The organism is Myxococcus sp. CA033, from assembly GCF_013336625.1.
In the GTDB taxonomy this organism is placed as follows: Bacteria; Myxococcota; Myxococcia; order Myxococcales; family Myxococcaceae; genus Myxococcus; species Myxococcus llanfairpwllgwyngyllgogerychwyrndrobwllllantysiliogogogochensis.
This window is the reverse complement of sequence record NZ_JABUMU010000001.1, coordinates 514707-572377: the sequence shown is the minus strand read 5'-3', so window position 1 is coordinate 572377 and position 57671 is coordinate 514707. Positions and strand designations below refer to the sequence as shown.

The window sequence follows — 57671 nt, the reverse complement described above, 5'->3', positions numbered from 1 at the left end:
GCACGGAGAGCGGCGCGGTGGCGCGAATCGTCGGGTCATCGCGCGCATAGAAGTTGAGGTACTCACGCTCCACGTCCTTCAGTGACGCGGTGGAGAGGTTTCGGCGCATTTGATTGGCACTCGGACCCTTCCAGTGCGTCGTCACGGTGAGGGTCACGGGTTGGCCGTCGGCGCTCTCCGTGTAGGACTCCTCCCGTTCCATCACGGGCTCCAGCCTGAGCGGCTCCGGAATCTCCACCAGTCCCGTGGTGGCCTCGTCAATCGGCAGGGCGCGGCGGAACGGCGGCGGCTCGAAGGACTCCAACGGACCGCGCTCGTGTGAGGCCGTGGGGTCCAGCCAATAGTCGTGCCCCTCCAGGCGCGCCTGGACGATGACGTGGTCGAACACGACGGGAGACGGATGCATCGACTCCACCTTCTGCTTCCAGGCGGAGTGGACGAGCGCCGGCCTGGCCTCGATGCCGAGCGCTCGCAGCAGCGTGACGAGCAGCAGCGTCTTGTCCTTGCAGTCACCAAAGCGCCGCGCGAGCACTTCCTCCGGAGCATGGGGGCGGTGCGAGTTGGGACCCAGCTCCATCCCCAGGTAGCGCACCTCGTCCTGCACGAAGCGCAGCGCCCCGAGCAGGCGCGCGGAGGGGGAAGCGTGCGCCGCGCGCAGTCGCTTCACCTCTTCCTGGAGCGTCGGGGGCAACCGCGCGGGCGCCTGGTAGAGGGGCACGGCCCAACGCGCCACCGCGGCCCAGCTATCGAACTCGCTGAGCTGCAGCCAGGGCCAGGGCTGGTACCAGGAGGGGAGCGAGTCATCGATGCTGAGCGCCGGCACGTCGTGCTGCTCCCAGACGTACTCGCGCACACCGCCCGCCTCCTTCACGGAGGGAGACACGTCCGTGCCGTGTTGCTTCACATGCAGCCCGCGCGCGGAGGGCCATAGCAACCGGTAGCGCCAGTGGCCCAGGGGCGTGCCGTAGCGCGTTTCCACGGAGGCGAGGAAGCGGCCGTCGAAGACAGGGTTGTCGCCCTCGACGGTGAAGTCGTACTCGATGACGTCACCCACGCGCACGTCGCGCACGAAGATGAGCGCGGAGAGGGTGCCGTTGTAGAGCCGCTGCTCCAGCTCGCGCTCCTGCTGGATGACCTTCACGGCCTGGGGCTCCAGCACATCCTTGCGTTGCCCGCCGCGGTGCAACCAGACGCCGTGCAGGGTGAGACGCTCGAAGGATGGGTCGAACGTCACGTTGATTTCGGCGGCTTCCTCGATGCCGCCCTCGGTGAGGACGCGTCGCGCGTAGTGGGCATAACGCTCCACCCGCGGGCGCTCCGCGCGCACCTGGAGATCGGCGAGCGCGTAGTGAACGCCCCCGGTTTCGCCCAGGGGCCGCGAGTCCCTCGTCTCCAGCGCGACCGGGCGCACCCAGGCCGCGGGAGATTGGACCCGGAAGGAACGCTCTGTGTCCTTGGGGGCCGCGCTGGAGGGGAGGGTGAGGCCGAGCAGCAGGGCGGTGAGGGGCGCGAGGAGATGAACGGAGCGCATGCGAGGAGGGCGAGAATGGAGGCATGCCCCATGGGCTCGCAAGGACTCCGGGCGGGAGTCGAGCCATGCGCCGACGGGCGGGCCCGGAGCCATGCTCGCTCCGGGCCCGCGGTGGTCCCAGGGGTTACAGAAGGGAGATGCTGGGAGTGATGCCGTCGGAGGGGGCGCCATGGCCCAACTGGCCATCGGCGTTGTGGCCCCAGGCCCACACGGTGCCGTCATCACGTACGGCCAGCATGTGGTCGCCTCCCGCGGCGGCCGTGACGACCGCGCCGCCCAGCCCCTGCACCTGCCCCGGCGCGAGCGGATTGGACGTGGTGCCATTGCCCAGCTGCCCTGATTCGTTGGTGCCGCCGGCCCACAAGGCGCCGGTGGCGCTCAAGGCCAGCGAGGTGCCCCCGCCTCCAGCCATCTCCACCAGGCCCGTCATCGCCACCTGCGCCGGTCGGGTGCGGCTGTACCAGCCATTGGCGAGCAGCAGCGTGCCCGTCCCGCCGTTGCCCCAGGCCCACCCGGTGCCATCGAAGCGCACCGCCAGCGAATGTGCATTGCCTCCCGACACGCTCACGACCCCAGTCAGTCCCTGCACCTGCACGGGCGTGAAGCGACGGCTCTTGGACCCATCCCCCAACTGGCCTCCGTAGTTGTCTCCCCAGGACCAGAGGGTGCCGTCGGAGCGCACCGCCAGCGAGTGTACGCCACCCGCCGCCACCTTCACGACGTCACTGAGTCCCGACGCCTGCACCGGCGTGGCGCTCTCGTAACCGGCACCGGGATTCCCCAACTGCCCGACGGAGTTGTTACCCCAGGCCCACACGGTGCCGTCGGAGCGCAGCGCCAGGGTGTGGCCCCCTCCCGCGGCGATGGACACGACTCCGCTCAGCCCCTGCACCTGCACCGGCACGGCGCCGCCGTTGCCCCACTCCCACACGGTGCCGTCGAAGAGCAACGCCAGCGAGTGGTCGCCAGCCGCGGCGACAGCCATGACGCCGCCGAGCCCCGGCACCTGCACGGGCGCGGCCCGGCGCGTCGTCGTCCCATCCCCGAGCTGGCCGGCGTAGTTGGCGCCCCAGGCCCACACGGAGCCGTCGTACCGCAGCGCCAGGGAGTGGGACAGGGCCGCCGCCACGGAGGATGTCTCGCTCATCCCCTGCACCGCCACTGGCAGGAACTGACTCGCGGGCGTCCCATCTCCACGCTGCCCCACGTCGTTGTTGCCCCAGGTCCACACGGAACCATCGGAGCGCAGGGCCATGGCGTGGTCCCGCCCCGCGGCGATGGCGGTGACCCCGGTCAGCCCTTGCACCACCGCGGGCGTGGTGCGGCCAGTCTTGGTGGCGTCGCCCAGTTGACCGCTCTCGGCGTTGTAGCCCCAGGCCCAGACGGTGCCATCGGAGCGCGCCACCAGGGAGAACAGATTGCCCGCGGCCACGTCCACGGCTCCGGTCAGCCCCTGCACCTGCACGGGCGTGGAGAGCGGCCACGGAGTCATGGGCAGGTACGCGTTGCCCCAGGCCCACACGGTGCCGTCGGACTTCACCGCCAGCGCGTAATCCTCGCTCGCGGCGACAGCCGTGATGCCGGTCAGCCCCTGCACCTGCACGGGCGTGGAAGAGGAGGTGGTGGTGCCATTGCCCAGTTGGCCAGAGCCGTTGTAGCCCCAGGCCCACGCCGTGCCGTCGAAGCGCAGGGCCAGGGACATATTCCTGCCCGCGACCACGGCCACGGCCCCGGTCAGCCCCTGCACCTGGACGGGCGTGGAAGAGGAGGTGGTGGTGCCATTGCCCAGTTGGCCAGAGCCGTTGTAGCCCCAGGCCCGCACGGTGCCATCCGCCATCACCGCCAGGGAGTGATCCGTGCCCGCGGCCACCGCCGTCGCCCCCGTCACCCCTTGCGCCTGTACGGGCACAGGGCTGGATGTCGTGGAGCCATTTCCCAACTGACCGCTGCCATTGTATCCCCAGGCCCACACGGTGCCGCCAGAGCGGAGCGCCAGCGAGTGAATCGAGCCCGCGGCGACCGCCGTCGCCCCTGTCAGTCCCTGCACCTGGAGGGGCGCGGCGCTGTTCGTGGTGGAGCCATTGCCCAACTGCCCGTATTCGTTCGAGCCCGCCGCCCACACGGTGCCGTTCGGACGCACTGACAGGGAATGGTCCCTTCCCGCGGCGATGCGGGCGCGCGGCTTCGTGCGCGTGATGGGCGAGCCCACCGATGCTTCCTCGACGGACTCCCCCGTCGGGGGTTGGCCACAGCCCACCGCGAACCACAGTCCGAGGCAGACTCCCAGCCATCGGCTCATCCGCTGACCTTCGCTCCGTTGCATGTATCGCTCCTGATGTAATTGCCTGTCCGGCTGCACTGGCATTGCTCTGTTTGTCATGGTGAAACATCGGGTCTGCCGCGATGACGGCACCCGCCGCACCCGCATCGGGCGCGCCGGACCCTCCGCGGTCATCCACCGCGCGCTTCCTGGGGGACACGAGCGCGCGGCCCCTGACGTGCCCGGGCTTCGGTTTATTCTCGACCTCGTACAAAAAGCGGAACAGGGCGGCCGGTGACTCGCGGTGCTCGGAACGGGGCGGGATGTGCGGGGTGAACCGGTTCCAGGGCCGGCCCCGGGGTCGTCGTCCTCGAGGTTGGGGTGGCTTCGTAGCCCTCCGGCTCGCGGCCATCGAGTCGCCGCTGACGCGTCAAGCACCCTCCTGACGCGTCAGGACCCCTGCTGACGCGTCAACCGCCTGGTGTGAGTCCTGAGATGCGTGTGATTGCCTTGGGGAATCGCGGCAGGGCGTGCTGGCATGCCTTCTGCTTGGGTTTCCGAGCGAATCATCACCACACAAGGGGAGGCTCATTCGTATGAGCATCGTACAGCCAATCTATACCGGCGGAAGCTACAATATCATCCAGACGGTATACCAGCTTTCGAGGTTCTCTGGTCTGGGCGACAGCCTGGAAGACACGGCCTCCAACATCGCTCAGCAGCTTGGGCCTATCATCGATGCTGCGTTGACGAGCAATAGTCAACAATTGGGTGTGTGGACGCGAGTGTGGGGACCTTGCGTCTATCAAACCGACACAGACTGCAGCGGCAAGGGCAGGGTGTCCAAGGTGGCCGACAATGTCATGTACGCGGTCCACAATGCGCAAGCGGACTGCTATGTCGTGGCGATTGCTGGTACCAACGGGAACAGCGACACCGCGCACAATTGGTACGACACGGACTGTCTGGACAATAGCGTCACGAACACGGTGGCCTTCCCGGTGGGAATCACCCCGACGAACAGCACCAGTCCCAGTCAATTCAACGTGGGGAACGTTTCGCAGGGGGCGGCACGGGGGACCACGAATCTGCTGAACATGCTGGATTCGCAGACGAATCAATCGCTTCAGACCTTCCTGGGGGAGAAAGCGTCCTATCAGGCGACGCTGATCTTCGCTGGGCACAGCCTGGGTGGCTCGCTCTGCCCGACCTTGGCCCGCTGGCTCTATCAGAACGTCTTCGATGTGAAGCGGTGGGCCGCGCTCTATGTGCTGCCGACGGCCGCCCCCTCGACCGGAGATCAAGGATTCGTCAACGCCTTTACTGCGCTCTTTCCGCCGACGGCGATCTCCGGCATCGCGAATTATGGCTACTGGAACCAGGTCATCTGGAACCAGTACGATGTGGTGCCGCACGGCTGGACCAACTTGATGAACGTCCAGCCGTACAATGTGCAGAACGACGTGGTGTGGGATTACGTCGAGAACAAGTCGTGCCAGACGCTCTACGGCCCGCTCAGCGGCTTCCTGGGGCTCGATGCCAACCTTGTTTATGGCGCGATCAACCAGATGTACCAATTGCTGCCGAGCCCGAATCCCTACGTCAGACTGCCTTCGCAGAAGTTCACGCCGTCGCCGCTGCCTCCCCATCCGGGTAGCTTCAATGATTTCATGACGACGGTGGGGCAGCAGCACCTCAACGCCTATGATTCCTTCTTCGGGGTGACACCCAACGTGGCGAAATTGAAGGTCAGCCTGCTGCCCTCGGTGCCCGGCGACGCATCCGCGACGGAGGAGCGTTCCGCGCCAGTGCGAAGCACCGCCTGATTCACGGCTTCCCGTGGGGCGGAAGTGTCCGGGAGCCACCCAGCACGGAGGATCAGCGCCACCGGTGTCCGCGGGGGCGCGTGTTGGCTCCCGTGGACTCCCCGCGAATCTGGCACGCGGGGCGGCGAAAAAATCCGGGGCCCTGAATCCTTTCTGGCGCGACGTGACTTCTCCTGGTGAATGGAGGGCGTCATGAAGCGAAATGTCGGGAAGGTGGAGCGGCTGTTCAGGGCCCTGGGCGGGTTGGTGCTGGTCACGTGTGCGGCCCTGGCGCCGCTGTCGCTGGCCATCCGGGTCGCGACCTTCGGAGTGCTGGGGGCGTATCTGCTCTTCTCGGCCCTGGCGGGGAGCTGCCTCGGCTATGCCCTGATGGGCCGCTCGACGTGCCCCCTGGGGCCGGGGCGCTGATGGGCGCGGGGCACGGAGGGTTGCTTGCCGCGGCGGCCCGGGGTGATGACGAGGCCCTCGCCGCGCTGGTGCGCACCTACCACGACCGGGTGTACCGGTTCGGCCTGCGCGTGTGCCGGGACGGCTACGACGCGGACGATGCGGTGCAGGAGGCCTTCACGAAGCTCGCGAAGCGCCCCGAGGTGCAGCGGGACGCCAGCGTCCTCTCGTGGTTGATGAGCGTGGTGCGCAACACGTGCCTGCGCATGCTCCGTCCCTTCGTCCGCGAGCGGCAGTCCCTGGGCGAGCAACTGGGGGAGGACGCTGGCCTTGTGCCCGACGCGCTCGACCCGCAGAAGGCCCTTGAGCGATGGGAGCTCATCCAGTCCGTCCATGCGGCCATCGCGGGCCTGGAGCCCATCTATCGCGAGGTGCTCATCATGCGAGACCTCGAGGGACTCTCCGGCGAGGAGGTCTGTAGAGCCCTGGGGTTGGAGCTGGCCGCCATGAAGACGCGGCTGCACCGTGCGCGGACCCAGCTGCGCGAGGAGCTGCTGCGCCGCGGTGAATGGAGTGAGCGCGGGAAGCACCTGAACTGAAGTTCATGAGCAGGTGCCTTTCGCGGGCACCGGGTGTGTGGCGCCATCGGGCTTCATCGAGTGGGCGCGGGGACTGGATGGGGCCGGGCCGCTGCGCGGGACCTTGGCGTTGGATATCTTCGCCTGTGCCGGGTTTGGAGGCAGGTGCCGAGTGGTTGCGTCCTGACGGCACCCGACGGGGCAGCCCCAGCGGGCGTATGCCTCAAGGGGTTGAGCCGTGTCCGTTCCGTCTCGGTGCGAAGTCGTGGTACCCCACCGAGCTCGGCCGGCACCTCTCGTCATATATGATGGGCGAGGGCTATCGGCCGACGAGCCTGATGCAGACGGTACATCATTGAATGGAGGGCGTCTGGGCGATGAATGCTGACGAGGCGACTGATGCGGCGCGGCGTTTTGTTGCGCGAGAGTTGAAGGTGGTATTGCGGCTGGCTTCAGGAGCGCGGAAGCACCCGAGGATGGCCGACGAATGGGTCGTCTTGTTTGACCGGAGTGGGGAGGATGGCTCCGTTTTCGATGGGCCGTTGATGGTTCTGGTCAATGACAAGACGGGGGGCGCCCGATTTCTTTGAGCACGGTATCGGTTCAGTGTTTCCTGGGATTGATTCGCGGTCGTCTGGTTCAGGCTTGAGCAAATTCATGGGGAGAGGACGGCACGACACGTCGCCCGCGCGTCGAACCCCGGTCCACGGCCGCGCCGTCCCCTCATCTCAGTGCGCCTGACGCAACGACACGAGGTCAGTCGAAACCGCTGTCGACGCAGGTTTCAGGGCACCACTCGGCACACTCGACCAGGGCATCCGGGCGCAGGGGATAGGTGCCACTGCACCACTGGTTCCCATCAATCCAGGTGAGGTTCAACGACACGCACTTGACGGTACCAGTCGAGCACAGGGCGGCCTCCCCCTGATGACAAGTCTCCCTGTTCCTATTGGGCGTGTCCTTCGCGCGGCTTCCTCCGGCGGGACTGGCTCCACGCGACATCCGCCCAAACCCTGTCGCCTGGGAGGATGGGGCCGGAGCTGCGGAGGCCCAACTTGAGTTCTACCGACCTGACCTGACAGGCTCCTCGCGAATTCGTTTCCCGACGAGGAGCGTCGCAATGGGGAGGGAAGGCCGGGCGTTGCCGGAAGTGGAACAGGCTGCACCCATTTCGGCTGGGCTGCCCGTCCAGGCCGCTGCGGTCGCTTCCGACAACGCATCTGTCTGGAATCGTCTGCTCGCGAGGCTGGGGAGCTGGCACGTCCGCCGGGGCCTGACGCTCGTCTGGGGCGTGCTGCTGTTCGTGGCCTTCCAGCCTGGTCTCATGTCGAATGACTCGCTGACCATGTTGTGGCAAGGGCAGACGGGGGAGTACTCGGACTGGCATTCGCCCTTCTTCTCCTTCGTGTTGGGCAAGGCCTTCCTGCTGACGGGCTCGACGTGGCCGGTGCTGGCCCTCCAGCTCCTGGGGCTGGCGCTGGGGCCCGTCGCATTGCTCGGGGGCGTCGCGGGCCGGCGTGGGCTGGCCGCGCTCGTGCTGCTGGTCGTGTATTGGGTCCTTCCCAGCACCTGGGCGGTGGGGGTGACGCTCTGGAAGGACGTGTTCAATGCGGTCTGCCTGCTGTGGGCGGTGGTGCTGCTCACCCGGGGGCGACCGGGCTGGGCCTTCGCGTGCCTCATCGCCGCGACGCTGACGCGGCACAACGCCATCACCGCCAGCATGATGCTGGTGCCCATGGTGGTGGCGCGCGTGCCGGCGCTGATGAAGGACAGGGTCCGGCCTGTCATCGCCGGCGTGTTGCTCCTCGCGGTGCTGGCGGGCGCACCGGGCTTCGTCGAGCGCGCAGCCAGCGTGCGGAAGACCTGGATTGGCGGCGCGCTCCTGGTGTTCGACGTGGCGGGTGTCTATTCGCGCGAGCCCGCGGCGATGGAGGGCTCACCCCTGATGGAGCGGTGGCAGTGGGATGCGGCCAGTTTGGTCTACCTCTATGACGCGCGCACGGTGGGGCGGATTCTATGGGGAGACCCAACACGGGGTGCCCTCACGCCGGGGACGCTCCTGGAGGCGAAGGAGCCCCTGACGCGGGAGTGGCTCCGCGTCGTGCGTACCTACCCAGGAGCCTATCTGCGGCATCGATGGGCGTCGTATGTCGCGAACCTGGGGCTGGTGGGCTTCTCCGACATCTACTACCGGGAGGTCGGGACCTACCACCGGGACATCGACCTGAACGACCAGGGCTTGAAGCTGCGAAAGCACACCCTGGTCCACCGGGGCTTCGCCGCCATGCGAGAGGCATGGCCGACGGTCGTCGCTCGTGGAGGGTTGTGGCTGGTGCTGTCGGTGGTGCTGGCCGGAGTGGGTTGGAGGCGCCGCGCACGGGATGGCGGGCTGATGTTCTGCGTGGCCGCGTCCGGAGCCATCTACGCGCTCGCGTACCTTCCCGTCTGCGTGAGTGCCGAATACCGCTTCTACTACTGGACGGCCATCTCCACGTTCGCCGCCGGGGCGCTGTGGTTGGCCCCTCCCGCGTCGCGCAAGGCGGAACCAGGCAGCTCCCCAATGTTTTCCCGCGCTCGGACTATGTCGCGGAACGGCGGAGCCACTCCTCGAACCGCGTCGGCCCGACACGAACTCCGTCGCCCGGCGTGAGCGACTGGTCGTCCAGCTCCACGCCAAAGTAGGGCGCGTGAGCATCGGCGATGACCTTGCGCCCGTCCTGCTTCGCGGTCATGAAGCGTTGGACCACGTCGACGAGTCGCACTCGCTCCGGCCCGGCCACTTCGACGATGCCATTGACCGGCGCGCCCAGCGCCGCTTCGGCCACCGCGTCCGCCACGTCGTCCGACGAGATGGGCTGGATGAGCGCCGTGGAAACGCGCACCGTCTCGCCTTCCGTTCCCGCCTTGGCGATGCCGCCCATGAACTCGAAGAACTGCGTCGAGCGCACGAGGGTGTACGGAATCCTGCCGGCAGTGATGAGCTTTTCCTGCGCCATCTTGCCGCGGAAGTAGCCGCTGCCGAGAAGCCGCTCGGTGCCGACCACCGACAGCGCGACGTGGTGCTTCACGCCGGCCTTCTCTTCCGCCGCGAGGAGATTGCGCCCCGAGGTCTCGAAGAACTCCAGCACGGCCTTGTCCTCGAACGACGGCGAGTTCGCCACATCGACGACCACCCGCGCGCCCGCGAGCGCCTCCTCCAGGCCTTCACCCGTGAGGGCGTTGATGCCCGAACTGGGCGCCGCCGCCACCACCTCGTGGCCCTGCCCGCGAAGCCTCGTCACCACCTTCGTTCCGATGAGGCCGGTGCCACCGATGACCACGATCTTCATGTTTGCCTCTCCGTTGACGACGAGAATGTAGGCATGAAAGGGTCTGGCAGCCATGACAGATACCCCGGAATTTCTGCCAGTTTCGGGCGGGCAGCGCACCGTGCTCTTCGTCGCCTTTCCCGACATGGGGTTGCTGGACCTGACGGGGCCGCAGACCGTGTTCTGGGCCGCCTCAAAGGCCCTGGCGGAGTGCGGCTTGCCGGGATACCTCCGCCACACGGCGAGCCTTGATGGTGGGCTGGTGCAGTCGGCGGAAGGCGTCGCGTTGCAGACGGTGCCGCTCGCCGCGTTCGCGAGAGTCCCTGTCGACACTGTCGTCGTTCCTGGCTCGCCGAACATCGAGCAGGTGCTGGCCCGCTCCGAGCCGCTGATTGAATGGCTGCGGTTGAAGGCGGCAGCGACCCGCCGCACCGCATCGGTCTGCAGCGGCACCTTCCTGCTGGCCCAGGCCGGGCTCCTTCAGGACAAGCGCGCGGCGACACACTGGGCCATGTGCGACCTGCTGCGCGAGCGCTTCCCTTCAATCAAGATCGACCACGACGCGCTCTTCGTCCGTGAAGGCCCTGTGTGGACCTCGGCCGGCGTCAGTGCGGGAATCGATCTGGCCCTCGCGCTGGTGGAGGCGGACCATGGACATGACCTGGCCATGAAGGTGGCAAGGGAGTTGGTCGTCTTCCTGAAGCGGCCGGGTGGGCAGTCGCAGTTCAGTGAGCTGCTGAAGTCGCAGACGAAGGACGGCGACGCCTTCGATGAGCTGCACCTGTGGATCTCCGACAACCTGGGCAGCGACAACCTCACCGTCGAAGCGCTGGCCGAAAGAGCCCGCATGAGCCCGCGCAACTTCGCGCGTGTCTACAAGCAGAAGACCGGCCGTACTCCGGCGAAGGCCATCGAGGTCCTGCGGCTGGAGGCCGCCCGGCGGATGCTGGAGGATTCGAAGCGCAACGTCGACCAGATCGCCCGCGTGTGCGGCTTCGGGAACGAGGAAAGGATGCGGGTGACCTTCCAGCGCAATCTTTCCATCTCGCCAAGCGACTACCGGAAGCGGTTTGCGACGTGAAGTCTTCATGCTGTAACGGCGACGGGAGGGTCTGGTGAAACGACTGGGGACCGTGGTGTTGGGGCTCGTGCTCGCGGGAGTGACGCTGGCGGCGTCTCCTCGCTCAGAGAATCCGGAAGGCTTCGTCCTCGAGCCCTTCCAACCCTGCGCGCCTTCCGGAGCCGGCTACCTGGCCTTCACCCCGGGTGGGCGACACATGCTGCTCGAAGAACCGGAGGATGCTGGAACGAGGCGCATCTGGGCCGTCGAGCCGGGTACCCGGACTCCCCCTGTACTCCTGACGGGCGCCGCGGCCTCCAACGAGCATCTCGCCTGCGGCGGTGATGCGTTGAGCACCTGTGTCGGCTGCCGGGGCCTGACTCCGGATGGCGGGAGCGCTCGGACCCTCGGCGTCGCGTGCCGATGGTACCGGGGTGACGGAGGCTCGGACGAGGTCCGGTTCCATGGTGACTGGGCCGAGGGACTGGAGGGACCGTACTCCTTCGAGGTCCATCCGGAGCGGCACTCGGTCGCGTTGCGGAGCTCCGACAATGCAATCCGTGTCATCGAGCGTGACGGGGGAGTGTCCCCATCCCTCCGGATACCCGAGCTGCGGTGGGTGACGCCCATGGGCTGGGAGAAACAAGGAGCGCGCTACCTGCTTCGATTCGGGGTCTCCACGACCCCTGGCGTGCAGTATTTCGCCGGTGACTACAATCCACCCGCCGAGAGAGAGCTCCTCAGCGCGCTGTGGGATCCGAGCACCGGCGTGGTGGGCGCGACGCAGGTGTGGCCGGACGACGGCGAGAGTCGCTCCTTTTCACCCAGCCGTCGGTATGCCCTGGACCTTGACCCGAGGGATGGGCGGGCGCCGGTGCTCGAGGAGGTGTCCTCCGGGGCCATCCGTCGGCCGAAGTTGCCCGAGCGCGTGCGGAATGCGGTCCTGGGGGCATCTGGAGGCATTCCGGCCTCCTGGTCGGGTGGTTCGCGGTGGCTCGGCGAGAGCTGGGTGGCCCTGAGCCTCGACCCGCTTGTCATCCTCGATACCCGGACGCTGAAGCTCTTCTATCCGATGGCCCTGCGGACGCTCGTGACGCTCGAATCCTTCAGTCCGGACCTGCGCTGGGCGGTGGGTCGCGCGCCGGACGGAAGCTGCCAGCTCGCGAGCCTCCGACCGACGAACGGAGCGCAGGTCCCCAGGCGTCCCTACCCGGCATCGTGGTGGCCCGAGGCGGCCACCGAGTAGCGGAGGAATGGCTCAATCCCACGCAGGTGCCGTGCCCCGTGTCACCGTGATGGCGCCGGGGCTATCCTCCCGGCATGTCCCACGTCGACTACGTGAAGATTCGTGGCTGCGAGGCCTCGGAAGAGGTGCGGCCAACGCTCCAGAGGCACGGCATCACCGCGGGCCCGGACCTTCACGAGAAGGAGAAGGTGGAGCAGGTGTTGCTGGCCGCCCTGGATGACTTTCCGGAGGCGCTCATCTGCGTGGTGTTCCAGGACACGTTCCTGGAATTCGAGCACGGCGTGTTCCTGGCCTCCGATGACGGGCTCGACGAGGCGGAGGTCTGCTGGTCCTTGAAGGAGGATGAGCGGGTCGGGTTCTCGGTGCCTGAAGGGGAGGAGGCCCAGGTTCCGCTCTCCGTCGGCGCGGACAGCCTGCTCGACCTCTTCGACGGCACGACGAAGGATGCTTCCGCCGAGGAGCACCTGCTGCGCCTGCCCGAGCGCTTTTTCGAACTCCCGAAGGCACTGCGGATGCTGGCGCATATCGCCGCGGTGCTCGAACCCGACCGGTTCCAGGTCCTCGTGGACATCGCCGGGCACTACTACGTGGCCACGCTGGAGCGGAAGAAAGGGGTCGTCCTGGCGCCGCTCTACCCCTGGGTGGAGGACGGCGAGGTGCGGAAGCTCATGCGCTCGGCGGTGGGCACTCCGGCGTCGGAGACCTTCGAGCCCTGTCCGAAGAAGGTGCGGACCCGGGGCGGCTCGAAGCGGGACCCCCAGCAGCCCTTCACCACGGGCTCGCTGAAGGCGCGCATGGACAGCGTCCAGGACGCCCCCGTCATGGTCCGCGCCGCGTATGGCAGCAAGACCTTCGTGGATACTCCCGAGGCCTTTGAGCAGCTCGTGGCCGCGCTGCGGGCCCCGGAGAATGGGGGACCCCGGTTCGCCCCGGTGCGGAGCGCGCTGTACCAGGTGCTCTTCAATCACTGGCCGGAGAAGACTCGGCCGCTGCTCTTCTCCGGGCTGGAAGCGGAGCAGGACGACGCGGTGCGAGGGCGGCTCTACGCCTGCCTGTCGAGGGTGGAGGACCCGGCCGCGTACCACGCCCTGGCGCGAGGCATGAAGGTGGAGCCGCCCGGGGTGCTCGAGCGGCTGTCCCAGGTCATCTGGCGGCAGACGGCCACGGTGGAGCTGCTGGTCCGTGAGTACCTCGTCCCCGCATGGCCGGAGGACCGCGCGCTGGCGGACCGCCTCGTGAAGGTGCTGCGTGACGAATACGTGGAGATTCCGCCCGCATGGGTGTCCGAGGCGCCCGAGGAGCTGCTGAAGGTGCTCGGCCCCGTCCTCGCGAAGGCCTAGGGACGCGGGGCATCACGCCCGCCACTCCGGGCCAGGGTCCACCACCAGGTTCGCCATGTCCCTCCGCTGCATGTGCCGAGATGAAGGCTCACTGCAATCCACTGGACTGTCGCGCGATATGTCGCGGGGATTTTGAATCTCCGCGACGCCGTTGCGTACATTGCGCATCCAGCCACTCAAGGGGTCCACCGCAATGCACAACCCATTCAAATCGAAGGCCTTCATCGTCATCGCATGTGTCCTGGGGTCCATGACGGCCAGCGCCCAGGATGAGGACGAGGCCGCGTCGGTCAAGGTCGGCAAGGACGGAAGCGTGAAGGTGAAGGCGCAGGGAAATACCGTCGAGACGCGTGGCGGAACGACACGGGTACGCTCGGGCGGAGGCGTCGACGTCCAGGTCGATGGCGCCATGGCGCATGACGATGACGACGAGGCTGACACGTCGTCGCGGCGCAGCGGCTCGCTCGAACTGGTGGACTCCGAGCGCACTGTGACGCACGACTGTGCCGACGGGGGCAAGGTGGAGATTGTCGGCTCCGACAACAAGGTCACCCTGACGGGGACCTGCGAGCTCGTCGAGGTGACGGGCAGCGACAACCAGGTCGTGGTCCACACCGCGCACCGCATCGAGACGACGGGCAGCGGCAACAAGGTCTCCTGGAAGCAGGGCGCGGAGAAGGGCAAGAAGCCGCGCGTCAGCAACACCGGAACCAACAACCGCATCGCCCAGGCGCGCTGAGCCGGGACGTCGCGAGGAGGTGGGGCCGGCAGACCTTCGCCCCACCTCCCGTTCCCACGGGGATGGCCCGAGGCCGCGCCTGCCTTCATTCAGGCGCGAGGGTGGCGCGGTCTTCGCCCGCCGGACCGGCCTGGCAATCGTCACATTTAATTGTGATTAATCCCGGTTAATCAGCACGACAAGCAGAGTGGCCTCTACCTGCCGCCGAAAGGGTCACGGCAGGGCTGACAATCCAAGAGGTCAATCCATGTTGAAGCAAGTCATGCGGCCGTTGTTCCTGGGGGCGATGTGGTTGGGCGCCTCTGCCTGTGGTGGAGCGCCGATGGACGAGGCGTCCGCCGAGACGGTGGAAGTGGGCGAGGTGGAGCAGAACGTGTGTCAGCCCGGGACGTACCAGGGTGCTTGTCGCGACTACGGCAGCGGTGGGTGGCTGGACTCGAGCTGTCCGAGCGGGACGCCGTACAAGTGGAGCTTCTGGAACTGCTCTCAGTACATGTATGGCTCCGGAGCGTCAGCCCAGTACTACCGCCAGTACTGCTTTGACCTGCAGCTCTACACCTGCCACAGCAGCATCAACACGCCTCCTGCCGGGAGCCCTCCGCCCGTCGGCCCCCCGCCGCCCTGCAGGCAGAACTGCTAGTCCGCGTCTGGCTAAAGCGGGGTCGCGCGAGGGATTCGCGCGGCCCACGCCGCGCGTGACGCCAATCATGCGCGCAGTCATGCCATGTTGGGAAAGTAGGACAAAATGGACAGATTGGTGAAGGCGCTCGCGACAAGTCCGCGCGTCTGCCGTTGAGTCCCGTGTATGGGTGGACCGACCGACCGCACCTACGGCTTCTGCTACCACGACGGACTGTGAGCGGCTCGAGGTGAGCTTGTCCAGGCCCCCGCGGTGCCCCTCGTGGGAGGGCGGCCTGGACAGGTGTTTCCCACGGGGCCCGGCCCGGTACGTGCTCAAGCGCTCCGCGACGCGATGAGCGCGAGGTTGCGCGGAGACAGGCGCGGATCGAAGAGCTGGAGGAGTTCGACCTGGAAGCCGAGCTCCTCCAGGAGGATGGTGCGATCAAGCAGGAGCACGACTTCCAACGCCCTCGCGAAGCGGTCCCTCAGCAGATGGCAGAGCAAAAGTTCCCGCGTCTCGGCGCGAACGGACACCTCGAAGGCATTCAGCTCGGCGTCCGTCATGTGGGCGTCGAGGCCCAGGCGCTCCAGGCGGTCGAGTGCGTAGACCGCGAAGGGTCCGTCATAGAGCGCTCGGGGCGCGTCCCCGGCCCTCACGAAGCCGCGCTCGGGAAAGTGCCGCTTCGCTAGGAGATCGAACGCGAAGCGCCACGCGTAGACCCGCTTCATCCGTGCGAACTCCACCTCGGTCTTGTGATGCCGTCCCCGCGTCGTCAGCGCCAGGGCGTGCGAGGTGAAGGGCAGTGGGTGCGCGCCCCCGAAGCCGGACACGGGGTAGTCCCGAGGGACCTCCAGCTTGTCGTAGCAGCAGCCGATGTTCAGGACGAAGCCCGCCCCCTGGCTCTTGCGGAGCTGCGTGAGGGCGAGCGGCCCGCAGGTGTGCAGGCCGATAGAAGCCCGGTCCAGGCCGGAGAAGAGCGGGTCGATTCGCGGTTGGAGTCCGTCCTCGACGGAGGCCTGGATGAAAGACAGGGTGTCCCCGACCGGGGAGTGGGTTCTCGTCAACCACCGCCGGCCCTTGTCCTGCAGTGCGGCATCCCTATCGATGCTGTGGAAGGTCCACCCGAACGTCCGCGCACAGAGGCGGGCGAGATGTCCCATGCCGCCGCCGATATCGACTGCCTGGTGGATGAAGCGCGTTCTCGGCGCGAGCAGGGCGAGCACCCGCTCGAGCTCGTGGGTCTTCTTGGTGCTGAGTCCCTGCGTCTGCGCGACTGTCAGCGGATGAATGCCCTCGTGCCAGGGCAGCGCTGTCAGTTCCTGGAGTGCGCCGAGGAGCGCGCCCAGGGACGGAGGAGGGACGCCCACGAGCACCCCCTGGTCCAGCCGCCGCTCGCCCGCTTCATCGAGCGACCGGACATAGGCAAGCCAGTCCTCGGGATAGGCGGCGCCGGACTCGGGCCAGCCCTGGAGGATGGAGCGGGACCAGAGCGGAGACCAGGGCCCGAGCAGGTGCGTGAGCGCCTCGAGTCGCGCCTGGAAGTCCATGGCGGCGCATCCTACGCGCCGCTGCTCCGCCCGTGGGTGATGACGAGGGGCCCCCTCAGCCGCCGTGCTCGGCAACGCATGGGCGCATTCATGCCCCCAGGCGTTGTTCCTCGTCGGAGAGGAGCACGAAAGCCCGTCCGCCGTCAGCCGCCTCGGTAGGTGGTGTCGAGGATGCCGACGCCCGCGCCTTCCACGTACAGGGTGACCTGAGTGCCCTGGGTGGCGGCCTGGGTGGCGCGCTCGAACAGGCCCAGGCGCTCGGCCTCGCTGTACTGGTAGCCGGCGGACGAGGCACCCGAGCCCAGATAGTAATAGCTGCCGACGAAGCTCCCCGTGCAGTTCGCCCCGGTGTTCACCTGCACGACCACGTAGCCCTGGCCGTAGACGACATTGGGTTGCCGGGTGTACTTCGCCGCGCAGACGTAGCCATTCACGGTGATGGGGGCCGCCAGGGCCGTGCTGGAAAACCCGACCGACATCATCACCGCCGAAACAACGATGGACGCTCGCTTCATGGTGTTGTCCCCTTGTGCTGTGGATTGAGGCCTCCGCACCCAGGCTGGGTGTGGGGCTCCGGAAAGCGTCTCTGCCTTTCCTCGCGAGATAACGTGCGAAGGGGGATTTCTTCCTCACCGCCTGTTCGCGTTCGAGCGTGGGATGAGGTGGGAACTGGCGCGCGCACGCAGGGCGAGGTGGATGGCGCGGCGCGCTCTTGATGTGTCCCAGGTGGGGTCAGAAGGTGACTTCTTCGATGACTTTTGTGTGGTCGCCTGGCAACCGGGGTGCCACCTGCCCGGCGAGCTCCTTGATGCGCGCCGCGGAGCAGCCGCCGCAGCCCAGGGCGTCCTTGAGCTTCTTCCCTCCTGGACCGGCCCGCAGGTTCTTGACGGCGTTCCACGCGTTGATGAGGCCGAACTTCCGGGTGCGCACGGTCTCCCCTCGGATCGCCTTGCAGATCAGCTCGAGGTCCGCGTCATCGAACTCGGTGAGGTCACGGGCTTTGTCATCACTCGGGTGGTTGGCATAGAACACCCTGCGTTGCCTGGAGAACGTGGGCCGGGTGTTCAGCGTCTGCATGAGCGCGCTGCCCGCGGTGAGGTCTCCCGGCCCGGGCACGCAGTCGGAGACAATCAGCGGAGCATCCGTGAACCCCTGGAAGACGGGGTCGATCAGCGTCATCCGGAGGTCGAGCTGACTCGGGCTGGGCGCCGGTTCGAGCACGAAGCCCTTGCGATGCCGGCCGCGCACCTTCTTCATGAACCCGCAGTTGGTGGGGACCTCCGTCGGCATCCATTCTTCGTCCGCGAGCGAGTGGTCCGCGCCCGTCGCGATGATTGCGCCGAGTGAATGCGCCACCACCTGCACGGTCGTCCCCGAGTGCGCTCCCCGCGCCTGAACGATGGCGTTGCGCAGGCAGTCCGCCGTCTCCATGGGGTGCCGGTTGTCCGGGTAGAAGAAGTCGTAGACCTGCGCATTGGACGGGAAGTTGTTGATGGCCGGGTCCATCACCTCGGGCCCGGCGCCGATGCCATGCACGGAGATGTAGGGCACCTTGTTCGGATCGATGGGCCCTCTGGGTCGCAGCTCGCACATGCCACAGCGCGCGCGCATCCGTGACCGCTCCGCGCCATTCGTCCGGTCACCCGCCGTGGTCGGCGTGGGATTCAGGACGGGGGTTGGAGCAGGCGCGGCCTGGGGCGCGAAGGAGGCTTGCACTGGCGGCCCCTCGGCCAGGGTGGCGCCCGCGTCGGTCCCTGCGTCGGCGCCCGCGTCCACGACAGGCCCCGTCCCCGCATCCCGCCCTGCGTCCGAGCCCGCGTCGGCGCCTCCGTCCGAACCCGCGTCTGAACCACCACCGCCACCGCCGTCCGAACCTGTGTTGGAACCCGCATCGGTGCCTGCGTCGTCGTCACAGGTGGCTGTCTCAGTGAACTCCTGCTCAGGAGGAGGACAGCCGGCGTCTCCGGCGTCACCCGCATCTCCAGCGTCCCCGGCGTCAGCGCCTCCGTCACACTCGTCGCAGACCTCGGGCTCCTCCTCGTCTTCGGTCGACATCCCTTCGCGCCACTGCTCCGTGCTCCCTGTGCCCTTGTCCTCCGAGAGGCAGGCCGACATGCCGACGGCAAGCACGAGCATCGCCAGGAAGAGCGCGCGGGCAGCGAGGGGACTGGCGGTCGGGGGTGGCGGTGGCTGGGAAACCAGCATGGGATGTCCTGGATTGAGAAGGAGTTGCGAGCCCTCCCCGCGAACATAGGACAAACAGCGGCACCTGAACAGGTTTACATGGAAATTCAAGAGAATCGGAATGGGCCTCCAGTCGCTGATGCTGGGGCTGACGGCGCGCGGTATCGGAACCTGTGTCCAGGCTGACGATGTATCCCGAAGTCATCCGCCGTGAGCCTTCAATCCCAGATGAGTTCATCCATCCGCTCGGGCGGGAGTGGAGTTGATGGGACGAGGAGGGTGGCTAACGAGAACACATGTTCACGATTTGCGGGGGCACTGTTTTCATGTAATCAAACAAAGACAGAGGGGGATGTCCATGCAGCGGTTCTTGAGAGTGCTGGCTGGCGCGGTGTTACTTGTTTCGTGCGGAGAATCGGCGAGCGAATCGGTGAAGACTCCGGTGCGTCTCGAGGTCGAGCGCGAGTTGACGGCACGCGGCTTTGATTTGCGCGAGATGTCCGTGGTGCCCCGGAAGGAAGGGGACGACACGTACCACCAGCTTCGTGTCGACGAGCTGCCGGTGTGGGGCGTGGGTGCGAAGACCGCGAACGGGAAGACCCGCGTCACCCCGGTTCGCGTCGAGCCCACGGCGAAGGTCGAGACCCAGGCGCGCGTCACCCGGAGCGAGGCCGAGGCGGCGGCCCTCTCGGCGCTGGGCGACCCCACTGGGACGGTGTTGCGCGGCGGAGAGCTGATGCTGCGTCCGCACGAGGAGCGGCGGCTCAAGCCGGGCGTGCCGGTGGCGGGCTCTCACGATGCGACGCAGTATGAGCGTGTCATCACCGAGCTGACGCCCATCTACCGACTGACGCTCTCCACCGGTGGCCCGGGCTCTCTCTGGGCCTTTCCGCGTGAGTGGGTGGGCGAGGTAGACGCGCTTTCGGGCAAGGTCCTGCGGGTGGCTCCGGCGGAGGTGCACGTCACCTACGCCAACGCGTCCTTGAAGGGGCGCTACTCCGGCACCAACACCTTCTCGGTCGTCGTCAACACGGCGAAGGCGCTGTACAAGCTCGAGGACAAGCGGGGCAACAAGTTCCTCGCCACGCGCCCGAACGGCGACGGCACCATTACCTATCTCGACTACTCGAGCCCCGATGCGTCCTTCGGAGATGGCGCGCTGTTCAACGTCACCTCCGAGGCTCGGAGCACGAACGGAGAGACCGCCGCGGTCGACGCCTTCTTCGCCTCGAACATGACGTCGACGATGTTCGAGTACTTCCTCGGCCGGACGGGGTCCAAGGCGCTCCCCCCGATGGAATTCAAGATGCACTATCCATGGGACAACGCGGGCTACATCGCGAGCAGCAATGACCCAAGGGTCTTGATTGGCTATGAGACCTATCCGGCGCCGACGGGGGTGACGACGCTCGTCCACCTCGCGACCACCGACATCGTCGCCCACGAAATCACCCACGATTTCTTCATGCGTGAGGTGTGGGGGGATCCGAGCCTGGGCTCCGGGGCGTCCGGGGAGATTGCTGCCCTCAATGAGGGCACCGGCGACATCATGGGCTTCTTCACCGAGCTGGGGCGCGACACCCTCAAGCGGCGCCCCCTGAATGAGATTGACCAGGTGCTCCTGCGCCCCGCCAATCTGACGATAGGCGAGGACACCGGAGTTGCAGGACGCAGCCTCCTGACGCCCTCCAATCCGGAGTGGACCCCGGACCTCGTCAACTGGGATGAGCACGAGAGCTGTGGGCCCATCGACCGGATGTTCCTGCTCCTGGCCTATGGCTGTCAGCCGCTGGCGCAGGGCCAGTCTCCGGGGCCCTGGAACTGCCCGAGGGTCCCCGAGGGCTTCACGGGCATCGGGCCGTCCACCGCGGCGGTCATCTGGACCCGCACGGTGGAGGCGCTCCCGGTCGGGGCGGACTACGCCCAGGCCCGAGACGCCGCGCTCATGGCGGCCGGGGTGATTGACGGCGCCTCCTCCTCGACGAAGATGCGCGCAGTCGCCTCTGCCTTCGCGGCGATCAACGTCGGCGCGGTGCCGGACAACCAGCCGCCGCAGGCGACGCTGTCCTGCCGGCAGCGCGGCTCGGACATCGAGTGCTCTGGGACGATCACCGACGCGGAGACTCCCAACCAGGCCCGCCAGGCTCCGCGCCTCGTGGTCGACGGCGGCGTGCAAACGGTCGTGCTCCCAAGCTTTCAGTTCACCCAGCTCATCCCCGCGGGCGCTCTCTCCACGGGGCCCCACACGATTGTTCTCGAAGCATGGGACCTCTGGAACAATCAGGTGACCAAAAGCGTGACAGTGACGCTGGACCGGACGCCGCCCACCGCGTCGCTCACCGTCACGGGCTCGCTGAAGCAGCCGTGGTTCTTGATCACCGCGAACGATGCTTCGGGAATTGACTCGGTCGACTTCATCCGGAACGGACAGTTGATTGTCTCGCTCATGGCGCCGCCGTTCGAGCACCAGTTCGACACCACCACCTGGGCCGATGGTACCTACCCGCTGACCATCAATGTCTCCGACCCGGCCGGTAACGTGACGACGCTCACGCACACGCTGAGGGTCGACAACACACCGCCGTCGGTGTCGATGGCCGTGAGCTCCTCCGGGCCGCCGTTCACCGTCAACGCTTCCGTGAGTGATGCATCCGTGATTACCCGGGTGGACTTCAAGGTGGACGGTGTGGTGTTCGCCACGAGGACGAACTCCGCGACGACCTACTCCGCCAGTTACTCACCGACCGACGGTCTGGCGCACAACCTGATTGTCGAGGTCACTGACGCGTTCGGGAACAAGGGTGTCGCGACCCGGGCCGCGCCGCTCGACAGCACTCCGCCCGCCGTGACGTTCAGCGCGTCCCAGTTGGGCGCCACGATGACGCTCAGCGCGAACGTCACCGATACGTGCGGCATCCAGTACCCATACTCGCTCTTCGTGGACGGCACCCTGGTCGCCCAGCCCACCACGTCGGGCTACGTGCTGACGTTCGGCTCGGAGATGGCGTCTGGAACGCACGTGTTCCAGGCGCTGGCGCAGGACCGTTGCGGCAACACGGCCAACTTCGTGGCCTCGTTCGTCAAGTCGAACTCCGTGCCGGTGATTGTCTCCATCACGCGCAACGACACCCAACCCAAGAAGCCGAAGTTCACGGTGGCCTGCAACGACCCGGAGGGAGTCCACCACGTGGAGATGCGCGAGAATGGCGTCATCCTCCAGTCCGACACCACCGCGCCGTACGAGTTCGTCGTCGACACCTCCTCGCGCACGGACGGCGATTACATCGTGCTGTTCCAGTGCTCGGACAACGCGGGCTTCGCCAGCAGCCCGGAGACCCGGACGGTGATCGCGGACAACACGGGCCCGACGTTCAACTTCAGCGTCCAGGGCTCACGTCGCGCGTATCTGGTGTCGGCGGGTGCGGTGAGCGACTCACACGGTGTGCAGTCGGTGACCCTGAGCGGAGGCCTGATTGGAGGCTTCACCGTGACGCTGCCTGTGGCCCCCTACGCATACGTGTGGAACATCGCTGGCACAGCCCCGGTCCAGAGTGACATCCCATTCTCTATCTCGGCGCGAGACACCTGGGGCAACGAGTCTTCGCTCAGCCGCATCTGCTATGTGGACACCGCCTCGACGCAGGACGTCGTCCTGAATTGTCATTAGGTGTCCTGAACCCCAGGCAGGCGGCCGGGCCCGGAGAGTTTTTTCCAGGCCCGGCCGTAAATTCTCAGTCGGTCAGACAGACCCACCTGTTGTGCGGAATGGCCTGGCAGAGACAATAACCCGGGGTGCCGTTGGCGAAGGTACAGCCAATCTCCCGGTCCGGGCTGCAGACCTTGCCCTGGAGGGACTCGCAGGTGGCGGCCTGCGCGGACACTTCCTGCTCGGGAAGGGCGCCAGTCTCGGTGCCCTCCGGGACTTCTGCTCCGCCACAGCCAACGATGGAAACGAGCGCTGCGAGTGCCAGTACACGAAGAATCATGTTGGAAACCCCGTTGCAGTTGTAGCCCTCGAATCCAACTGCGGGCCCTGGGCTTGGGTCAAGCGCCACCCTTCTGACGCGTTGCGCCCATTGTCCACCCCACGTCAGTGGATGTGTGGGAACTGGCGGCGCCGGAGGTCCCTCGGCCCGAGTGGCTTCCAAGAAGAGACTGGCTTCAAGTGAGGGATGTCTCAGCTGTCCATGGGGATGCGGCTCCTGCCTTTCCAGCGAACCCTCTCCAGGGAGCGAAACACCTCGTGGAGACGAATGTGTCGGTGCTCGGCCATGCTATGGAAGAGACATGAGTGATTCGACCACGCTTCTGGGGGCTCGCAACGTGCGCATCAGCGCGGACTTCTGGAAGAAGTGCGCGCCCCTGCTGGGCAATAACGTGTTCCTCGACCTCGCCCTGGTGAGGCGCACGGCCTGGGGAGACCTCGACTTGTCGCTGCCGGAGGGGACGCGGCTGATTGGCTATGTGAAGCAGGAGAAAGACTATCTGGTCTTCCTGAAGACGCTGGAGTCGTTCCTGCCGAAGTCACCCACCACTGGCCTCAAGTCCTGGGGCGAGGCTGTCTTTGAGTCCACGGGAGGGGGCCGCTGGCGCGTGCTGTTCCGGTATGGCCCGAAGCCGGAGATTCGCGTTCGCTACCAGGTGTGGGCCGTCAAGCCTGTCTCGTCCATCCGGCCGCTGTCGCGCGCGAAGGCGACGCGGGCCGCGCGCCCCGACAAGGAGCGGCTCTTCGTGGACACGGAGACGGACTTTCGAGGCGTGGCGCTGGTGGGCAGCGAACTCTGGGTGCGTGCGGGCAGCCTGGGCGAGCCGGGGCGCGGCAAGCGCACTGCGTTCAAGGACGCGAAGCAGGCCCGCGCCGCGGCGGACGCGCTCATCGCGAAGCTGCGCAAGAAGGGCTTCGTCGAGCGCAAGCTCTGACAGGAGGCCGCCGGACCCGTTCCTCGGATTTCGATGCCCGGGCTTGAAGGCTTGCTCGGGCGAGGTTGTCGGGTTGGGGTTCGGGCCCTGGCGCAGGGGCTGATGTGGGTGGGCTGGGACTCCACGCGCGTTCGGAGGCATGATGATGGGAGCCGCCGAGGGGTGACCCGGTCCTCGCGGGTGATGCACGGGTGCCAGGAACCAGGGTCGTCGCAGGGGGAGCGCGGGAATGTCGGAGTCGGTCGAGCAGAGGTGCCTCCGGTGTGGTGCTCCGGATGCGGGGAGCGTGGCGCGCTGTGTGTGCGGCGCCAGCCTCCGGGTGGACGTCGTGTTGCGGGACGCGGTGGCTGACGAGCGGACGCGCTTCGCGTTGGCCCGGGCCATCTCGCTGCTGGGCCCTCCCGCGCCCTCGTTCTCCGAGGCGCGAACCCTGCTCGCGACGGCGGGGGCTCCCCTGGCCCGTGGTGTCTTTCGCGCCTTCGCGGAGAAGCTCCTGGAGGTGCTGCGCGCCCAGGGCGCCCGCGCGGATTTGCGGCCGTTCGTGGAGTCGGTGGTGCCCGTCCAGGAGTCCTCGCGTGGACTCCTGAGGGCGCTTGTGGGTGCCTGCGTCCTGGTCGGGTTGGTGGGCGGCATCTGGATGGCTCGCTCTCCGCGTTTCGAGCGCACGCGCTCGAATGTCCTGGCCCTCGCCACGGGTGAAGACACTCCGGGCGAGGCGGCCCCCGTGCCCTCGGCCCTCTCCACCGCGGAGATTTCACGCCGCGCCGGCCCGAGCACGTTGACGCTGCGGTGTGGGAGCAAGACGGGCTCTGGCTTCTTCGTGGACTCCGAGCTGGTGCTGACCAACCAGCACGTGGTGTGTCCGCCGGGCAAGATGATGACGGCGGTGCTCGCGGACGGGCGGGAGCTGCTCGGTGAGACGGTCGCCAGTGACGTGGACCTGGACCTCGCCACCGTCCGCGTCGTGGGCGCGAAGGCAGTCCCGTTGCCACTGGGGGACGTCACGCGCCTGGAGCCCGGAGACCCGCTGGTCTTCATCGGCAGCCCCAAGGGCCTGGACTTCACCGTGCACGAAGGGAAGGTGGGCTTCGTGGGCCGGCAGTACCTGGGCACTGGCTATGTGCAGTTCAATGCCTCGGTGAATCCGGGCAACAGTGGCGGACCGCTGTTGAATGGACGCGGCGAGGTGGTGGGGGTCGTCTCGATGAAAATCGAGAACGCGGATGGGCTGGGGCTGGCACTGCCCATCGCCTATGCGAGCAAGCTCGTCTCCGTGCCCACCACGCCCGAGTCCACGGAGCGCTGGAGTCAGTTGCTCAAGCGCGTGGCGCGCGACGAGGAGCGCGAGGTGCGGCGCTTCCAGGTGGACACCGAGCAGCAGGTGGTCCTCTCGGTGCAGCGGGTCGACGGGCTGGGGCTCATCGTGCTGGTCGTCGAGCGGTTCGACTCGCCACCCACGGCCGTGAAGCGCCGCATGGAGCTGGAGGCGGAGGGGAAGACGTGCACGCTGGATTTGGAGTTCGAGGACTGGCGGCCGCTGAGCCAGTCCCTGGCGGCGCAGGAGGACTCGCGTCGGCTGCGCTGGTTCCTCTCGCGAGGCCTCACCCTGGGCATCCACATCGGTGGGGCGCGGCTGCCCGTCGAGACCTGCTCGCTCCCAGAGGTCGGCACGGCCTGGCTGAAGTCAGGGCAGGGAAGTGGTGAGAACGAGGAGCGCATCGAGGTGTCGCTCAAGGACGTCAGGGAAGCCCGTGAGACGTGGACCCGGAACCCCGCGGGCATCCAGCGCTGGGAGCGGGAGCGCTTCAAGCAGAGGCTGGCGGGGAATCGCACACGGGAGGAGGAGGAGCGGTGGCGCACGTCCTTCGGCAAGGCCCGCGCGCGTGTCGCCCGCTTCGAGGAGGAGCGCGCGCGTCTGCGCAAGGACGAGTCCTCCGGCAAGCCGGTGGCAAAGCGCCAGTTGGAAGTGGAGGCGGAGCTGAAGCTGGCGAGCCAGCAGCTCGCCGAACTCGAGCGCTACGCCGTGGAGAAGAACGTTCCCCCGGAGTGGCGGCGGTAGGCCCTGGGGCCTGGGGCTCCGCTTTCGCACCTGTCGCCATGTCCGTGGCAGGTGCCGGAACGAGGTCGGAGGGGTCTGCTGGCGCTTTCGCGGTGGGCTCAGGACCTTCAAGGCAGCTCACGTCCATCCCCGCTCCTCAGCGCGCCCAGCTTTCCTTGGTGCTTACCTCCGGCGACGGTGCTCCTCGACCCCATTGTCTTCCTGCGTGGCAATGCCCGCGACCGTATGCCGCCAACCATTGCGAAGACCGTTCCGCCGACCTTCATCCAAGGACCAAGTGACTCAATCTGAGCACAGGCAACGAGGGTGAGTCCTGGGATGAGCGTCACTATTCCACCAGCAAGCCGCCACGGGTTGTTTGTACTGTGAAGCGCCAGTCAAAGTGACCTCGAATTCGCGCTCCACGCCAGTGCAGATGTTGCTGGATGCGTAAGGATTGCCCGCTCTGCCTGTCCACCTCGAGTGGCAAGCGAAAGAGGCTTCCATGCACAGAAGAAGTGTCCTCGCGGCCCTGGCCCTCATGTTGGGGTTCGCGGCCGGGTGTAGTGCTACGCAGCCGGAGCCAGCCGGCTCGGTGCGGTTGCTCGTCTCCGAAGGTCAGCGCCTGACGCCCGAGGGAATCACCCGGGTGACGGTGACCGTCTCGGCGTCGGACATGGAGCCCATCGAGGCCGAGCTCACCCTGACGGACGGTGTCTGGAAGGGAGTGTTGGAAGGCATCCCCGCGGGCACCGGGCGCAGCTTTGAGGCCCTGGCCTATGACAACACTCACTGGTGGCGCTACCAGGGTGTCGTGACGGATGTCACCATCGAGTCCGGAAAGCAGGCCCTGGTCGCCATCGTCTTGCAGGAGTTTGTCTTTCCCTCCAACCCATTCGAAAACGCGGTGCCTGTCATTGATGGGCTCGCGGTCTCCTCCACTGAGGTGGCGCAGGGGAGCGAGGTCACCTTGACTGCCGTGGCCCGTGACCCCAATCCCGAGGACAGCCTCACGTACACGTGGACGGCCAGCGTGGGCGGGCTGTCGAGCTCCACCGGCCGGGTGGTCCGCTGGACGGCCCCCTCGCAAGCCGGGTCCGCGGAGCTCACGCTCACCGTCAGCGACGGGCGAGGCGGGGCTTCCGGCACGAAGCTGTCCTTGAGCGTCCTCTCCGGTGCGACTGGCGCCATCGTCGAGACGAGCTTCAACCACGTGCCTGTCCTCCAGCGGATCTCCGCTTCGAGCGGCCGGGTGGATGTGGCGGAGACCACCGTGCTGACGGTGGCCGTGACGGACACGGATGGAGACTCGATTCGGTACGAGTGGAGCGCGAGCTGTGAGGGCACCTGGACGGACGCCGAACGCGCCACGGCGCAATTCACTCCCTCCGTGCGTCCAAGCAGGGGCTGCAACAACTGCCGCATCACGGTGGGCATTCGTGACTCGCGGGGGGCGTGGACCTCGGGTCGGCTCTCCATCTGCGTGGGGCCCGCCCCTTCACCCGTGGTTGTCGCGGATGCCCAGATCTGGGGAGCCGCTGGGGAACCGGTGATGGTGGTGGTGCCGCCGGGCAAGCACGTCGCGGAGCTGATGCTCTGGGGGGCGGGGGGCGGAGGCGGTGCCCCGGGGCCTGGAGGCGGAGGCGCATGGCTCCACGCGCGCGTCCCGGTCACCCCAGGGGAGTCTCTCGAGCTGCGCATCGCGAGCGGTGGCGACTCGCAAGGGGGCGGTGGTGGTGCCTCGCAGGTCCTCCGTGCCGGGCAGGTCATGCTGGTGGCGGCGGGAGGCGGCGGCGGAGGACATGACGGATGCAGTGGTTGCTCCAGGGATGAAGACCCCCTGGGCGGAGCAGGGGGCGGTGGAGGCCCCGTGGGCGGGAATGGACAGGACGGCCGGCTCAATGACTACTACCTGTCCGGAGCGGGAGGCGGCGGCGGAGGAATGCAGAACGCGGGAGGTGTGGCGGGGCCGAGCAACAACCGGCAGCCGGCGGAGCCGGTGACCTGTGCGGCGCCGGGGCTTCCGGGAGACGCTTTGCAAGGAGGGGCGTCTCGTGCCTGCCAGTCCAGTGCCCAGCCCGTCGCCACCGGCCACCTGGGAGGACGCGGGATGGGGAATGGCTCTGGAGGGGGAGGTGGCTCGGGTTGGTATGGCGGAGGAAGTGGCGGCAGCCGGTACACCTACTCAGGCGGAGGCGGTGGCGGCGGCTCGTCATATGCGCATCCCAGCGTCACGCTCCTGGCGACTGAAGGCGGCAACGGTCAGCAGCCGGGTGGACGGATTGTGACGGGATACCTGGGCATCGCCGGCCGTGGGGGAGAGCCCCTGACGAATTGGCAGACGGAGCAATCGACTCCGGGAGCGTCGGGCCTGGCCCTCCTGTGGTGGAGGTAGCCGCGGCGAGTCCGTGGGGCCTTGCGCAAGCAAGGCCTCTTCTTCCCGATGACTGCCATTGTCAGAAGACGAAGCCTCGGTGGCTTGACCGAGGCGTCTGACGGGGGAAGGGGAGTGGGCCCTCCTGGATTCGAACCAGGGACCAATCGGTTATGAGCCGACAGCTCTAACCGCTGAGCTAAGGGCCCCCATGCGTGAACAACCCGCGTGTCCGGTGGCATATCCCCGCGCATGCGTTGCTGGCAAGCGCCACTCGGCCCCCTGATTTGACGCCGCCTCCCGCGTCGGCGTGAGGCTTTGTGCGCGCCTTGCGTCAGCGCTTCCGCTTCGACGTGGGAGCGCCCGTCTTGCGTGATGCCTGCTGCTTCCCGGACTCCTGGGCCACCTTCACCCGGAACACCTGCCCACGCTGCTCCACCGTGACGCCCTCGGCGCGCAGCCGCTTCGCCTGCTCATGCGCCACCGTGGACGCCAGCGTCCCTCCCGACTTCGTCACACGCCACCACGGAAGCTCCTGTCCCGGAGGCAGCTTCGTCATCTCGCGCCCCACGCCGCGCGCCGCCCCGGGACGTCCCGCGTACAACGCCACCTGCGAATACGAGCGCACCTGGCCTCGCGGAATCGAGCGCACCGCGCGCCATACCGCCTCGGAGAAGGGCGGACGCTTCGGCGGAGCCGACGCCTCGGGTTCCGCTCGGGACTTCGTCTTCGTCGTCGTCCTGGACTTGGAGAGCGCCACGGCGCCCGACTCTAGAAACACGAAGGCCCCCGGTCCATGAAGGAGCGGGGGCCTCGGGACTTCCCGTGACGGCTCACGATGGAGCCGTCAGGAAGGCGTCAGCTCTCCACGAAGGAGCGCAGGCGCTTGGAGCGGCTGGGGTGACGCAGCTTGCGCAGCGCCTTGGCCTCAATCTGACGGATGCGCTCGCGCGTCACCTCGAAGTCCTGGCCCACCTCTTCCAGCGTGTGGTCGCTCTTCTCGCCAATGCCGAAGCGCATGCGGAGCACCTTCTCCTCGCGCGGCGTCAGCGTGGCCAGCACCTTGCGGGTCTGCTCCGCCAGGTTCATGTTGATGACCGCGTCCGCCGGCGACACGAGGCTCTTGTCCTCGATGAAGTCGCCCAGGTGGCTGTCCTCTTCCTCGCCAATGGGCGTCTCCAGGGAGATGGGCTCCTTGGCGATCTTCAGGACCTTGCGCACCTTGTCGAGCGGCAGCTCCATCTTCTCCGCGATTTCCTCCGGCGTCGGCTCGCGGCCAATCTCCTGCACCAGGTAGCGGCTGGTGCGGATGAGCTTGTTGATGGTCTCGATCATGTGCACCGGGATGCGGATGGTGCGGGCCTGGTCGGCGATCGCGCGCGTAATGGCCTGACGAATCCACCAGGTGGCGTAGGTCGAGAACTTGTAGCCGCGCTTGTACTCGAACTTGTCCACGGCCTTCATCAGGCCGATGTTGCCCTCCTGGATGAGGTCCAGGAACTGGAGGCCGCGGTTCGTGTACTTCTTCGCGATGGACACCACGAGGCGCAGGTTCGCCTCCACCAGCTCGCTCTTGGCGCGCTCGGCCCGCTTCTCGCCCAGGCGGATGGCGTCGTAGTTGCGGCGCAGCGCATCCACGGGGAGGTTGGCCTCCTCCTCCACCTTCTTGATCTTCCGAACCGCCGTGCGCACGTCGCGGTCCAGGACCTCGAGCTGCTCGGGCGTGAGGTTGAGCTGCTTCTGCAGCTTCTTGCCGATGTTCGGATTCTCCCGCGACTCCTTCAGCTGCGGGCGCAGCTCCTTCATGGAGATGCCGTAGCGGCGCTCCAAATCACGAAGCTCGTCCTCGGCCTTCTCAACGCGCTCGATGAGCCCCTTGAGATTCACGACGATGCGGTCGACCTGCTTCTTGTTCAGCCGCATCTCCTCCAAGACCTCCATCATCTTGGTCCGGAGGTCCTTCATCTCCTGCTTGAGCTCCTTCTTGCGCACCTCGGTCAGCTTCTTCTTGGAGATGAGCTCCTCTTCCAAGACGTCGCAGTCCTTGGCGAACTTGCGGAAGCGCTCGATCTGCTTGCAGATCTGCTCAATCTTGTTGAGCTCGCTCTGCGCCAGCTGCGCCGGGGCGTCACCCTCGCCGACCTCCTCGGGAGCCTCCTCGGCGCCCTCGGCCTGGGCCTCCTCGGGCGCGTCCTTGATGACGTCGCGCACGCGCAGCTTGGCCGTCTTCAGCTTGTTGCCGATGTCGAGGATCTCCTCGACGGCGACCTTGCAGGCGAGCAGGGCGCGCAGCACTTCCTTCTCGCCCTCTTCGATGCGCTTGGCGATTTCGACCTCGCCCTCGCGCGTGAGCAGGCTGACGCTGCCCATCTTGCGCAGGTACAGGCGCACCGGGTCGTTCGACTTGCCACCCGGCTCGTCGTCTTCGTCCTTCTCGTCCTCGTCGACGTCTTCCTTCTCCTCCTCGACGGTGACGGTGGGCTTGATCTCGTTGTTCTGAGCAGCCTTCTGCGCATCGACAATCTCGATGTCGTTGTCGCCGAACATGCTCATCACGTCGTCGATTTGATCGGACGACACGATGTCGGCGGGCAGCGCGTCATTCACCTCGTCGTAGGTGAGGAAGCCCTTCTCTCGCCCCTGGGCGAGCAGGTCCTTCACTTCCTTGCGCTCGGCGACGGGGTCCTCCTCGACGTCGTCCTCGACGGCGTCCGGGTCCACCTCGACGGCGGCGGCGGCTTCTTCAGCGGCCTCCTCGGGGTCCACGTCCGCGGAGACGACGCCCTTCTTCTTCTTCTTCGTCTCGACCTCGGCGGGCGCCTCCTTGGCCTCCAGGGGCTCCTGCTCCTCGGTCCCAGCCTTCACCCCAGCACCCTTCGCCGCGGGACTGTCCGGTGCCTTCTTCTTGCGGATCACCGGATCCACCTTCTTCTTGGTGGGCTTCACGGACGCCTTCGAGGGCTTCTGCGTCGGCATTCGGGTACTTCTCCTTAAGAAATTCAGGGGCTTGAGGCCTGGGGCGAGCCGGCCGATCTACCGCAAAGTCAGGGTTTCTTACAAACGCGAAGTCAAACCGGTTGCATGGGCGCCTTTGTTCCCGGGGAAGCGGGCTTGAGCTCCTCCAGGACACGCTTCTTGAGGGCCAGCAGTTCCACGCGCTCCGACAACAGTTGCCGCGTCTCTTCCGTGAGGTCGAACGCTCCCGGCGTCTGCTCTGTCGCGCGCTTTATATAAGTGAGCCGCTCGTCGATGCGCCGCACCATGATTTCCCGGCAGATGGCGAAGAACGCATGCTCGAGCTCCTGGCCTTCCGAGGGGAGCTGGCGCCAGGACGTTTCGATGGCGCGCTTCACGGACTCGCCTGCTTCGAAGAGCGCATCCTGGGTGCCCTGGCCCGACGTGGCATGCGCGAGCGCCATGCGCAGTCCCATGTGGGACAGCTCGTCACAGACACGAAAGACATCCCTGCCGAGCAGGCGAGGCTCCCTCAGCACGGAGGCCACGTAGAGTGCCTCCATGGGCGGGGGCGGCTTCTCGGGCAGCGGGCGAGCGGGCGCGGCAGAACCGCCATCATGCGAGGCCGAAGCGGCGGGCTTGGGGGGCACCTTGCTGCGCAGCGCGGCCTCCACGTCCGCGGAGCGCCAACCGAAGTGCTCCGCGAGGGCGGAGAAGAGCGACGAGCGCACCAGTCCCACGGGCACCTGCGCCGCCACGGGCTTGAGCCGCTCGAGTGCCGCCATCTTCTCCTCGAAAGACGCCCCCTTGCCCTGGGGCAGCAAGGAGGCGAACAGGTAGGCGGTGAGCGGTTGCGCGCCTTCCAGCAGCCGCTCCACACCCTCCGCTCCCTCTCGACGCGCGAAGACGTCTGGATCATCCCCCTGGGGCAGCAGCGCCACCCGGGCGGTCGCCCCGGCGGCGAGCAGCGGACCGGCGAGTCGCTCCACCGCCGCGATTCCCGCCGAGTCCCCGTCCAGGAGCAGCACCAGCTCCCGGGCCTCGCCGCGCTTGAGCACCTGCATGTGGCCGGGGGTGAGGTTGGTGGAGCACAGCGCGACGGCATGGCGCACGCCCACCTGATGCAGGCCGATGCAGTCGAAGTAGCCCTCCACGAGGACGGCGGCCTTGCGCTTGCGGACCTCGTCGCGCGCCTGGTCCATGCCGAACAGCGTGTCGCTCTTGTTGAAGAGCCGCGACTCGCGCGAGTTGAGGTACTTGGGCCCTTCCTCGGCGCCGACGAGGCGGCCACCGAAGGCGATGGGGCGGCCCTCCGGCGCGCGGATGGGCACCATCAGCCGGCTGCGGAAGAAGTCGTAGCAGCCGTCTCCCGTGTTTCGCTTGAGCACCAGCCCGGCCTTCATGGCCCAGTCCAGCATGCCTGTCTTTTGAAAGCGCTCCGCGAGCGTGCTCCAGGCGTTGGGCGCCCAGCCGAGTCCGAAGGACTGCGCCGTCTCTTCCGACACGCCACGACTGGCGATGTAGGCCCGCGCGGAGCGGCCCTCGTCCTGCCAGAGGGTGGAGCGGAAGTGCTCGGCGGCCAGGTCCGTGGCCTCCTTGAGCTGCTGGCGCTCGCGCATGCCCGGGTCCTGCTGCGCCTCCAGGTCGATGCCCAGCTCGCGCGCCAGGTCCCTCACCGCGTCGAGGAACGTCTTGCCCAGGTAGCGCTGGACGAAGGACACCGCGTCCCCGCTCGCCCGGCAGCCGTGGCAGAAATAGAAGTGCTTCTCCGGCACCACGTAGAAGGAGGGGGTCTTCTCCTGATGGAAGGGACAGCGCCCCTTCCACTCGCGGCCCGCCTTCTTCAGCTCCACATGTCGGGAGATGAGGCCCACGAGGTCTACACGCTCGAGGACTTCCTGGATCTTGTGTTCCGGGATCACGTCGGCCACCCCTCGTCCCGCACCTGGGCGGGCGCACTCCCGACATCCTGGCAGCCGGGCCTGACGTCGCCCGTCTGGTCGCCAACCCGCTGGATCACCCCGCCCACGAGGGCGAAGGACCGGCGACAGGGGGCGGGAAGGATGGCTGGGGACACGTTGGGGCTCCTACGGCCCGGACGGCGCCTCCCTGGAAGGGGTGGGGCGCGCGCACCGGACTGGCCCTGGCACTTAATGACGGGGAGACGGGGGAGCAAGTTTCCGCTCACCCCAATCCCATCCACCCGAGGGGCCGCGGGAGCAAGCGAGCGACCCCGAACGGGTGGGAGGCGGCTTCAGGAGAGCTTCGCCAGCTGGGCCTTCACGGCCTCGGAGATGGCTCGGCCCTCGGCCTTGCCCTGGATCTTGGGGGTGAGGTTCTTCATCACCAGGCCCATGTCCTTGGCGCTCGTGGCACCCACCTCGGCGATGGAGGCCTGGACGGCGGCGGCCAGCTCGTCGGGGGTGAGCTGCTGGGGGAGGTAGCTCTGGAGGATGGCGATTTCGGCCTCTTCCTTCTCCGCCATCTCCGGCCGGTTGCCGGCCTTGAACTGCTCCACGGAGTCGCGACCCTTCTTGATGAGGCCGGCGACAACTGTCAGCACACCCGCGTCATCGAGGGCGGAGGCGCCGGGCTCCACTTCCTTGTACTTGATGGCGCTCTTGATGGCCCGAATGACGGTGGTGCGCGTCTCGGTCTTGGCCCGCATCGAGTCCTTCAGGTCCGCGTCGAGCCGTTCCTTGAGGGTTGCCATATATGCGACTCCGCTGGGGTTGTGGTTCGGGGGGACTGGACGACGGGAGCCAGGGCACCTGACTGCTCGAGGGCGCCCCGGCTCTCACGCCGGCCTCGCAACTAGAACGACTTGCGGGCCTTCTTCACCGCGCGCTTCTTGGCGGCGAGGGCCTTCTTCTTCCGCTTCACGGAAGGCTTCTCGTAGTGCTCGCGCTTGCGGATCTCGGAAAGGATTCCGGCCTTTTCAGTGGCCTTCTTGAAGCGCTTGAGGGCGCTCTCAATGGATTCTCCTTCTTTCACTCGGATACCGGGCATGAGTTCACCTCCTTCCGCCATGCGTCAATGTGTGTGTACTTCAAAAGGGGAGCGGGTATGTCCTAGCGGGAGGTAAAACGCAAGGACGCAGGAGGGAAAACCCGGGGGCGGATGCACTACACTGTCCGCTGCGTGAGCCCTGCCCTCATCCTGATGGTACTGCTGGCGACCGGTCAGCGTGGCGGCACCGGGACGACCGACTGCTGGAACTCCTGCCAACGGCACGTGGCGGACCGGGCCCTCCGGGGCCGCGTGTGTGGCTCCTGCCTGTCCGGGGGACGGGTCGACTCCTGGGTGGCGTCCCTGGGCACGGTCCGGCCGACTCCCCGCGACGCGCTCGCGTCTTCCCGCAAGGACGAGGACTGGCGGGTGCGGTGGGCCTCGGTGCGGGCCGAGGCGAAGGGGAAGGGGATTCCCGAGCGCCGCGTGCTCGCGGAGTGGGTGGCCAGCACGCCCACGTCGGCGGATCTGCAGGCGTGTCTCACGGCGGCACGCGCGGCCGCGGAGGCGGATCAATCCTCGGCGACGTTCCTTCGAGAGGCCGGAGCGCGGGGGCCCGAGGCGGCGGCCCGGGTATGGGCTCGCCGTGAGGCCATCCGGCAGGCGCTGGAGGTGGAGTTGTACTCGGAGGACCCGCGCGCGCGAGGGTCGGCGCTCGCCCACCTGGGGACGTTCATGGGGCGCAAGCCAGCGCGGCTGTTGCTCGATGCCACGGCCTCCAGGCCGGAGAGCACGGATGTCATTGGCGCCAGCGCGTTGAAGTCCGTGGCGCTGCGACAGCGCACCTCGGTGGGGCGCCTCTTGCTGGAGGAGGCGAAGCCCGTGGACGCGGTGCTCGTGAACCGACTCTTCGCCGTGTACTCGCGGGAGTTGGAGGAGCTTCAGCCGGAGCTGACGGCGCCCGAGCCCCGTCGCCGGGATTCGGCGGTGCTGGCGTTGGGCGTCTATGGACCGCTGGCCCGCAGGGAGATGGAGCGCGCGCTGGAGGATGCGGACCCCAAGGTGCGTGGCTCCGCGGCGCGGAAGATGGCGGAAGCGGAGGGCACGTCGCTGCGCGTGGCCGCCGAGCGCCGGGTGGAGGAGCGCGACGCCGCCGTGTCCCGGCCGTGGCTGGAGGCCATGGTGCGGGAGAAGGGCTGCGCGGGCTTCTTCCTGGATGTGGCGGGCAACCCGAGGATGCCCGCGGAGCTGCGGGGCCAGGCGCTGGCGTCACTGGCGGACTGTCGCGAGAGCGAGAACGAGCGGGTGGAGACGCTTTCGCCCTATCTGCGCGACTCGCAGCCCGTGATTCGGGCCGGGGCGGTGCGCGTGCTGGGCTCGATGTCCGTCCGGAGACCCGAGGTGATGGATGCCACCACGCGGGCGCTGGAGGACGACGCGCCGGAGGTGGTGGCCGCTGCGCTGGCGGTGGTCGCGGGGCAGCGCCAGTCGACACGGGGGGACGCGGCCGCGGAGCTGCTGGGCTCGGAGCACCCGGTGGTGCGCGCCGCCGCCGCCCGGGCGCTGGAGGCCATTGGCCGCGCCGTCCACGTGAAGGTGCTGGCGTCCTGCCTGCGCGAGGACCCGGTGCCGGATGTCCGGGTGGCCGCCGCGCTCGCGCTGGGCCGACTGGGCGGGCCGCATGCCGCCGCCGCGCTGTCCGACGCCGTGGCTCGGGACGGGGACACCCACGTCCAGCACGTGTCGCGCGAGGGATTGCGGCGGCTGGGCTTCGGGCCCTGAGCCGAACTCAGGGGCCGCTGATGGCCTTGGCGTCCGAGCGGTTCCGACCCGCGCGCTTGGCCCGGTAGAGGTACTTGTCCGCCGCGGCGATGAGGTCCTCGGGCTGGGAGAAGTCCGAGTCCAGCAACGTCGCCACGCCCAGGCTGATGGTCACCTTGATGGGCGTGCCGCCGAAGACGAAGTCCGCCTTGTCCACCGCGTACCGGCAACGCTCGGCGCAGGCGAGGGCCTGGTCCTCGGCGGACTCGCGCAGCATCAGCGCGAACTCCTCGCCGCCGTAGCGCGCCAGCAGGTCCTCGGTGCGCACGGTGTCGCTGACCCGCTGGGCGATGCGCGTCAGCACGTAGTCACCCGCCGGGTGCCCGTACGCGTCGTTGATCTTCTTGAAGTGGTCCACGTCGAACAGCACCAGCGACAGGTTCACCCGGTGGCGCAGGCAGTAGCTGAACTCCTTGCGCACCGTCTCCAGGAAGTACTTCTTGTTGTAGACGCGGGTGAGGCCGTCGCGCGTCGCCGACTCGTAGATGCTGCGCTGGTACTGCTCCTCCAGTTCGTCCTGGATGGAGAACTTGAGGACGGTGTTGGAGCCAATCTGGATCTTGTCGCCGTCGTAGAGCGGCGCGGCGTTGACCTTCAGGCCGTTGAGGTACGTGCCGTTGGTGCTCGCCAGGTCCACCACCTGGAAGCGCCCGTCGCCCAGCGCCACCACCTTGGCGTGCTTGCGCGAGATTCCGTCGTCCTCCACCTGGAACTGCGCCTCGGAGCTGCGCCCCAGCACCACCTCGGAGCGGTCCAGCTTGAACATCCGGCCGATGCCCGCCGCGGACTTGGCGCTGATGACGATCAGATAAGCGCTCTGCCGCTGGCCGTTGCCCAGCAGGTCCGAAATGGAATGGACGGAAGTTTTCTCCTCGGACATCGCGCCACCCATCTTACGGGCCGTTTTTTCATGGCGGCAAGCATGCTGCCGGCTTCCTTGCCGGCAACCCTCGCCTGGATTGGACTCACCGCGTTGGTTTGTGGCTCCGGCGACCCGGGGGTTCCACTGTCTTGCGTCCGACGGTCAGCTCCCCGGCCACCGGTGTCTGGATGAAGCGCGCGAGCGCCTCCGGAGAGCGGGGGTGATAGGCCAGTCCCTGCATCAGCTTCACCAGCGCCGCCGAGGGCGTCAGGTCCGCGCCGCCCACGGCCCCCTGGGCCAGGGCCGCCGCTCCAGATTCGTAGAGACTGAGATCCACGCCGTTGCGGTGGGCCTGACTCACCACGACGACGGGCACGCCGCGCTCCCGGGCCTGGGTGAACAGAGGCAGGAGCGAGCGCCCGAGGGCCGGGTCGATGGGGAAGTTGCCGGCCCCATACGCCTCCAGGACGAGTCCCCGGACATGCGGCAGCAACTGCAGGGGCAGGGCGGGGTCCAGCCCGGGGTAGACCTTCAAGAGGAAGACGCGCGGATCCAGCTTCTCGTACAGGCGGAAGGGGCCCTTCGACCGAAGTCCCGGCTCGAACGTCGCGTCCACGCCCAGGGTGCCCAGCACGGGGCAGTTCGGACTCTCGAAGGCGTCGTACTCGGACACCTTCACCTTGCGCGTGCGGTTGCCCCGGTAGAGGTGCGAGTCGAAGCAGATGGTGACCTCGCGCGGCCCCTGCAGCGCGGACAGCACCGCGTCGATGAGGTTGAGCCGCGCATCCGAGCGGACCTCCCCCAACGGCCGCTGGGAGCCCGTCAGCACCACGGGGCAGGGCGGGTTGCGCAACATGAAGGACAGCGCGCTGGCCGTGTAGGCGAGCGTGTCCGTCCCATGGGTCACCACGGCCCCGTCGAAGTCCTTGAGCTGCTGGTGCAGGTGGGTGGCCATGCGCTGCCACAGCTCTGGCTGCATCTCCGAGCTGTCCACGTTGCTGATCAGCTGCAGCTCGATGTCCGCGAGCTGGAAGAGCTCCGGGACGCGGGCCTTGAGCGTCTTGAAGAAGGCAGCGGGGCGCAGGGCGGATGGCCGACCTCCGGCCATCCCCAGCGTGCCACCGGTATGCAGGAGCAGGACTCTGGGCATGATGGGCAAGGGTGCTTCCCTGCCAAGGCTTGCGTTGCTTTACAAGCCCCGCGAGCGTGGCTAAGACCCGCCGCGTGCTCCTCTCCTGCTGGAAGCGTGTCATTCCCCTGCTGGCCGCCGTGGCGCTGACCAGCTCGGGCTGCAAGAACCCGGAGGGCTCCGCGCCCGCCTCGAACCCGGCTCCGGCCGCCGCTCCGGCTCCCGCCGCGACTCCGCCGCCGCCCCCGGCCCCTCCGGCCGCCGCCCCGACGGACCCCGCCGCGGCCCTCTCCGGCATCCCGGGCATGGACTTCTCCTCGCTCTCCGCGGCCTCCAAGCGGGAGCTGGCCACCGTCCTGAGCGACGAGTTCTGCTACTGCGGCTGCCCGCACACCCTGGGCGCCTGCCTGAAGTCGCACAACACCTGCCGCCACGCCAAGCGCATGGCCCGGGTGGCCGCGCGCATGGTGTCCGAGGGCAGCCCCGCCACCGAGGTCATCGTCCAGCTGTCCCAGTACTACGGCGCCTTCCGTGAGCAGCGCGCCCAGTTCAAGGTGGACGACCGGATGTGCATGGGCGCTGTGTCCGCCCCGGTGACGGTGGTGGAGTTCTCCGACTTCGAGTGCCCCTACTGCGCCAAGGCCCGTCCCGTCCTGGAGGCCTTCGCGAAGAAGAATCCGGCCCAGGTGCGCTTCTGCTACCTGCCGTTCCCCCTGTCCAACCACGTCAACGCGGTGCCCGCGGCCCAGGCGGCCCTGTGGGCGAGGGATCAGGGCAAGTTCTGGCAGATGCACGACGCCCTCTTCACCCACCAGGAGAACCTCAAGGCGGAGGCGCTGCCCGCGCTGGCGAAGGGGCTGGGGCTGGACGGCGCGAAGCTTACGGCGGTGCTCAAGTCGGACGCCTACAAGCAGGAGCTGGAGGGCTTCCGCAACCAGGGCCGCGCGGCGGGCCTGTCCGGCACGCCGACCGTGTACTTCAACGGGCGCGCGCTCGACCTGAGCTTCATCCAGGAGGACCTGCTCAACCACAGCCTGGAGGATGAGCTGGAGTGGGTGAACAACAAGAACGCCTGGGCAGCCGACTGACACGGAGATGACGCAAAGGTTCCGCATCGACGCGGGGCAACTCGTCCCCGAGGATCGCCAGAGCCCCTCTCCATTGACGGGGCGCTCGGGGACGTACGCGCTGATGCCCACGTCCCCGGACCTGCTCGTCTTCTCCCGGGGCCCGAGCGAGGGTGGCACCATCGCCGCGCCGCGCGTGGTGCTCTCCGGTGACGCGGGCGGCTTCCCGCTGTCGGATCTGATGGCCTTCCTCAGCCAGTCGCGGTGGAGCGGCATCATCCGCGTCCACTCCCCTGGCGGCGAGCGCTCCGTCACCTTCCGGGACGGCGAGGTGCGCGGCGCCTCGTCGGACGACCCCGCGGACCGGTTGGGCGAGGTGCTGGTGCGTCTGGGCTACGTGGACCGCACGCAGGTGGAAGCCGCGCTCAAGGGCCAGCCCCCGTCCAAGGTGGGCCGCGCCCTGGTGGAGAAGGGCTTCCTGCAGGCGCACGACCTCTTCAAGTGCGTCACGCATCAGGTGAGCGAGATCTTCCACGCCATCGTCCTGTGCCGGGAGGGGAGCTTCTTCCTCATCGACCAGCCGGTGGATGAGAAGGCGAGCCACTCCATCCAGCTCTCCACCCAGAGCCTGTTGATGGACAGCATCCGGAAGATCGACGAGATGGCGCACTTCCGGAAGCGCATCCCCCATGGCCGGCTGTACGTGGCGCGCAAGCGTGCCTCGGATGGGAAGCTGGAGGAGGATGAGGACCGGGTGCTGGGGCTGCTCGACGGCCGGCGCACCATCCTGGAGCTGGGCCACGCCGCCCGCCTGTCCGAGTTCGACATCACCAAGGTCGTCTTCCGGTTGCTGGAAGGCGGCTTCGCGTCGCTGACGGACAAGCCGCTGCTCGTGCCCGCCGGCCCCGTGCCGACGGTGGGGCCCACCGGGGCCCAGACTCCGGCCACGCCCGTGCCCGCGGGCCCAGGGCGTCCGGTCGCGAGCGCCGCTCCGGCGGTGGATCCTCGCCCCGTGGCGCGCGTGTTCAACTTCATCTTCCGGGAGATTCGCGACGAGGTGGCCAAGCAGGGCATGGACCGCGAGTTCATCGCCGCCGCCAACGCCGCGTTGTCCGGACAGGCCTTGTCGTCCTCTCCCGTGCTGGAGGGCCTGGCCTTCCAGTCGGATGGGAGCCTGGCCGAGCCCCGGTTGATGGATGCCTTCGAGCGGCACCGCGCCCAACTGGGCAGCGAGCCGCTGGCGTCCTTCAAACAGGCGCTCAGTGACGTGATGTTCTTTTTGCTGTTCCAGGCCGGTGAGCTTCTGGAGTCGCGCGCGGACGAGGACCTCGCCCGTCGCGTGAAGGAGCTGCTGGCGACGCTCGAGGGGCCGTGACGACGGATTCGGATTGGCCGCGGTTGACGGCGGATGTGCCTGGTTGTGGTGGTGCCTTCAAGCTGGTTCCCGAAGACTTCGAGGTCGAGGAGCTTCCCGCCTACCAACCGTCGGGCGAGGGAGAGCACCTCTACCTGTGGCTGGAGAAGCGCGGCCGGGACACGCGCGAGGTGGTGCGGGCGCTGGCCTCGTCGCTGGGCGTGTCCGAGGACGACATCGGCGTGGCGGGGATGAAGGACCGGCAGGCCGTCACGCGGCAGTTGCTCTCGGTGCCCGCGCGCGCGGAAGCGCGACTGGGGGAGTTCGCGCTGGAGGGCGTGCAGGTGCTGTGGTCGAAGCGGCACGGCAACAAGCTGCGCACCGGCCACCTGCGGGGAAATCGCTTCAAGCTGCGCCTGCGGGGCGTGCGTGACGTGGAGGCCGCGCGAGAGTGCTTCTCTCGACTGACCGCGGGCGGTGTTCCCAACTACTTCGGCGAACAGCGCTTTGGCCGTGCGGGAGACAACGCGGACCTGGGCAGGTTGCTGGTGCTGGGGCAGCGGCTTCCGAAGCGGCCCGAGCGCTTCCAGCGCAAGCTGTACCTCTCCGCCTTCCAGTCGCGCATCTTCAACCGGGCGCTCGCCGAGCGCGTACGTTCCGGCACGCTGTCCACCGCGCTGCTCGGTGACGTGCTGCGGAAGGAAGAGACGGGCGGCCTCTTCGTATGCGAGGCGCCGGACGTGGATGGTCCGCGCGTCGCGTCGTTCGAGGTGAGCCCCGCCGGGCCGCTGTTCGGCCCGAAGATGACGGCCGCCACGGGCGCGGTGGGCGAGTTCGAGGCGAGCCTGCTGGTGGGAGAGGGCGTCACGCCGGACGACTTCAAGCGCGGTGGGGGCGAGACGGAAGGAGGGCGCAGGCCATATCGCGTCCGCCTGGGCTCGCCCGAGCTGACGCCGGAGGGCGAGGACCTGTGGCTCGCGTTCGAGCTGCCCCGGGGCGCGTACGCCACCGAGGTCCTCCACGAGCTGCTGAAGGACGACTGACGTCCTCTCGCTGGGGTGATGCCCTGGCGCGAGGCCTGATGGGCGCGCCCGCGCGGGCCCTTTCGTCCGCGACTCCTCTGGGATGTTGCGCTCGCGTGCGTGACTTCCAGGGCAGCGGATGCGCTGAAAAGCAACGCGCCCTCGGGACCTGTTCCCGGAGGCGCTGACCGTGCATGTCCCGGCCTTGGGGGCTGCGTACGCCGTGCACCCTGTGCGGCGAGCGTGAATGCCCCGGCCTTGGGGGCTGCGTACGCGGGGTACCCGCCGCGTGCACCGTGTGCTGCGAGCGTGAATGCCCCGGCCTTGGGGGCTGCGTACGCGGGGTACCCGCCGCGTGCACCGTGTGCGGCGAGCGTGAATGCCCCGGCCTTGGGGGCTGCGTACGCGGGGCACCCGCCGCGTGCACCGTGTGCGGCGAGCGTGAATGCCCCTGCCTTGGGGTGGGGGACCGCCTGCTGCGTGACTTCGGCCGGGCGGAGAGAGGCCCGGCGTGAAGCCCTGGCGGGCCGCTCGCCCGTGCGTGCTGTCGAGGACACCCCACGCGCTGAAAAGCGAAGCGCCTCCTCGGGACGGAAGCCCGGGAGGCGCTGGTCCTGCTTGCCCCGGCCTTGAGGTGGCCGGGGCGGGGCTGCCTACTGCGTGACGATGTTGAACTCCGTGCGGCGGTTCTGCGCACGGCCCGCCTTGGTGGTGTTCGGCCCGATGGGACGCGTCTCGCCGAAGCCCACCGCCTCCATGCGGCCCGGGTCGATGCCCTTGCGCAGCAGCTGCGCCATCACCGCGTCGGCGCGCTTCTGCGACAGCTTCAGGTTCGACTCATCCTTGCCGAGCGAGTCCGTGTGGCCCTCGATGCGGACCTTCTGGATCCAGGGCGCATCCCTCAGGGCCGATGCCACGTCCTCGAGGATGGCGGTGCTCTGCTTGCCGATGATCTTCGCGGAGCCGGACCCGAAGAGGATCTGCTTCTTGATTTCAATCCGGTCCTTCTTGATGACGACGTTCTTGTACTGCTTCGGGCAGCCGCGCTCTTCCTTCGTGCCAGGCGCATCCACGCACGCATCGAGTCGGTCCACCACGCCGTCATTGTCCGTGTCCTTGTCCGCGCAGCCGCTGTTCTCCGGCGGACCCGCCTCGGTCGGGCACTTGTCCTGCGCATCCGCCAGGCCGTCCGCGTCGTTGTCCAGGTCCGGGCAGCCATCGTCGTCCTGGAAGCCGTCCTTGTCCTCGGGCTCGTCGGGGCACTTGTCCTGCCCGTCGTTGACGCCGTCGCCGTCCTTGTCCGGGCAGCCCATGTTCTGCATGGAGCCCGTCTCGTTGGGGCACTTGTCCTGGGCGTCGACGATGCCGTCGTTGTCGTTGTCCAGGTCCGGGCAGCCGTCCTCGTCCTGGAAGCCGTCCTTGTCCTCGGCCTGGTCCACGCACTTGTCCAGCGGGTCGACGATGCCGTCGCCGTCGCGGTCCTTCGGCGCCTCGGCCGGGCAGCCCTGGTTGTCGGCGACTCCCGCCAGCACCGGGCACTTGTCGTTGGCGTCGAGCACGCCGTCGTTGTCGTTGTCCGCGTCGGGGCAGCCGTCCTCGTCCTGGAAGCCGTCCGTGTCCTCGGCCTGGTCGGGGCAGGGGTCGTCCTTGTCCAGCACGCCGTCCCCGTCGCTGTCCGTCTCCTCGATGCGGACCACCACCTGGGGCTGCTGCGGCTTGGTCTCCGTGGGCTGCTGCGGCTGCTGCGGCGCCTCCGGGCGCTCACGCACCAGCACCTGGCGCGGACCGCAGTTCTTCGACAGCTCCAACGCCCGGTCCACCGCCGTGTCGGCGACGCGGACGTGCGAGGCGGCGCGGCCGCTGTTGCCCTGGCTCAGCTCACCCTTGGCGAAGTCGAGGTAGGCCTCGGCGGTGGCCAGTTCCACCGGGGCGCAGCGCAAGGCGCCGCTGCGGCGGGCCCGCTCGACATCCGCGGCGAGCACCTGGGTGTCCGCGCGAATCTTGCTGCCGCTCACACAGCCGGCGACCAGGAGGAGGGACAGCAGCGCTGCAAGGGAGGGACGCGTCATCGGGAGCGCTCGGTGCGTCACGGGTTCGGGGTCCGTTCGCCAGTGCCAGTGTCGGAATCGCTGCCAGCCACGGACATCGCCTTCTCGCGGGCTTCATTGGCGAAGCGGGAGGCCTTCACCGCGAAATCCACACCGGCTTGATAGTCGGAGTAGCCAACCTCCTCGCGAGCCTTCTCCAGATACAGGTTGGCGGCGGTCCACTCGTACGGGGCCAACTTGTCGGCCCCAGCCGTGCGCGCTGCCTGAATCTGGACTTCGGCGTCGAGGATGTTCGCGGTGGACTTCACGGGGCCGCACGCGGTGAGCGCCCCCGCCACCGCCACCAGCACCGTCAGGTTCTTCATAGGGTGGCGCCTCTAGAGGAGGGAAAGAGGCATCGGTCGTATCAATCGCCTCTTGGGGGGTCAAGAATCGGGCATACCCCGTTGAGGAGGGGGGCCGGCCGGTGCCTGGGACTTTGACGACTGGCGCCACCCTTGCCATCGTCCCCCTCCCGTGCGCCCGTCCGTCCTCTCCGCCCGCTTCCTGGTGCTGCTCGCGCTGCTCCTACCCCCCCTGGCCCTGTCCGCCCAGGCCTCCGCCGCCAAGCGCGGCGAGCGCCGTGCCGAGACGGAAAAGGTCATCCAGACCGTCATCCAGGGAGGAGCCGTCCCCGCCGCCGTCTCCCGGCTGCGCTACCTGCGCGAGGAGCCCTATGCCGCCGACCTCATCAACGAATCCATGCGCCGGGTGCTGGAGGAGCGGGTCCGCCGCAACCTCGTCGCGGTGCTGGCGGGACTGGACACGCGTTCCGCGGAGCCGGCCCTGGTCCGCTTCGCCGGCGACGGCGACAGCACGGTGCGCATGTACGCCGCGCAGGGCCTGGCCCGGCTGAAGAGCCGCAACGTCCAGGTGCTGTTGCCGCTGCTGGATGACAAGAGCAGTGGGGTTCGCCGGGACGCGGCCCGGGCCCTGGGCGCCTCGCGCAACCCGAAGATGGGCAAGGCGCTGATGGCGGCCGCCAAGCAGGAGCAGGAGCTGGAGGTGCGCGCCATCATGCTGGCCGCCGCGGGTGAGACGGGCGACGCCAAGCAGGTGAAGCCCCTCAAGGAGTACCTGACCAACGACTCGGAGAGCACCCGCTTCGCGGCGGCGCGCGGCCTGTGCCGCCTGGGCTCGCCCGAGGGCTTCGCCTTCGCCAACAAGCTGCTCGGCGCGCAGGACCGCTTCGTGCGCCGGCAGGGGCTGGAGTTGTTCGAGGGAGTCGCCGCCAAGAAGGCCACCCCCGCGCTCAAGCCGCTGCTGGAGGACAAGGACCGGGGCCTGGCCGCCGGCGCCGCGCGCATCCTCTACCAGGGTGGAGACAGCGCCATGCTGGACTGGCTGGTGCTGGCCTCGTGGAACGCCAAGGGCGAAGAGAAGCTGTCGTACGAGAAGGAACTGGAGACGCTCCAACTCCAGGATGACCGGCGCAAGGCCATCCTCCGAAGGGCGGGCGTGGCGCAATGACGTGGGCGGTGGTGCTGGCCGCGGCGCTCGTCACCCAGGCGACCCCGGCCTCCTCGACGAAGGACTCCGCCACGCCCGGCGCGGCGCGGATTCTCGACTCCGGCTCGGCGGCGGCCCAGGCGGCCACGGCCACCCCCGCGCGCCCAAACGGCTGGACGGGCATGGACGCGAGCGCCTTCGCCGCCCTGGTGTCGGAGGCGTCCAACGCGCCGTTGACCGAGCGGCTGCTGTCCATGAGCCAGCGCTTCGTCAACACGCCCTATGTCCTGTCTCCGCTGGGAGAAGGCGCGGGCGTCGACCCTGATCCAACGTTCCGCCTGGACGCGGTGGACTGCCTCACCTTCGTCGAGCAGTCCCTGGCGCTGGGGCTCGCGCGCACGGAGCCGGAGGTCGCGCCGCTGCTCGAGCACATCCGCTACGCCCAGGCCCCGGCCTATGAGGACCGCAACCACCTCATGGAGGCGCAGTGGCTGCCCAACAACATCCGCAAGGGCTTCCTGCGAGACGTGACACGGCGCTTCGGGGGCGAGGACGCGGTGGCCGTCACGAAGACGCTGACGCCCGTGACCTGGCAGTCCCGCTCGTCCCAGTCGCTCCAACTCCCCAAGGCGCGTCAGCCGGTGGGCACCTTCGCGATGAACATGATTCCGCTGGAGCGGGTGATGGAGCACGCGCGCTCCATCCCCTCCGGCACCATCCTCGTGGTGCTGCGCGAGGACCTTCCGCTGAAGGCCACCCGCGTGACGCACCTGGGCTTCGTGGTGCAGCGCAAGGGCCGCACCTACCTGCGCCATGCCTCGCGCGGGGGCTACAACCGCGTCGTGGACGAAGACTTGGAGACCTTCCTCGGCCGCAACTCCCGCTATGCGAAGTGGAAGGTCACCGGGGTGAGCCTCTTCGAGGCCCGCCGTCCGGAGTCCTCCGCGCCCGGCGCCGTCGTCCGCTCACCCTGATGTTCAGAGGGCGGATGGGGGGGCGGCCGACTGCTCGGTCTCCCGCTCCTCGTCCTCGGCGGCCCTGACGGCCTCGTCGTTGGTGGCCGCTTCCTGGGCCCGCTCCCGCTCGATGAGGGCGGCGGCGCGCTCCTGCTGCTCCTCGGGCACCAGGATTTCCCACCAGGGAAGCAGGGTGCCCGTGGTCAGCTTGTCCACCACGCCCGAGCGACCCGCGCGCACCAGCACCGGGATGTCCGTCTCCTGGAGCAGCTCCACGAAGACCTCCACCATCAGCGGGTTGTCCGTGGTGCCCGCGCGCACGAAGACGCGCTTGTCCAGTTCATGCGGGAGCGGGAGCCCCCGGCTGCGCATCTCCCCTACGTCCACCAACCGTGGGTTGCCTGGACAGTCCGAGCATTGCTCGATGTCGTCCCGATATTCCGATCCGCACCTGGCGCAGTACTTCATGTCTGTCCCTCCTGCCCGTGGATGTCCTGGAGGGACATAGTAGGTCTGGTGTCCTGCCGCGGCACCGGGGGCCAGTCCTTCCGTTCACTGCCGGGCGTCGTCGCCCTGCCAGCGGCGGGCCTCGTCTCCCAGGCTGCCGACGGCGCTGCTCAACCGCTCCACGTCGATGGGCTTGCGCAGCACCAGGTCACAGTGCTCGGCGCCGTCCACCTGGGTGTAGCCGGAGACGAGGATGACGCGGGTGCGTGGCGCGCGAGCCTTCACCCGCCGGGCGAGCTCCGTGCCACACAGCCCCGGCAGCGACTCGTCCGTCACCACCACGTCCGGGAGCGTGCTCTCGAAGGCCCGCAGGCCCGCGAGTCCGTCGTGGGCGGTGACCACGTCGAACTCGAACTCGAGCAGCTCCGCTAGGAGCTCCCGGCTGTCACCATCGTCCTCTACGAGGAGGACCTTGATTCGCTCGGCACCCATGCGTCTGGGTAACTCTGGCCCTTGTCGGATTCGTCCGCCGCGAGGACGCGGGGACCGGTGCCTCGTTGCCTGGAGGGCAGGCGGGTGGAAGAGCCCCCCTCACCGGCGGGCGGGAGGCTGTCCATCTTCGAGCCTTGGAGGTGATGCCATGAAGGTGTTGATGCGGGGCGTGCATCTGACCCTGACGGAGTCGCTGAGGGACTACCTGCAGGAGCATCTGGTGCGCCACATCGAACGGTATGCGGACGACGAGGCGGCGGAAATCGACATCTCGCTGGTGGACATCAACGGTCCGAAGGGTGGGGTGGACAAGGAGTGCCGGGTGACGGTGCGCATGCCAAACTTCGCTTCCGTGCATGTCACCGAGCGGGCGGAGACGCTGTTTCCCGCCATCGACGCGGCGCGTGACCGGCTGGAGCGCACCCTGCGCAAGGCCGTGGACAAGCGCCGTGACGTGCACACGGACGGGCTGCCCGACGACGTGGCGGCGAACGTTCCGAGCTATTAGCCGGGGGCCTGCCTCGGTGTAGGGCCCGGTCTTCCCGGTCGTCCACCGGGCGGCCGGGCCCGCGTTGTCCGCTGCCCGAATCTTGCTGGGTCCGAATGGTGAACGCTATAAGCGGAACCCTTCACCCATGGGCTAAAGGACGGCGATGGTCCGCCTCAAGTTCCTCCTCTTCGCGTTCCTGGTCATTGGACTGGGGCTTGCTCATCTCCCGATGCTGTCGGGACCGCTTCGCGCGCGCGCGGTGGACGGAGCCACGGCCCAGTCCGCCTCGGGTGTTGCCGAGGTGGCGCGTCGCGTGGACGCGCGTCGCGCGGAGGTGCAGGCGCTGGCGCTGAAGCTGGCCGCCACGCCGGACGTCGCCTCCGCTGTCCACGCGCTGCTTCCCCCCAAGCCCGTCGCCTCCGTGCGTCCCCCGTCGCGGGACAAGGACAAGGCCGACGACAAGGACGCCCTCCAGCCGCTGACGGCGGAGCGCTTCACCGCTGTGCGGACGGCCGTCGAGGCCGTGCTGCCCAAGGATCTCAAGGGCGCGGTGGTGGCGCTGGCCGCGCCGGACGCCGCGTTCCATGCCGTCGCGGGCGCGGAGCCGTCCTCGGATGCCACGAAGCTGGACGTCGCCGCGCTGGCGAAGGCCGGCACCTCGGTGGTGGACGCGCTCGGTGCGGCGCACGTTTTCGCCTCGGTGCCCGTGCTGTGGGGCGGGGACTTCGGCATGCAGCCGGCGGTGACGCTGGTGGTGGGCGCGCCGCTGCTCGACGAGGGCGCGCTGGAGGCCGCGGTGCAGGCCACCGGCGTCTCCGCGCTCGGGTTGGTGAAGGGGGACTCGGTGACGGCCGTGGGGCCGGACAAGTTGCTCGCGGAGGGCTCGCTGGCGCAGGTGGCGGCCAACACGAGCGGAGTGGTGCTGCGCCGCGGCAGCCTCCAGAACCTGGGCCCGCTGGGCCTGCCTCTCATGACGGAGGGCGATGCCATGGGAGGCAAGGCGCCCCTGTCGGTGGGCTCTCGCCGCGCGCTGGAAGGCGCGCCGCTGGAAGTGCTCGCGGTGGCCGGGACGCAGCCGGTGCTGGGTGCTCTGGCGGACTACCAGCAGAACGCGCTCGTCGCGCTGGCGGGGCTCCTGGGCCTGACGCTGGTGTGGACGGTGCTGATGGGTGGCTCCCGCTCGGGCTCTGGCGACGACGTGCAGGGCACCTCCGACACGCTCAGCCTGTCGGCCGCGATGGCGGCGAATGCGCAGATGCACGCGCAGGTTCCTCACGCGCCGCAGCCGGTGGCGCCCACGCCGACGCCAGGTCCGCTGCCAGACCCGTTCGCCTCGGCTCCGTTCGCCGCCCCGCCGACGCCGGGCCCGTTGCCGGACCCGTTCGCGCGTGGGGCTCCTCCTCCGGCGGTGGCTCCCCTGTCGGATCCGTTCTCCATGGCGCCCCCGCCTCCGGTGGCCCAGCCCTTCGGCTCGGCGGACCCGTTCTCCATGGCGCCTCCGCCTCCGGCGGCCCATCCGTTCGGCTCGGGGGACCCCTTCGCGCTGCCGCCTCCGGCCCCCGCGCCGGTGTCGAACCCGTTCGCTTCGGCGGATCCGTTCGCGCAGGCGGATGCGTTTCCGTTCCCCGCGCCGCCTCCCGCGATTCCGCCGCCTCCCGCGGCCAGTCCGTTCGGTTCGTCGGGCGCGTCCATGCCCTTCGAGCCCGAGCCGGGTGGCTTCTCCGCCTCGGGTGAGCCCCTGTCGACGGCGTCGCCTCGGCGCGGCGCTTTCGCCTTCGAGGACCAGCCCACGGCGGCGTACACGCTCCAGCAGGCGGCGAACCCGTTCGCCCTGGCGGCTGCTCAGTCGCCGGACAACCCGGAGACGACGCGCGTCGCGGCCATTCCGCGCGAGCTGCTCCAGGCCAGCGCCCGGCCGGCCGAGGTCCCCATTCCGTTGCCGCCTCGCGCGGGGGGGCCCGCCGCCATTCCTCTCCCGGGCGCGGGCCCGTCGGGCAACTCCGCGGTGGCGCTCTCCGAGGAGCAGCACTTCCAGGAGGTCTTCCGCGAGTTCGTCACCACCCGTGAGCGGTGTGGCGAGCCGGCCGACGGCCTGACGTACGACAAGTTCGTGCAGAAGCTGCGCAAGAACAAGGAGCAGCTCGTCCAGAAGTACGCCTGCAAGACGGTGCGCTTCCAGGTCTACGTGAAGGAAGGCAAGGCCGCTCTCAAGGCCACGCCCGTCAAGGACTGAGCGCGGCTTCCACCGCGTGACGACATCGGAGCCCGGGGCGACACATCGCCTCGGGCTCTGTGCTTTTCAGGTGCTGGTGCTGAACCGGGCCCGGGCGATGGCTCCTGGCGAGGCTGCCTACGGGGCGCTCGCGGCGCCGGTCGCCATGAGGTCCGCGCGTGGGAGCACCACGCTGAAGCGCGCGCCCTGGCCCGGCTCTCCGCCGACCTCGAGCTTGCCGCCATGCTCCTGGAGGATGCGCGCGGCGATGGCCAGCCCCAGGCCCGTTCCGCCGTCCTTGGTGGTGAAGTAGGGCTCGAAGATGCGGGCGCGGTGCTCGGCGGGGATGCCCGGGCCGCTGTCCTCGACTTCGATGATGGCGTCCGCGTCGGTGCCCTTCACTCGCACGCGCAGGTGGCCACCCTTGCCGGTCATGGCCTCCTCGGCGTTCTTCACCAGGTTGACCAGCACCTGCGTCAGCATGTCCCGGTCCACGCGCGCCACCACGCCCGTCTGGAGCGCCGGGAGTATCTGGATGCCCTCGGGAGGTGTCGCGTAGAGGGCCAGCACGCTCTGCGTCAGCTCGGACAGGTCCACGGGCGCCAGTTGCGGCTTGGGCATTCTCGCGAAGCGGCTGAACTCGTCGACGATGCGCCGCAGCCGGTCCACCTCTTCCAGCACCACGCCCGCGCTCTCCTTGAAGAACTCCGGGAAGCGAGGGTGCCCGGCCTCCTGCGCCGCCAGCAGCGTCTCCAGCGACATGCGGATGGGCGTCAGCGGGTTCTTGATTTCGTGGGCCAGTCGCCGCGCCACTTCCTGCCACGCGGCGATGCGCTCACTGGCCACCAGTCGTTCCGTCGTCGCCTTCAGCTCGGACGTCATGTGGTTGAACGTCCGGACCAGCTCGCCCACCTCGCCCGTGGCGGCGGCCGTCACCTGGACATCCAGCGCGCCTTCCGCCACGCGCCGGGCACCCTCGGTGAGCGCCTCCACCGGCCGGGTCATCCACCGCGACACCAGCAACCCGAGCAGCATGGCGAAGGCGCCACCCAGTCCGGCCAACAGGAGGAAGGCGCGCATGACGCCTTCCTCGGCCTCGCGCGCGGCGGCACGGCTGAAGACGAGTCGCACCGTGGCGGCGTCGCCCAGGGGCAGCTCGCGCGCCACCGTGGGAGGCAGCGCCGTGCCGGCCCGGGCCAGCTCGGTGTCGCCAGAGACGAGCGAGACTTGCGCCTGGGTCAGCCGCGCGAGGTGCTGGGCCAGACTGTCGTCGAGCAGCACCCCGCCCACCGCCCACAGGCGCAGGTCCCCGTAGTCCACCGGGCGCGCGGTGACGAGCGCCGGCATCTGTCGCAGGCCCGAGGAGGTGCGCACCTCCACTCGCACCGGGACGGGCTTCGACGAGGCCACTTTCGTGACGGCGAAGAGGGCCGGGTCCGGGTCTCCGCGCCGCGCGGGCAGGTGTCCGGAGGACAGCACCGTGCCGCCCCGGTCGAAGAGGGCGAGCACCGTCAGTCCCCGCGTCTTCATCAGCGCTTCCGCCGTGCCTGCTTGAATGGCTCGGGTGGGGCGCTCTCGGGCCTCGCGGGCGAGGTCCTCCATGGCGGCGCTGTCCACCAGCTCCTCCACCGCGCGTCGGGCGGTGGTGGCCGAGCGCTCCAGCGACTCCTGGGCACTGGTGGTGGCGGCCTGCATGCGTGCGTCCAGTTCACGGGACAACGTGTCGCGGAGGCGCGAGAGGGTGGGCAGCACCACCACCGCGAGCGGCACCAACGCGAGCAGGGCGAAGGCGAGCGCCAGCCGGGTCCTCAAGCGCAAGGGGCCATCCTCCAGACCGCGCCTCGTGGCCAGCAACTCAAGGGGTCCCCGACGCCCTCCCTCGCGCCCGTCATGGACGCCCCCCGGTCCCCGCTCCCTCGGGTGGAAGCATGAAGGCGCCGTCCAGCATGGGCAGGCCCTGCGCATCCATCACCAGTCCGCCCACTTCCGGCACCACGCGCAGCCCCAGTCCTTGCGCGTACAGCGGGAGCAAGGGCAGCGATGCGGCGAGCGCCAGGGCTCGCTCGCGAACCCGAGCATCCCGCGCCGCCGCATCCGACAGCGCGCCGATGGCGGGCAGCTCCACGCCCAGCAGGTCCTTGCGTCCCCCCGCGTCCAGCACCACCGCCAGGGCGGGGCCAGGAACAGGCGGAAGGAGCAGCGCATGCAGCATCAGCTCGAAGTCGCCCTTGGCCCAACGGGCGCGCAGCGCGGAGCGCGTGAGGGGTTCCAGGGCCACGGTGTAGCCCCGCTCGTGCAGCTTCACCTGGATGCGCTCGGCCACCGCGCGCTGGTCCTCCAGCGCCGCGTCGTAGACGAGCGTCACCGTGCGAGCCGGACCCGACGCGGGCGTCGCCGGGCGAGGCTTGGGCCCCTGTTGCATCAGCGCGGGCGGCAGCAGGTGCGGCATGGGCACCGCCGGACCGCGCACGAAGAGGCGCGTGAGGTCCTCGCGATCGATGGAACTCTCCACCGCCTGCCGGAAGTCCGCCGGTACGCGCCGGGGCGAGAAGGCGAGATAGGTGGCGTAGAGCAGCGCGCCCGACGCGTTGTCCGTCTCCGAGGCGACCCCCAGCTCCAACTGTGCCTGCCGGGTGGACCAGAGCCGGGCCAGTCCCCGCTCATCCGTGGAGGTGAGCAGCAGTCGGTCCAGGTACGGGCGCCCACGTGGCCAGCCGAGCTGCGCATCCAGCGTCCCGCGCCCCGCCGAGGAGAACGGGCCCGGAGTCGACGAGGCCACGGGCGCGGCCAGGGCCGGGTGGCACAGCGCGCGCTCCAAATCGGGCCACGGAAACGAGAGCGCGAGCTCCAGCGAGGCACCGCTCGCGTTGACCTGCCGTCCCTCGCCGCGCAGCGGATAGAGCAGGGCGCGGTAGGGCGAAGCCCCTTCGGTGCTGGACAGTCGCATCCACGCACGCGCCAGGGCACCCGCCGTGGCGGCATTGGGGAGCATCACCCGCGCGGATTGCGGAGTAGGGCGCGACAACTCACGGGCCAGCGTGGGGCGCGCCTCGCCTTCCGGTGTCACAGCGCAGACAGGCCGGGACAACAGCCCCAGCAGCGTGGCTTCGAGAGGAGTGTCGGCGAGCGCGGGCTCTCCAATCTCGGGCGGCCCGGCATGGGCCACGCGCAGCTCTCCGCCATAACGGGGCCGTCCGGCCGCGAGCGCGGACGCGGAGCCCAGGAGCACGAGACTGGCGAGGGCGATGCGACGGGACTTCATGGAGCACCCTGGCGAAGGAGGAACAGCTCACCGGTGCCATCCGGCTTCCACAGGCCCACGACCACTTCACGGCGCTCGTCGCCATCCAGGTTGGCCGTCACCACGAACAACGCGCGCCCCGCGGGCAGCGCGCCCTGCCACAGCGGTTCGTGCACCGTGGGGTCTCCTCCGTTGAGGGAGTGGACGCGGAGCACGTCCGGCGAAGGCTGGAGCAGGGTGGATGTGGTGAGCAGCTCCGGCGCGCCGTCTCCGTCCAGGTCGCCCAGGGCACTGCCCGCGCCCAGCGCGCTCAGCCGCGTCGGCGCCGCACCCGCGCGCGGATAGAGCGAGCCGGTTCCATCCGCGTGCACGAAGAGCATCCTCGGCGGCGCGAGGCTCGCGGTGGTGAAGGGCGCGGAGAGTGTCACGGGCTTGCCGTCCGCGAGCCGCACCTCGGCCTGGAACGCGGTCTGCCCGGGGACGAAGCTCCCTCGCTCCACGGGCCCCAGCGGCGCGCTGTCCAGTGTGCCCACGGGCCGCAGCGTGCTTCGACCCTTCTCCAGCACGAGCACCTCACCGTGCGCGCGACGCGTACTCCACGCGGCCAGCCGGGGCGGCCCCGACAGCACGGCCAGCGCGCCAAAGGGCTCCCGCGTGGTGGCGTTGCCGAAGGGCAGGGCGCCCAGCTCCCTGCGGGCCAGCAGCCGTCCATCCGCCGCGAAGACGGACACGTCCGCCTCCGTCAGCACCGCGATTTCGTCGCGGCCATCCCCGTCCAGGTCTCCCGCCGCGAGCGCCGCCACGGGCTGCTCCAGCCGGACCAGCGCCGCACCCAGAAGTCGGATGCCCCGAGGACCGCTCGTGGGAGGCGACGTCGTCGAGGGGGCCACCGAGGCCAGGGCGAGCACCTCCGCGTCCGCGTCCACCGACTCGACGAGCGCGCCCGACGGCCGAGCGGGACGTGTCGGCGCGCGGCCCGACCAGAAGTTGACCCACGTGCCCAGCGCGTCCCCACGTGCCCGCAAGGCGCCTGCCTCCACATCCAGCGTCAGCCTCACCAGCGTGCGCGCCCCCTGCGCGCGTGCCACGCCCTCGGCGGCCTCCGCGCTCGCGGTGTCCACCACGGTGGGAGCCAGGCCCTCCGCGGACAGTCGCGCCGCGAGCACGCTTCCCACGGCGCGGCGCAGCTCGGCCGAGCCCCCCGAGAAGTACAGCGCCACGGGCGCCTCGGCGGGCAGGGCGCGCACGGAGGCGGACAGCTCCCGCGCGAGTCGCTGGACGGCCGAGGCGGTTTCGTCGGGCGAGGACTGCGATGCGGCACTGGCCGCGAAGGCGAAAAGCAGCGGTGCGAGGACCCGGGCTCGGCTCACAGACCCTTCCTGTTGCCTTCGTTGAGGAAGAACTCGTCGGTCGTCACCTGGCCCGGAGGCGGGGCCTCGGCGGTGGGCTGGGTGCCCTCGAGGAACGGCTCCAACCGGCCTGGGACGGAGGCGCCGGCCAGCAGTCCGGTGACGGGGTCGATGCGAACCTGGAGGATGCCGGCAGGCACCTCGAAGTCGCGCGCGGGCAGGCCCTCGTGGGCCACGCGCATGAACTGGAGCCAGATGGGCAGTGCGGCGCGCCCACCCGTCTCACTGCTCCCCAGCGGCGAATTGTCGTCGAAGCCCACCCACGCGCTGGCCACCCAGTCCACCGTGTAGCCGGAGAACCACGTGTCCTTTGACTCCTGCGTGGTGCCCGTCTTGCCAGCGGCGGGGCGATTCAGCTCGCGCACGGCCTTGGCCGTGCCTTCCTCCACCACGCTGCGCATCAGGGACGTGGTGAGGTACGCGACGGCGGGAGAAAGCGTCTCCTCGAAGGCCGGCTGATGCTCCTCCAACACCTTGCCGCGCGAGTCGCGCACGCGCAGCAGCATGAGCGGCTCCGCGTAGCGGCCATTCGACTGGAGCGTGGAGTAGGCGTTCACCGCCTCCAGCATCGTCACCTCGCCGGTGCCCAGCGCCAGCGTCAGGTTCTCCGGCAACGGCGAGTGGATGCCCGCCCGGCGCGCGAAGTCGATGACGGTGGGGGGCGTGAGCGCCTCGATGAGGCGCACGGACACCGTGTTCTTCGACTTGGTGAGGGCCGTGCGCAGCGTCATCGGCCCTTCGAACCGCCGGTCGTAGTTCTGCGGCTTCCACGCCTTGCCTGTGTACGGGTCCCGGATGGACTCCGGCGCGTCGTTCACTTGAGACAGCGGCGTGTAGCGTCCGCTGCCCAGCGCCGCGGCGTAGAGGAAGGGCTTGAAGGACGAGCCCGGCTGACGCTTTGCCTGGGTCGCGCGGTTGAACGACGAGCGCGCGGCGTCATACCCGCCCACCAGCGCCACCACGTTGCGGTTCTCCGGGCGGATGACCACGAGGCCACCTTGCACGAGCGGCACCTGGTCCAGCGTGGCCTCCACGAACGCTGGCGCGGGAGGCGCCTTCAGGATGCGCACGTAGACGAGCTGCCCCTTGGCGAACACATCCGAGATGTTCTTGGGCGCGCCCTTGCCCTTCTGCCGGGCCCACGTGACGGTGGAGTACGCAATCTCCGCGGTGCGGCCCACCAGGTCCACGCGCGCCACGTTCCGCTTCTCGTCCAGCTCGGTCACGTAGCCCGTCAACCGCAGCCCTTCCGACAGGGGCTTCAGCAGCACGGCGCGCACCATCAACTCCTCCTCGGAGGGAGGGGCCTCGTCCTCGGGCGTGAGGTCCGGGCGCTGCTCCTCCGCGCCGTCATCCTCGGTCTCCCCCTTCGGCTCCGGCGTCGCTACCTTCTCCGCCTGCGCGAGCGGCGCCAGGTCCGCCACGTAGCCCTGGTCCTTCAGTCGGCGGCCCGCCTCCTCGATGCGCGTGGCGACCATGCCGCGCAGGCGAGCCCACTTCTCATCTTCCAGCGTGCCTCGCGGACCCCGGTAGCCCTGTCGCCTGTCCACGGCCTCCAGGCCCTCACGCACGGCCTGCTCGGCGGCGACCTGGAGCTTGGGCACCATGGCGATGTCCACCCGCAGGCCACCATTCATCACCGCGTGCTCGCCATAGCGCTCGATGAGCGTGCGACGAATCTCCTCGGCGTAGTACGGGCCCACGCCCCGCTCGGGACGCGGGGCCAGGACGATGGGCTTGTCCAGCTCCGCTTCCGCCACGTCGCGCGGCACGAAGCCATGGTTGGCCATCTGCCCCAGCACGTACCGCTGACGCGACTTCGCCCGCGTCATGTTCGTCTCCGGGTTGATGCGGTGGGGAATCTGCACCGTGCCCGCCAGCACCGCGGCCTCGCCCACGTTCAACTCCTTGGCGTGCTTGCCAAAGTAATAGAGCGCGGCCTCCTCCACGCCGTAGCGGCGCTTCCCGTAATAGGACTGGTTGATGTAGAGGCCGAGAATCTGGTCCTTGGTGAGGGCCTCCTCGACGCGCGGGGTGAGGATCCACTCGCGAATCTTGCGCGACAGGCTGCGCTCGGGCGTGAGCAGCAGGTTCTTCACCACCTGCTGCGTAATCGTGGACGCGCCGGACTTGCGGCTGCCGGGGATGAGGTTCTTGATGGCGGCGCGGGCGATGCCGAACGGGTCCAGGCCCACGTGCTTGTAGAAGTCCGCGTCCTCGGCGGCCAGGAAGGCATCGCGGACATGGGGCGGCAGGTCCGCGACGCGCACCACGGTGCGCTTCTCATGCGCGTACTCGGCGCAGATGCTCCCGTCCGCGCACGTCACCTTGGTGACCTGGGGCAGCTCGTAGTGCTGGAGCGCGTCCACCGAGGGCAAATCCCGGCTGTAGTAGACGTACGCCCCCACGCCGACCAGCACGACGAGCAGCAGGCCCACGGCGCCGGTGATGAGCAGCCGCCGGGTCCACTTCCAGAGGCGCGCGCCAAACCCGGGGCGTGGCGGAAGGGGCGCGGGCGCCGGGACGGGAGGCGGGGGAGCTTCGGGCGGAGTGGGCATCACAGGGGCCAGGGTCATGTGCTTCTCGACGGGGGCTGCACGTTAGACCAAGTCGGATTTTGAATTCGGGAATCGGACCGGGCCGCACCTGGAGGCTGGCCTCCAGGCAGGGGAGCGCTACGGCGTTTCGGGCATCGGGGAGAGCACCTCCCGTGCCCGAGGCTCGGGCGAGTCCAGGTCCACCTGGGCCACGCGGCTCAGGCGGTCCGCGTTGACGCGGGCCTGGACATAACGCGGGGACAGTCGGGTGGCGGTGGCGTACGCGGCGCGGGCCTCTTCCTTGCGGCCCAGTCGCTCCCACGCCACGCCGAGGTTGTTGTGCACGTAGGCCACGTTCGGCAGCAGCTCCGCGGCTTGCGTGAGCACCTCGGCGGCCTTCGCGTTCTCTCCCGCGCGCAGGTACGCGAAGCCCAGGTTGTTGAGCGCGTAGCCATGCTCGGGGTCCAGGTGCACGGCCTGCTGGAAGCGGAGGATGGCCGACGCCAGCTCCCCGCCCGCCAGGTGCGCGCGGCCGAGCACCTGGTATGCCTCCGCGTCCTCCGGAGCGTGCAGCACCGCCTCCTCGCCCACGCGCACCGCCTCCCCGTGGCGCCCCAGGGACACGAGCAGTCGGGCCTGCTGGATGAGGGCCCCCGCGTCCTCGGGCACCAGGCTTCCCAGCCGCGCGTACGCCAGCAGCGCGACGTCGGACTGGCCCTGGAGGCGGGCGAGCCGGGCGGCCAGCGTCAGCGCGTCCGTGTCGGCCGGGTCGTCATGCAGCGCGCGACGCACCTCGGTGAGGGCGCCGGACACGTCGCCCAGCTCGCGCAGGGAGCGCGCGCGGCCCAGGTGGTCCACGCGTCGACCGTGCTCGTGGGTGAGCGCCAGGACATCCTCGGGCGCCGGGCGGGGAGGCTGCCCGACGGTGGGGCTCGGGCCTTCCGGCGGGGCGAGGGGAATGGGGAGGGGAGCCTCGGTGAAGCCCTGGACCGCCTCAGGGCCCGTGCCCGTGTCGCGGGTGCGCGCCGCGTGCTGGTCGGCGAGGGCGAGCCACGGGCGCCACGTGGCCGGCAGGGGCACGTCGCTCCACGCGGCCAGGCCGAGCGCGGCGAGGCAGGTGGGCAGCAGGGACTTCTTCAGCGCGGGGGGCAGGGTGAAACCCAGGGTGCGGCGGGTGGCCTTCCTCGTCCTCGGGCTCATGGCGACCTCGACTCCAGGCGGGGCGTCCGAGA

Annotated in this window: 46 protein-coding genes and 1 tRNA gene (1 of these 47 only partly in view); 22 read left to right on the top strand and 25 right to left on the bottom strand. The window is 68.8% G+C overall.

Features of this window, described 5'->3' with window-relative positions; translation table 11 throughout:
- Nucleotides 1-1531: the 5' portion of a DUF3857 domain-containing protein gene (locus HUA78_RS02245; RefSeq protein WP_174475558.1), read on the bottom strand. Its footprint begins 818 nt before the window's first position; only the first 1531 of its 2349 coding nucleotides appear in the window; it begins with the start codon at nt 1529-1531; the stop codon falls past the left edge of the window.
- 124 nt (nt 1532-1655) lie between these two features.
- Entirely contained in the window at nt 1656-3854 is a 2199-nt protein-coding gene (locus tag HUA78_RS02240) for an RCC1 repeat-containing protein (RefSeq protein ID WP_174475557.1), read from the bottom strand.
- A gap of 533 nt (nt 3855-4387) precedes the next feature.
- Here HUA78_RS02240 and HUA78_RS02235 point away from each other — a divergent pair.
- The 3 genes from HUA78_RS02235 to HUA78_RS02225 all read left to right on the top strand — a co-directional run bounded on the left by HUA78_RS02235 (nt 4388) and on the right by HUA78_RS02225 (nt 6603).
- Nucleotides 4388-5617: a hypothetical protein gene (locus tag HUA78_RS02235; RefSeq protein ID WP_174475556.1), complete on the top strand. Its 1230-nt coding sequence runs from the start codon at nt 4388-4390 to the stop codon at nt 5615-5617.
- A 192-nt stretch (nt 5618-5809) separates the two neighbouring features.
- Entirely contained in the window at nt 5810-6025 is a 216-nt protein-coding gene (locus HUA78_RS02230) for a DUF2892 domain-containing protein (protein WP_174453394.1), read from the top strand.
- A complete protein-coding gene (locus HUA78_RS02225; protein ID WP_371745473.1) occupies nt 6001-6603 on the top strand; it encodes an RNA polymerase sigma factor in 603 nt (200 codons plus the stop codon). Before HUA78_RS02230 ends, HUA78_RS02225 begins: the two co-directional genes overlap by 25 nt.
- Before the next feature lie 735 nt (nt 6604-7338).
- On the opposite strand, the gene HUA78_RS47195 is transcribed toward HUA78_RS02225, so the two are convergent.
- Nucleotides 7339-7467, bottom strand: coding sequence for a hypothetical protein (locus HUA78_RS47195; RefSeq protein WP_256434328.1), 129 nt, complete (start codon nt 7465-7467; stop codon nt 7339-7341).
- 235 nt (nt 7468-7702) lie between these two features.
- Here HUA78_RS47195 and HUA78_RS02220 point away from each other — a divergent pair, with 235 nt between their 5' ends.
- Entirely contained in the window at nt 7703-9232 is a 1530-nt protein-coding gene (locus HUA78_RS02220; protein ID WP_174475555.1) for a hypothetical protein, read from the top strand.
- Here the strand turns inward: HUA78_RS02220 and HUA78_RS02215 are convergent.
- Nucleotides 9162-9911 carry an SDR family oxidoreductase gene (locus tag HUA78_RS02215; RefSeq protein ID WP_141645271.1) on the bottom strand — a complete coding sequence of 250 codons (750 nt, stop codon included), beginning with the start codon at nt 9909-9911 and terminating at the stop codon, nt 9162-9164. The two genes, HUA78_RS02220 and HUA78_RS02215, sit on opposite strands and share 71 nt — an antisense overlap.
- A gap of 52 nt (nt 9912-9963) precedes the next feature.
- Between HUA78_RS02215 and HUA78_RS02210 the strand changes: the two genes are divergently transcribed.
- From HUA78_RS02210 to HUA78_RS02190, 5 genes are all read left to right on the top strand, one after another.
- A complete protein-coding gene (locus HUA78_RS02210) occupies nt 9964-10971 on the top strand; it encodes a GlxA family transcriptional regulator (RefSeq protein WP_174465862.1) in 1008 nt (335 codons plus the stop codon).
- A gap of 34 nt (nt 10972-11005) precedes the next feature.
- Nucleotides 11006-12196 (top strand): hypothetical protein, encoded by a 1191-nt coding sequence (locus HUA78_RS02205; protein ID WP_174461327.1) that lies wholly within the window; start codon nt 11006-11008, stop codon nt 12194-12196.
- Nucleotides 12197-12270: 74 nt separating this feature from the next.
- Complete coding sequence (locus tag HUA78_RS02200) at nt 12271-13536, top strand: hypothetical protein (RefSeq protein ID WP_174461326.1); 1266 nt, start codon at nt 12271-12273, stop codon at nt 13534-13536.
- Between the two features lie 193 nt (nt 13537-13729).
- Nucleotides 13730-14275 carry a DUF3060 domain-containing protein gene (locus tag HUA78_RS02195; RefSeq protein ID WP_174453397.1) on the top strand — a complete coding sequence of 182 codons (546 nt, stop codon included), beginning with the start codon at nt 13730-13732 and terminating at the stop codon, nt 14273-14275.
- 247 nt (nt 14276-14522) lie between these two features.
- Nucleotides 14523-14915 carry a hypothetical protein gene (locus tag HUA78_RS02190; RefSeq protein WP_174453398.1) on the top strand — a complete coding sequence of 131 codons (393 nt, stop codon included), beginning with the start codon at nt 14523-14525 and terminating at the stop codon, nt 14913-14915.
- A 314-nt stretch (nt 14916-15229) separates the two neighbouring features.
- Here HUA78_RS02190 and HUA78_RS02185 read toward each other — a convergent pair whose 3' ends face one another.
- From HUA78_RS02185 to HUA78_RS02175, 3 genes are all read right to left on the bottom strand, one after another.
- On the bottom strand, nt 15230-16444 hold the full coding sequence (locus HUA78_RS02185) for a methyltransferase (protein ID WP_174475554.1): 1215 nt from the start codon (nt 16442-16444) through the stop codon (nt 15230-15232).
- Nucleotides 16445-16587: 143 nt separating this feature from the next.
- Nucleotides 16588-16959, bottom strand: a complete 372-nt coding sequence (locus tag HUA78_RS02180; RefSeq protein ID WP_174461324.1) for a hypothetical protein — start codon at nt 16957-16959, stop codon at nt 16588-16590.
- 217 nt (nt 16960-17176) lie between these two features.
- A complete protein-coding gene (locus HUA78_RS02175) occupies nt 17177-18649 on the bottom strand; it encodes a triacylglycerol lipase (RefSeq protein ID WP_174475553.1) in 1473 nt (490 codons plus the stop codon).
- Between the two features lie 64 nt (nt 18650-18713).
- Here HUA78_RS02175 and HUA78_RS47625 point away from each other — a divergent pair, with 64 nt between their 5' ends.
- The gene (locus HUA78_RS47625) at nt 18714-18842 is read left to right on the top strand and encodes a hypothetical protein (RefSeq protein ID WP_371745508.1); all 129 of its coding nucleotides are present in this window, start codon (nt 18714-18716) and stop codon (nt 18840-18842) included.
- Nucleotides 18843-19070: 228 nt separating this feature from the next.
- Nucleotides 19071-22295: an Ig-like domain-containing protein gene (locus tag HUA78_RS02170; protein WP_174475552.1), complete on the top strand. Its 3225-nt coding sequence runs from the start codon at nt 19071-19073 to the stop codon at nt 22293-22295.
- Between the two features lie 64 nt (nt 22296-22359).
- Here HUA78_RS02170 and HUA78_RS02165 read toward each other — a convergent pair whose 3' ends face one another.
- On the bottom strand, nt 22360-22614 hold the full coding sequence (locus tag HUA78_RS02165) for a hypothetical protein (RefSeq protein ID WP_141644129.1): 255 nt from the start codon (nt 22612-22614) through the stop codon (nt 22360-22362).
- 301 nt (nt 22615-22915) lie between these two features.
- Here HUA78_RS02165 and HUA78_RS02160 point away from each other — a divergent pair, with 301 nt between their 5' ends.
- The 3 genes from HUA78_RS02160 (at nt 22916) to HUA78_RS47190 (ending at nt 27981) form a co-directional block, all read left to right on the top strand.
- Entirely contained in the window at nt 22916-23548 is a 633-nt protein-coding gene (locus tag HUA78_RS02160; protein ID WP_174475551.1) for a hypothetical protein, read from the top strand.
- Nucleotides 23549-23777: 229 nt separating this feature from the next.
- Entirely contained in the window at nt 23778-25607 is a 1830-nt protein-coding gene (locus tag HUA78_RS02155) for a S1C family serine protease (protein ID WP_174453403.1), read from the top strand.
- 484 nt (nt 25608-26091) lie between these two features.
- Nucleotides 26092-27981, top strand: a complete 1890-nt coding sequence (locus HUA78_RS47190) for an Ig-like domain-containing protein (RefSeq protein ID WP_174475550.1) — start codon at nt 26092-26094, stop codon at nt 27979-27981.
- Nucleotides 27982-28096: 115 nt separating this feature from the next.
- Here HUA78_RS47190 and HUA78_RS02145 read toward each other — a convergent pair.
- The 6 genes from HUA78_RS02145 to rpsU form a co-directional block, all read right to left on the bottom strand.
- Nucleotides 28097-28169 (bottom strand) — tRNA-Ile (locus HUA78_RS02145).
- Nucleotides 28170-28294: 125 nt separating this feature from the next.
- Nucleotides 28295-28720, bottom strand: a complete 426-nt coding sequence (locus HUA78_RS02140; RefSeq protein WP_174475549.1) for an MGMT family protein — start codon at nt 28718-28720, stop codon at nt 28295-28297.
- A 98-nt stretch (nt 28721-28818) separates the two neighbouring features.
- Nucleotides 28819-30936 (bottom strand): RNA polymerase sigma factor RpoD, encoded by a 2118-nt coding sequence (rpoD, locus tag HUA78_RS02135; protein WP_141644122.1) that lies wholly within the window; start codon nt 30934-30936, stop codon nt 28819-28821.
- 92 nt (nt 30937-31028) lie between these two features.
- Nucleotides 31029-32837 (bottom strand): DNA primase, encoded by a 1809-nt coding sequence (gene dnaG / locus HUA78_RS02130; RefSeq protein ID WP_174475548.1) that lies wholly within the window; start codon nt 32835-32837, stop codon nt 31029-31031.
- Nucleotides 32838-33169: 332 nt separating this feature from the next.
- Nucleotides 33170-33628, bottom strand: coding sequence for a GatB/YqeY domain-containing protein (locus tag HUA78_RS02125; RefSeq protein WP_174475547.1), 459 nt, complete (start codon nt 33626-33628; stop codon nt 33170-33172).
- Between the two features lie 101 nt (nt 33629-33729).
- On the bottom strand, nt 33730-33924 hold the full coding sequence (rpsU, locus tag HUA78_RS02120) for a 30S ribosomal protein S21 (RefSeq protein WP_002614080.1): 195 nt from the start codon (nt 33922-33924) through the stop codon (nt 33730-33732).
- Between the two features lie 111 nt (nt 33925-34035).
- Between rpsU and HUA78_RS02115 the strand changes: the two genes are divergently transcribed.
- A complete protein-coding gene (locus HUA78_RS02115) occupies nt 34036-35646 on the top strand; it encodes a HEAT repeat domain-containing protein (protein ID WP_174475546.1) in 1611 nt (536 codons plus the stop codon).
- A gap of 7 nt (nt 35647-35653) precedes the next feature.
- Here HUA78_RS02115 and HUA78_RS02110 read toward each other — a convergent pair whose 3' ends face one another.
- Together HUA78_RS02110 and HUA78_RS02105 are read right to left on the bottom strand one after the other, a co-directional pair.
- Complete coding sequence (locus HUA78_RS02110) at nt 35654-36565, bottom strand: GGDEF domain-containing protein (protein WP_141644120.1); 912 nt, start codon at nt 36563-36565, stop codon at nt 35654-35656.
- 85 nt (nt 36566-36650) lie between these two features.
- Nucleotides 36651-37697: an asparaginase gene (locus tag HUA78_RS02105; RefSeq protein ID WP_141644119.1), complete on the bottom strand. Its 1047-nt coding sequence runs from the start codon at nt 37695-37697 to the stop codon at nt 36651-36653.
- A 56-nt stretch (nt 37698-37753) separates the two neighbouring features.
- Between HUA78_RS02105 and HUA78_RS02100 the strand changes: the two genes are divergently transcribed.
- The 3 genes from HUA78_RS02100 to truD are packed head-to-tail and all read left to right on the top strand — an operon-like array spanning nt 37754 to nt 41140.
- Nucleotides 37754-38764 (top strand): thioredoxin domain-containing protein, encoded by a 1011-nt coding sequence (locus HUA78_RS02100; RefSeq protein ID WP_246137298.1) that lies wholly within the window; start codon nt 37754-37756, stop codon nt 38762-38764.
- Between the two features lie 7 nt (nt 38765-38771).
- A complete protein-coding gene (locus HUA78_RS02095) occupies nt 38772-40118 on the top strand; it encodes a DUF4388 domain-containing protein (RefSeq protein ID WP_141644118.1) in 1347 nt (448 codons plus the stop codon).
- On the top strand, nt 40115-41140 hold the full coding sequence (truD, locus tag HUA78_RS02090) for a tRNA pseudouridine(13) synthase TruD (RefSeq protein ID WP_174475545.1): 1026 nt from the start codon (nt 40115-40117) through the stop codon (nt 41138-41140). Before HUA78_RS02095 ends, truD begins: the two co-directional genes overlap by 4 nt.
- A gap of 632 nt (nt 41141-41772) precedes the next feature.
- On the opposite strand, the gene HUA78_RS02085 is transcribed toward truD, so the two are convergent.
- On the bottom strand, nt 41773-43188 hold the full coding sequence (locus HUA78_RS02085) for an OmpA family protein (protein ID WP_174475544.1): 1416 nt from the start codon (nt 43186-43188) through the stop codon (nt 41773-41775).
- A gap of 17 nt (nt 43189-43205) precedes the next feature.
- Nucleotides 43206-43532 carry a DUF4398 domain-containing protein gene (locus tag HUA78_RS02080; RefSeq protein ID WP_141644115.1) on the bottom strand — a complete coding sequence of 109 codons (327 nt, stop codon included), beginning with the start codon at nt 43530-43532 and terminating at the stop codon, nt 43206-43208.
- 151 nt (nt 43533-43683) lie between these two features.
- Here HUA78_RS02080 and HUA78_RS02075 point away from each other — a divergent pair, with 151 nt between their 5' ends.
- Both HUA78_RS02075 and HUA78_RS02070 read left to right on the top strand, forming a co-directional pair.
- The gene (locus HUA78_RS02075) at nt 43684-44676 is read left to right on the top strand and encodes a HEAT repeat domain-containing protein (RefSeq protein WP_141644114.1); all 993 of its coding nucleotides are present in this window, start codon (nt 43684-43686) and stop codon (nt 44674-44676) included.
- Entirely contained in the window at nt 44673-45629 is a 957-nt protein-coding gene (locus HUA78_RS02070) for an N-acetylmuramoyl-L-alanine amidase-like domain-containing protein (protein WP_174461315.1), read from the top strand. The genes HUA78_RS02075 and HUA78_RS02070 overlap by 4 nt, the downstream gene beginning before the upstream one ends.
- 3 nt (nt 45630-45632) lie before the next feature.
- On the opposite strand, the gene HUA78_RS02065 is transcribed toward HUA78_RS02070, so the two are convergent.
- Both HUA78_RS02065 and HUA78_RS02060 read right to left on the bottom strand, forming a co-directional pair.
- Nucleotides 45633-46079 (bottom strand): putative signal transducing protein, encoded by a 447-nt coding sequence (locus tag HUA78_RS02065; RefSeq protein WP_174453409.1) that lies wholly within the window; start codon nt 46077-46079, stop codon nt 45633-45635.
- Between the two features lie 84 nt (nt 46080-46163).
- Nucleotides 46164-46550 carry a response regulator gene (locus tag HUA78_RS02060; RefSeq protein WP_174475543.1) on the bottom strand — a complete coding sequence of 129 codons (387 nt, stop codon included), beginning with the start codon at nt 46548-46550 and terminating at the stop codon, nt 46164-46166.
- 148 nt (nt 46551-46698) lie between these two features.
- Here HUA78_RS02060 and hpf point away from each other — a divergent pair, with 148 nt between their 5' ends.
- Complete coding sequence (gene hpf, locus HUA78_RS02055; RefSeq protein WP_141644110.1) at nt 46699-47058, top strand: ribosome hibernation-promoting factor, HPF/YfiA family; 360 nt, start codon at nt 46699-46701, stop codon at nt 47056-47058.
- A 145-nt stretch (nt 47059-47203) separates the two neighbouring features.
- Nucleotides 47204-49273, top strand: a complete 2070-nt coding sequence (locus HUA78_RS02050) for an MXAN_5187 family protein (protein ID WP_174475542.1) — start codon at nt 47204-47206, stop codon at nt 49271-49273.
- A gap of 117 nt (nt 49274-49390) precedes the next feature.
- Here the strand turns inward: HUA78_RS02050 and HUA78_RS02045 are convergent, their stop codons facing one another.
- The 5 genes from HUA78_RS02045 to HUA78_RS02025 all read right to left on the bottom strand — a co-directional run bounded on the left by HUA78_RS02045 (nt 49391) and on the right by HUA78_RS02025 (nt 57639).
- Nucleotides 49391-51070 carry a PAS domain-containing sensor histidine kinase gene (locus HUA78_RS02045; RefSeq protein ID WP_174453411.1) on the bottom strand — a complete coding sequence of 560 codons (1680 nt, stop codon included), beginning with the start codon at nt 51068-51070 and terminating at the stop codon, nt 49391-49393.
- A 70-nt stretch (nt 51071-51140) separates the two neighbouring features.
- The gene (locus HUA78_RS02040; RefSeq protein ID WP_141644107.1) at nt 51141-52514 is read right to left on the bottom strand and encodes a peptide ABC transporter substrate-binding protein; all 1374 of its coding nucleotides are present in this window, start codon (nt 52512-52514) and stop codon (nt 51141-51143) included.
- Nucleotides 52511-53863 carry a VCBS repeat-containing protein gene (locus tag HUA78_RS02035; protein WP_174475541.1) on the bottom strand — a complete coding sequence of 451 codons (1353 nt, stop codon included), beginning with the start codon at nt 53861-53863 and terminating at the stop codon, nt 52511-52513. Before HUA78_RS02035 ends, HUA78_RS02040 begins: the two co-directional genes overlap by 4 nt.
- Complete coding sequence (locus HUA78_RS02030; protein ID WP_174475540.1) at nt 53860-56478, bottom strand: penicillin-binding protein 1A; 2619 nt, start codon at nt 56476-56478, stop codon at nt 53860-53862. Before HUA78_RS02030 ends, HUA78_RS02035 begins: the two co-directional genes overlap by 4 nt.
- Before the next feature lie 99 nt (nt 56479-56577).
- Nucleotides 56578-57639, bottom strand: a complete 1062-nt coding sequence (locus tag HUA78_RS02025) for a tetratricopeptide repeat protein (protein WP_174475539.1) — start codon at nt 57637-57639, stop codon at nt 56578-56580.
- Nucleotides 57640-57671: the final 32 nt, after the last annotated feature.

Bases quoted from the DNA above. Each gene is read 5' to 3' on its own strand.
- HUA78_RS02185 (WP_174475554.1), bottom strand. From the start codon at position 16,444: ATGGACTTCCAGGCGCGACTCGAGGCGCTCACGCACCTGCTCGGGCCC.
- HUA78_RS02070 (WP_174461315.1), top strand. From the start codon at position 44,673: ATGACGTGGGCGGTGGTGCTGGCCGCGGCGCTCGTCACCCAGGCGACC.
- HUA78_RS02165 (WP_141644129.1), bottom strand. From the start codon at position 22,614: ATGATTCTTCGTGTACTGGCACTCGCAGCGCTCGTTTCCATCGTTGGC.
- HUA78_RS02115 (WP_174475546.1), top strand. From the start codon at position 34,036: ATGCACTACACTGTCCGCTGCGTGAGCCCTGCCCTCATCCTGATGGTA.
- HUA78_RS02105 (WP_141644119.1), bottom strand. From the start codon at position 37,697: ATGCCCAGAGTCCTGCTCCTGCATACCGGTGGCACGCTGGGGATGGCC.
- HUA78_RS02040 (WP_141644107.1), bottom strand. From the start codon at position 52,514: ATGAAGTCCCGTCGCATCGCCCTCGCCAGTCTCGTGCTCCTGGGCTCC.
- HUA78_RS02240 (WP_174475557.1), bottom strand. From the start codon at position 3,854: ATGCAACGGAGCGAAGGTCAGCGGATGAGCCGATGGCTGGGAGTCTGC.
- HUA78_RS02160 (WP_174475551.1), top strand. From the start codon at position 22,916: ATGAGTGATTCGACCACGCTTCTGGGGGCTCGCAACGTGCGCATCAGC.
- HUA78_RS02125 (WP_174475547.1), bottom strand. From the start codon at position 33,628: ATGGCAACCCTCAAGGAACGGCTCGACGCGGACCTGAAGGACTCGATG.
- HUA78_RS02085 (WP_174475544.1), bottom strand. From the start codon at position 43,188: ATGACGCGTCCCTCCCTTGCAGCGCTGCTGTCCCTCCTCCTGGTCGCC.
- rpsU (WP_002614080.1), bottom strand. From the start codon at position 33,924: ATGCCCGGTATCCGAGTGAAAGAAGGAGAATCCATTGAGAGCGCCCTC.
- HUA78_RS02210 (WP_174465862.1), top strand. From the start codon at position 9,964: ATGACAGATACCCCGGAATTTCTGCCAGTTTCGGGCGGGCAGCGCACC.
- HUA78_RS02065 (WP_174453409.1), bottom strand. From the start codon at position 46,079: ATGAAGTACTGCGCCAGGTGCGGATCGGAATATCGGGACGACATCGAG.
- HUA78_RS02025 (WP_174475539.1), bottom strand. From the start codon at position 57,639: ATGAGCCCGAGGACGAGGAAGGCCACCCGCCGCACCCTGGGTTTCACC.
- HUA78_RS02220 (WP_174475555.1), top strand. From the start codon at position 7,703: ATGGGGAGGGAAGGCCGGGCGTTGCCGGAAGTGGAACAGGCTGCACCC.
- HUA78_RS02215 (WP_141645271.1), bottom strand. From the start codon at position 9,911: ATGAAGATCGTGGTCATCGGTGGCACCGGCCTCATCGGAACGAAGGTG.
- HUA78_RS02235 (WP_174475556.1), top strand. From the start codon at position 4,388: ATGAGCATCGTACAGCCAATCTATACCGGCGGAAGCTACAATATCATC.
- hpf (WP_141644110.1), top strand. From the start codon at position 46,699: ATGAAGGTGTTGATGCGGGGCGTGCATCTGACCCTGACGGAGTCGCTG.
- rpoD (WP_141644122.1), bottom strand. From the start codon at position 30,936: ATGCCGACGCAGAAGCCCTCGAAGGCGTCCGTGAAGCCCACCAAGAAG.
- HUA78_RS02230 (WP_174453394.1), top strand. From the start codon at position 5,810: ATGAAGCGAAATGTCGGGAAGGTGGAGCGGCTGTTCAGGGCCCTGGGC.
- HUA78_RS47190 (WP_174475550.1), top strand. From the start codon at position 26,092: ATGCACAGAAGAAGTGTCCTCGCGGCCCTGGCCCTCATGTTGGGGTTC.
- HUA78_RS02195 (WP_174453397.1), top strand. From the start codon at position 13,730: ATGCACAACCCATTCAAATCGAAGGCCTTCATCGTCATCGCATGTGTC.
- HUA78_RS02200 (WP_174461326.1), top strand. From the start codon at position 12,271: ATGTCCCACGTCGACTACGTGAAGATTCGTGGCTGCGAGGCCTCGGAA.
- HUA78_RS02110 (WP_141644120.1), bottom strand. From the start codon at position 36,565: ATGTCCGAGGAGAAAACTTCCGTCCATTCCATTTCGGACCTGCTGGGC.
- HUA78_RS02155 (WP_174453403.1), top strand. From the start codon at position 23,778: ATGTCGGAGTCGGTCGAGCAGAGGTGCCTCCGGTGTGGTGCTCCGGAT.
- HUA78_RS02060 (WP_174475543.1), bottom strand. From the start codon at position 46,550: ATGGGTGCCGAGCGAATCAAGGTCCTCCTCGTAGAGGACGATGGTGAC.
- HUA78_RS02180 (WP_174461324.1), bottom strand. From the start codon at position 16,959: ATGAAGCGAGCGTCCATCGTTGTTTCGGCGGTGATGATGTCGGTCGGG.
- HUA78_RS02080 (WP_141644115.1), bottom strand. From the start codon at position 43,532: ATGAAGAACCTGACGGTGCTGGTGGCGGTGGCGGGGGCGCTCACCGCG.
- HUA78_RS02030 (WP_174475540.1), bottom strand. From the start codon at position 56,478: ATGACCCTGGCCCCTGTGATGCCCACTCCGCCCGAAGCTCCCCCGCCT.
- HUA78_RS02050 (WP_174475542.1), top strand. From the start codon at position 47,204: ATGGTCCGCCTCAAGTTCCTCCTCTTCGCGTTCCTGGTCATTGGACTG.
- HUA78_RS02175 (WP_174475553.1), bottom strand. From the start codon at position 18,649: ATGCTGGTTTCCCAGCCACCGCCACCCCCGACCGCCAGTCCCCTCGCT.
- HUA78_RS02095 (WP_141644118.1), top strand. From the start codon at position 38,772: ATGACGCAAAGGTTCCGCATCGACGCGGGGCAACTCGTCCCCGAGGAT.
- HUA78_RS02190 (WP_174453398.1), top strand. From the start codon at position 14,523: ATGTTGAAGCAAGTCATGCGGCCGTTGTTCCTGGGGGCGATGTGGTTG.